This window comes from Bradyrhizobium ferriligni (assembly GCF_056837965.1).
In genome coordinates this window covers 54,778-109,069 of record NZ_JBXEJO010000012.1, presented here as the reverse complement: position 1 = coordinate 109,069, position 54,292 = coordinate 54,778, and the positions used below count along the sequence as shown (strand labels likewise).

60 protein-coding genes (1 of these 60 cut by a window edge) are annotated in these 54,292 nt (G+C 62.3%); 26 read left to right on the top strand and 34 right to left on the bottom strand.

The features are described 5' to 3' along the window. The first annotated feature begins 430 nt into the window (after positions 1-430). A complete protein-coding gene (locus AC1VNY_RS09620; protein WP_482404954.1) occupies positions 431-616 on the top strand; it encodes a hypothetical protein in 186 nt (61 codons plus the stop codon). Positions 617-717: 101 nt separating this feature from the next. Here the strand turns inward: AC1VNY_RS09620 and AC1VNY_RS09615 are convergent, their stop codons facing one another. Beyond that, positions 718-1,029 (bottom strand): hypothetical protein, encoded by a 312-nt coding sequence (locus tag AC1VNY_RS09615; protein ID WP_482404953.1) that lies wholly within the window; start codon positions 1,027-1,029, stop codon positions 718-720. A gap of 205 nt (positions 1,030-1,234) precedes the next feature. On the opposite strand from AC1VNY_RS09615, the gene AC1VNY_RS09610 reads away from it, so the two are divergent. Next, the gene (locus AC1VNY_RS09610; protein WP_018272816.1) at positions 1,235-1,495 is read left to right on the top strand and encodes a hypothetical protein; all 261 of its coding nucleotides are present in this window, start codon (positions 1,235-1,237) and stop codon (positions 1,493-1,495) included. Between the two features lie 27 nt (positions 1,496-1,522). On the opposite strand, the gene AC1VNY_RS09605 is transcribed toward AC1VNY_RS09610, so the two are convergent. Further along, positions 1,523-1,876: a phasin gene (locus tag AC1VNY_RS09605; RefSeq protein ID WP_038379157.1), complete on the bottom strand. Its 354-nt coding sequence runs from the start codon at positions 1,874-1,876 to the stop codon at positions 1,523-1,525. A gap of 217 nt (positions 1,877-2,093) precedes the next feature. On the opposite strand from AC1VNY_RS09605, the gene AC1VNY_RS09600 reads away from it, so the two are divergent. Next, complete coding sequence (locus AC1VNY_RS09600; RefSeq protein WP_461848071.1) at positions 2,094-2,279, top strand: hypothetical protein; 186 nt, start codon at positions 2,094-2,096, stop codon at positions 2,277-2,279. A gap of 13 nt (positions 2,280-2,292) precedes the next feature. Here AC1VNY_RS09600 and AC1VNY_RS09595 read toward each other — a convergent pair whose 3' ends face one another. The 3 genes from AC1VNY_RS09595 to AC1VNY_RS09585 form a co-directional block, all read right to left on the bottom strand. Then, the gene (locus AC1VNY_RS09595; RefSeq protein ID WP_482404952.1) at positions 2,293-2,496 is read right to left on the bottom strand and encodes a hypothetical protein; all 204 of its coding nucleotides are present in this window, start codon (positions 2,494-2,496) and stop codon (positions 2,293-2,295) included. A gap of 143 nt (positions 2,497-2,639) precedes the next feature. After that, complete coding sequence (locus tag AC1VNY_RS09590; protein ID WP_456684266.1) at positions 2,640-3,773, bottom strand: alpha-hydroxy acid oxidase; 1,134 nt, start codon at positions 3,771-3,773, stop codon at positions 2,640-2,642. Positions 3,774-3,938: 165 nt separating this feature from the next. Further along, on the bottom strand, positions 3,939-4,958 hold the full coding sequence (locus AC1VNY_RS09585; RefSeq protein WP_209910513.1) for a GlxA family transcriptional regulator: 1,020 nt from the start codon (positions 4,956-4,958) through the stop codon (positions 3,939-3,941). 63 nt (positions 4,959-5,021) lie between these two features. Between AC1VNY_RS09585 and AC1VNY_RS09580 the strand changes: the two genes are divergently transcribed. The 4 genes from AC1VNY_RS09580 (at position 5,022) to AC1VNY_RS09565 (ending at position 8,125) form a co-directional block, all read left to right on the top strand. Beyond that, entirely contained in the window at positions 5,022-5,735 is a 714-nt protein-coding gene (locus AC1VNY_RS09580; protein WP_482404951.1) for a hypothetical protein, read from the top strand. Further along, complete coding sequence (locus tag AC1VNY_RS09575) at positions 5,735-7,027, top strand: MFS transporter (RefSeq protein WP_482404950.1); 1,293 nt, start codon at positions 5,735-5,737, stop codon at positions 7,025-7,027. Before AC1VNY_RS09580 ends, AC1VNY_RS09575 begins: the two co-directional genes overlap by 1 nt. 94 nt (positions 7,028-7,121) lie before the next feature. Next, positions 7,122-7,808 (top strand): YqcI/YcgG family protein, encoded by a 687-nt coding sequence (locus AC1VNY_RS09570; RefSeq protein WP_240536935.1) that lies wholly within the window; start codon positions 7,122-7,124, stop codon positions 7,806-7,808. Next, a complete protein-coding gene (locus tag AC1VNY_RS09565) occupies positions 7,805-8,125 on the top strand; it encodes a cupin domain-containing protein (protein WP_482404949.1) in 321 nt (106 codons plus the stop codon). Before AC1VNY_RS09570 ends, AC1VNY_RS09565 begins: the two co-directional genes overlap by 4 nt. Before the next feature lie 25 nt (positions 8,126-8,150). Here the strand turns inward: AC1VNY_RS09565 and AC1VNY_RS09560 are convergent, their stop codons facing one another. Further along, positions 8,151-8,333, bottom strand: coding sequence for a hypothetical protein (locus AC1VNY_RS09560; RefSeq protein WP_016847357.1), 183 nt, complete (start codon positions 8,331-8,333; stop codon positions 8,151-8,153). 25 nt (positions 8,334-8,358) lie between these two features. On the opposite strand from AC1VNY_RS09560, the gene AC1VNY_RS09555 reads away from it, so the two are divergent. Further along, positions 8,359-8,544, top strand: a complete 186-nt coding sequence (locus tag AC1VNY_RS09555) for a hypothetical protein (protein WP_016847356.1) — start codon at positions 8,359-8,361, stop codon at positions 8,542-8,544. 235 nt (positions 8,545-8,779) lie between these two features. Here the strand turns inward: AC1VNY_RS09555 and AC1VNY_RS09550 are convergent, their stop codons facing one another. From AC1VNY_RS09550 to AC1VNY_RS09530, 5 genes are all read right to left on the bottom strand, one after another. Continuing rightward, positions 8,780-10,042 (bottom strand): CaiB/BaiF CoA transferase family protein, encoded by a 1,263-nt coding sequence (locus tag AC1VNY_RS09550; protein ID WP_482404979.1) that lies wholly within the window; start codon positions 10,040-10,042, stop codon positions 8,780-8,782. A gap of 299 nt (positions 10,043-10,341) precedes the next feature. Then, positions 10,342-10,764: a GFA family protein gene (locus tag AC1VNY_RS09545; RefSeq protein WP_026193083.1), complete on the bottom strand. Its 423-nt coding sequence runs from the start codon at positions 10,762-10,764 to the stop codon at positions 10,342-10,344. A gap of 549 nt (positions 10,765-11,313) precedes the next feature. Continuing rightward, entirely contained in the window at positions 11,314-12,876 is a 1,563-nt protein-coding gene (locus AC1VNY_RS09540) for a recombinase family protein (protein WP_482404948.1), read from the bottom strand. A 350-nt stretch (positions 12,877-13,226) separates the two neighbouring features. Beyond that, positions 13,227-13,535: a GcrA family cell cycle regulator gene (locus tag AC1VNY_RS09535; RefSeq protein WP_482404947.1), complete on the bottom strand. Its 309-nt coding sequence runs from the start codon at positions 13,533-13,535 to the stop codon at positions 13,227-13,229. Next, a complete protein-coding gene (locus AC1VNY_RS09530; RefSeq protein WP_482404946.1) occupies positions 13,480-13,785 on the bottom strand; it encodes a GcrA family cell cycle regulator in 306 nt (101 codons plus the stop codon). Before AC1VNY_RS09530 ends, AC1VNY_RS09535 begins: the two co-directional genes overlap by 56 nt. Positions 13,786-13,912: 127 nt before the next feature. Between AC1VNY_RS09530 and AC1VNY_RS09525 the strand changes: the two genes are divergently transcribed. From AC1VNY_RS09525 to AC1VNY_RS09515, 3 genes are all read left to right on the top strand, one after another. Continuing rightward, a complete protein-coding gene (locus AC1VNY_RS09525) occupies positions 13,913-14,551 on the top strand; it encodes a LexA family transcriptional regulator (protein WP_304496288.1) in 639 nt (212 codons plus the stop codon). A 162-nt stretch (positions 14,552-14,713) separates the two neighbouring features. Next, positions 14,714-14,989 carry a hypothetical protein gene (locus tag AC1VNY_RS09520; protein ID WP_482404978.1) on the top strand — a complete coding sequence of 92 codons (276 nt, stop codon included), beginning with the start codon at positions 14,714-14,716 and terminating at the stop codon, positions 14,987-14,989. A gap of 164 nt (positions 14,990-15,153) precedes the next feature. Next, positions 15,154-16,305 carry an OpgC domain-containing protein gene (locus AC1VNY_RS09515; protein ID WP_482404945.1) on the top strand — a complete coding sequence of 384 codons (1,152 nt, stop codon included), beginning with the start codon at positions 15,154-15,156 and terminating at the stop codon, positions 16,303-16,305. Between the two features lie 84 nt (positions 16,306-16,389). Here AC1VNY_RS09515 and AC1VNY_RS09510 read toward each other — a convergent pair whose 3' ends face one another. From AC1VNY_RS09510 to AC1VNY_RS09465, 10 genes are all read right to left on the bottom strand, one after another. Next, on the bottom strand, positions 16,390-17,244 hold the full coding sequence (locus AC1VNY_RS09510; protein WP_482404944.1) for an HpcH/HpaI aldolase/citrate lyase family protein: 855 nt from the start codon (positions 17,242-17,244) through the stop codon (positions 16,390-16,392). Positions 17,245-17,247: 3 nt separating this feature from the next. Then, positions 17,248-17,703, bottom strand: coding sequence for a MaoC family dehydratase (locus tag AC1VNY_RS09505; protein ID WP_016847346.1), 456 nt, complete (start codon positions 17,701-17,703; stop codon positions 17,248-17,250). Beyond that, positions 17,704-18,480: an enoyl-CoA hydratase/isomerase family protein gene (locus AC1VNY_RS09500; protein ID WP_482404943.1), complete on the bottom strand. Its 777-nt coding sequence runs from the start codon at positions 18,478-18,480 to the stop codon at positions 17,704-17,706. Between the two features lie 16 nt (positions 18,481-18,496). Continuing rightward, positions 18,497-19,696, bottom strand: coding sequence for a CaiB/BaiF CoA transferase family protein (locus AC1VNY_RS09495; RefSeq protein WP_482404942.1), 1,200 nt, complete (start codon positions 19,694-19,696; stop codon positions 18,497-18,499). A 109-nt stretch (positions 19,697-19,805) separates the two neighbouring features. Next, the gene (locus tag AC1VNY_RS09490; RefSeq protein WP_038383499.1) at positions 19,806-20,522 is read right to left on the bottom strand and encodes an ABC transporter ATP-binding protein; all 717 of its coding nucleotides are present in this window, start codon (positions 20,520-20,522) and stop codon (positions 19,806-19,808) included. Then, on the bottom strand, positions 20,519-21,277 hold the full coding sequence (locus AC1VNY_RS09485) for an ABC transporter ATP-binding protein (protein ID WP_482404941.1): 759 nt from the start codon (positions 21,275-21,277) through the stop codon (positions 20,519-20,521). Before AC1VNY_RS09485 ends, AC1VNY_RS09490 begins: the two co-directional genes overlap by 4 nt. Positions 21,278-21,279: 2 nt before the next feature. Beyond that, entirely contained in the window at positions 21,280-22,059 is a 780-nt protein-coding gene (locus AC1VNY_RS09480; RefSeq protein ID WP_482404940.1) for an SDR family NAD(P)-dependent oxidoreductase, read from the bottom strand. Next, positions 22,056-23,084: a branched-chain amino acid ABC transporter permease gene (locus tag AC1VNY_RS09475; RefSeq protein WP_069275404.1), complete on the bottom strand. Its 1,029-nt coding sequence runs from the start codon at positions 23,082-23,084 to the stop codon at positions 22,056-22,058. The genes AC1VNY_RS09480 and AC1VNY_RS09475 overlap by 4 nt, the downstream gene beginning before the upstream one ends. Then, positions 23,081-23,983, bottom strand: a complete 903-nt coding sequence (locus AC1VNY_RS09470; RefSeq protein WP_482404939.1) for a branched-chain amino acid ABC transporter permease — start codon at positions 23,981-23,983, stop codon at positions 23,081-23,083. The genes AC1VNY_RS09475 and AC1VNY_RS09470 overlap by 4 nt, the downstream gene beginning before the upstream one ends. Before the next feature lie 98 nt (positions 23,984-24,081). Continuing rightward, positions 24,082-25,341, bottom strand: coding sequence for an ABC transporter substrate-binding protein (locus AC1VNY_RS09465; RefSeq protein ID WP_038383532.1), 1,260 nt, complete (start codon positions 25,339-25,341; stop codon positions 24,082-24,084). A gap of 171 nt (positions 25,342-25,512) precedes the next feature. Between AC1VNY_RS09465 and AC1VNY_RS09460 the strand changes: the two genes are divergently transcribed. The 5 genes from AC1VNY_RS09460 to AC1VNY_RS09440 all read left to right on the top strand — a co-directional run bounded on the left by AC1VNY_RS09460 (position 25,513) and on the right by AC1VNY_RS09440 (position 31,479). Beyond that, entirely contained in the window at positions 25,513-27,006 is a 1,494-nt protein-coding gene (locus tag AC1VNY_RS09460; RefSeq protein ID WP_482404938.1) for an AMP-binding protein, read from the top strand. Continuing rightward, complete coding sequence (locus AC1VNY_RS09455) at positions 27,003-27,647, top strand: TetR/AcrR family transcriptional regulator (protein WP_075968242.1); 645 nt, start codon at positions 27,003-27,005, stop codon at positions 27,645-27,647. Before AC1VNY_RS09460 ends, AC1VNY_RS09455 begins: the two co-directional genes overlap by 4 nt. Next, positions 27,644-28,417: an SDR family NAD(P)-dependent oxidoreductase gene (locus AC1VNY_RS09450; protein WP_253591510.1), complete on the top strand. Its 774-nt coding sequence runs from the start codon at positions 27,644-27,646 to the stop codon at positions 28,415-28,417. Before AC1VNY_RS09455 ends, AC1VNY_RS09450 begins: the two co-directional genes overlap by 4 nt. 9 nt (positions 28,418-28,426) lie before the next feature. Further along, positions 28,427-30,343, top strand: a complete 1,917-nt coding sequence (locus AC1VNY_RS09445; RefSeq protein ID WP_253591509.1) for a flavin-containing monooxygenase — start codon at positions 28,427-28,429, stop codon at positions 30,341-30,343. A 506-nt stretch (positions 30,344-30,849) separates the two neighbouring features. Next, positions 30,850-31,479 (top strand): 2-hydroxychromene-2-carboxylate isomerase, encoded by a 630-nt coding sequence (locus tag AC1VNY_RS09440; RefSeq protein WP_253594718.1) that lies wholly within the window; start codon positions 30,850-30,852, stop codon positions 31,477-31,479. A gap of 39 nt (positions 31,480-31,518) precedes the next feature. Here AC1VNY_RS09440 and AC1VNY_RS09435 read toward each other — a convergent pair whose 3' ends face one another. Both AC1VNY_RS09435 and AC1VNY_RS09430 read right to left on the bottom strand, forming a co-directional pair. Continuing rightward, positions 31,519-32,529 carry a glutathione S-transferase N-terminal domain-containing protein gene (locus AC1VNY_RS09435; RefSeq protein ID WP_482404937.1) on the bottom strand — a complete coding sequence of 337 codons (1,011 nt, stop codon included), beginning with the start codon at positions 32,527-32,529 and terminating at the stop codon, positions 31,519-31,521. Then, a complete protein-coding gene (locus AC1VNY_RS09430) occupies positions 32,526-34,022 on the bottom strand; it encodes a M81 family metallopeptidase (protein WP_482404936.1) in 1,497 nt (498 codons plus the stop codon). Before AC1VNY_RS09430 ends, AC1VNY_RS09435 begins: the two co-directional genes overlap by 4 nt. Before the next feature lie 187 nt (positions 34,023-34,209). Between AC1VNY_RS09430 and AC1VNY_RS09425 the strand changes: the two genes are divergently transcribed. The 3 genes from AC1VNY_RS09425 (at position 34,210) to AC1VNY_RS09415 (ending at position 36,363) form a co-directional block, all read left to right on the top strand. Next, positions 34,210-35,004 (top strand): class II aldolase/adducin family protein, encoded by a 795-nt coding sequence (locus AC1VNY_RS09425; protein ID WP_038383472.1) that lies wholly within the window; start codon positions 34,210-34,212, stop codon positions 35,002-35,004. 471 nt (positions 35,005-35,475) lie between these two features. Further along, the gene (locus AC1VNY_RS09420) at positions 35,476-35,667 is read left to right on the top strand and encodes a hypothetical protein (protein WP_016847329.1); all 192 of its coding nucleotides are present in this window, start codon (positions 35,476-35,478) and stop codon (positions 35,665-35,667) included. A 291-nt stretch (positions 35,668-35,958) separates the two neighbouring features. Further along, positions 35,959-36,363: a response regulator gene (locus tag AC1VNY_RS09415; protein ID WP_212056196.1), complete on the top strand. Its 405-nt coding sequence runs from the start codon at positions 35,959-35,961 to the stop codon at positions 36,361-36,363. A gap of 74 nt (positions 36,364-36,437) precedes the next feature. Here the strand turns inward: AC1VNY_RS09415 and AC1VNY_RS09410 are convergent, their stop codons facing one another. Next, on the bottom strand, positions 36,438-36,638 hold the full coding sequence (locus tag AC1VNY_RS09410; RefSeq protein WP_016847327.1) for a hypothetical protein: 201 nt from the start codon (positions 36,636-36,638) through the stop codon (positions 36,438-36,440). A gap of 152 nt (positions 36,639-36,790) precedes the next feature. On the opposite strand from AC1VNY_RS09410, the gene AC1VNY_RS09405 reads away from it, so the two are divergent. Next, positions 36,791-36,985 (top strand): hypothetical protein, encoded by a 195-nt coding sequence (locus tag AC1VNY_RS09405; protein ID WP_016847326.1) that lies wholly within the window; start codon positions 36,791-36,793, stop codon positions 36,983-36,985. A gap of 296 nt (positions 36,986-37,281) precedes the next feature. Continuing rightward, complete coding sequence (locus AC1VNY_RS09400; protein ID WP_482404935.1) at positions 37,282-37,710, top strand: DoxX family protein; 429 nt, start codon at positions 37,282-37,284, stop codon at positions 37,708-37,710. A 945-nt stretch (positions 37,711-38,655) separates the two neighbouring features. Here AC1VNY_RS09400 and AC1VNY_RS09395 read toward each other — a convergent pair. Beyond that, a complete protein-coding gene (locus tag AC1VNY_RS09395; protein WP_018272863.1) occupies positions 38,656-38,838 on the bottom strand; it encodes a hypothetical protein in 183 nt (60 codons plus the stop codon). Between the two features lie 494 nt (positions 38,839-39,332). Next, on the bottom strand, positions 39,333-40,739 hold the full coding sequence (locus AC1VNY_RS09390) for an adenylate/guanylate cyclase domain-containing protein (protein ID WP_249167687.1): 1,407 nt from the start codon (positions 40,737-40,739) through the stop codon (positions 39,333-39,335). A 680-nt stretch (positions 40,740-41,419) separates the two neighbouring features. Here AC1VNY_RS09390 and AC1VNY_RS09385 point away from each other — a divergent pair. Both AC1VNY_RS09385 and AC1VNY_RS09380 read left to right on the top strand, forming a co-directional pair. Beyond that, complete coding sequence (locus AC1VNY_RS09385) at positions 41,420-41,884, top strand: GNAT family N-acetyltransferase (RefSeq protein WP_069275393.1); 465 nt, start codon at positions 41,420-41,422, stop codon at positions 41,882-41,884. 76 nt (positions 41,885-41,960) lie between these two features. Then, complete coding sequence (locus AC1VNY_RS09380) at positions 41,961-42,995, top strand: AI-2E family transporter (RefSeq protein WP_482404934.1); 1,035 nt, start codon at positions 41,961-41,963, stop codon at positions 42,993-42,995. Here AC1VNY_RS09380 and AC1VNY_RS09375 read toward each other — a convergent pair. Both AC1VNY_RS09375 and AC1VNY_RS09370 read right to left on the bottom strand, forming a co-directional pair. Next, on the bottom strand, positions 42,992-44,710 hold the full coding sequence (locus tag AC1VNY_RS09375) for a metallophosphoesterase family protein (protein WP_369525534.1): 1,719 nt from the start codon (positions 44,708-44,710) through the stop codon (positions 42,992-42,994). The genes AC1VNY_RS09380 and AC1VNY_RS09375 overlap by 4 nt on opposite strands. Positions 44,711-44,948: 238 nt before the next feature. After that, positions 44,949-46,088 carry an epoxide hydrolase family protein gene (locus AC1VNY_RS09370; protein WP_411781443.1) on the bottom strand — a complete coding sequence of 380 codons (1,140 nt, stop codon included), beginning with the start codon at positions 46,086-46,088 and terminating at the stop codon, positions 44,949-44,951. 190 nt (positions 46,089-46,278) lie between these two features. Here AC1VNY_RS09370 and AC1VNY_RS09365 point away from each other — a divergent pair, with 190 nt between their 5' ends. After that, on the top strand, positions 46,279-46,734 hold the full coding sequence (locus AC1VNY_RS09365; protein WP_304496308.1) for a hypothetical protein: 456 nt from the start codon (positions 46,279-46,281) through the stop codon (positions 46,732-46,734). A gap of 9 nt (positions 46,735-46,743) precedes the next feature. Here AC1VNY_RS09365 and AC1VNY_RS09360 read toward each other — a convergent pair whose 3' ends face one another. From AC1VNY_RS09360 to xoxF5, 5 genes are all read right to left on the bottom strand, one after another. Beyond that, positions 46,744-47,697: a hypothetical protein gene (locus AC1VNY_RS09360; protein ID WP_482404933.1), complete on the bottom strand. Its 954-nt coding sequence runs from the start codon at positions 47,695-47,697 to the stop codon at positions 46,744-46,746. Between the two features lie 137 nt (positions 47,698-47,834). Beyond that, positions 47,835-48,398 carry an S-(hydroxymethyl)glutathione synthase gene (gfa, locus tag AC1VNY_RS09355; RefSeq protein ID WP_016847312.1) on the bottom strand — a complete coding sequence of 188 codons (564 nt, stop codon included), beginning with the start codon at positions 48,396-48,398 and terminating at the stop codon, positions 47,835-47,837. 33 nt (positions 48,399-48,431) lie between these two features. Continuing rightward, a complete protein-coding gene (locus AC1VNY_RS09350) occupies positions 48,432-49,541 on the bottom strand; it encodes an S-(hydroxymethyl)glutathione dehydrogenase/class III alcohol dehydrogenase (protein ID WP_482404932.1) in 1,110 nt (369 codons plus the stop codon). A gap of 50 nt (positions 49,542-49,591) precedes the next feature. Then, positions 49,592-50,074, bottom strand: coding sequence for a c-type cytochrome, methanol metabolism-related (locus AC1VNY_RS09345; RefSeq protein WP_304500346.1), 483 nt, complete (start codon positions 50,072-50,074; stop codon positions 49,592-49,594). Between the two features lie 122 nt (positions 50,075-50,196). Continuing rightward, a complete protein-coding gene (gene xoxF5, locus AC1VNY_RS09340) occupies positions 50,197-52,002 on the bottom strand; it encodes a lanthanide-dependent methanol dehydrogenase XoxF5 (RefSeq protein ID WP_482404931.1) in 1,806 nt (601 codons plus the stop codon). 420 nt (positions 52,003-52,422) lie between these two features. Between xoxF5 and AC1VNY_RS09335 the strand changes: the two genes are divergently transcribed. Beyond that, positions 52,423-53,397 carry a helix-turn-helix domain-containing protein gene (locus AC1VNY_RS09335; protein ID WP_016847804.1) on the top strand — a complete coding sequence of 325 codons (975 nt, stop codon included), beginning with the start codon at positions 52,423-52,425 and terminating at the stop codon, positions 53,395-53,397. Between the two features lie 62 nt (positions 53,398-53,459). Further along, the gene (locus AC1VNY_RS09330) at positions 53,460-53,861 is read left to right on the top strand and encodes a YkvA family protein (protein ID WP_482404930.1); all 402 of its coding nucleotides are present in this window, start codon (positions 53,460-53,462) and stop codon (positions 53,859-53,861) included. On the opposite strand, the gene AC1VNY_RS09325 is transcribed toward AC1VNY_RS09330, so the two are convergent. Beyond that, on the bottom strand, positions 53,858-54,292 hold the 3' portion of the coding sequence (locus AC1VNY_RS09325; RefSeq protein ID WP_482404929.1) for a histidine kinase. 930 nt of this gene lie beyond the right edge of the window; only the last 435 of its 1,365 coding nucleotides appear in the window; the start codon falls outside the window, past its right edge; the stop codon is at positions 53,858-53,860. The two genes, AC1VNY_RS09330 and AC1VNY_RS09325, sit on opposite strands and share 4 nt — an antisense overlap.

The following is a 54,292-nucleotide window of genomic DNA, read 5'->3' as shown; positions in this document are numbered from 1 at the left end:
AACGTTTCCATCACGATTGCTCGACGTCGGCTTCATACATCGATAGTCACCGTCGGGTGGGCGAGATGGCAAAGAAAAAGCCCGCCGCGGATTGCTCCGCGCGGGCTCAACAATTTCTGCTTTTCGGATCATGCCCCTGAGTTGCCCGACGGGTCAAACCCTTTTTTCGGGCTGAATGTGATCGGTAAAATGCGATGCGTCGGCTTCGACGGTGAGAAACCGCCTTCAGCGAAAGTTTGCGCATTGACCCGGAATCGCAACGCGAGCCGGCGCCAAGCGCCTATGCTTGCTGCGATGATGTCAGTGTGCCGCTGAGTTGCCCGACGCGTCAAGCGGACAGCTCACAATATTTGGATCGACATCAATACAGTTTTGGCTCGCGTCGGTCGAACTGACCCGCGCCGCATTTGATTGCAAGGAGGAAGCGTCGATGTATTTCGTTGCTGCCGTGCTCGCGGTCCTGTCCGGCCTGTTCTACGCCGCGGGCCATCATCAGATCGGCTCTCTTGGTGCCACCATGTGCCAGTATGGCGGCGTGTTCTGCGATAGTCCGATGCTCGTTCTTGTCGGTGCAGGATTTGCAGCAGCGTGGGGCATGCTGGTCAGCGTTCGCTGATCATCCCGCGATATTTCCGACAATGATTTTGTGCCGCTGATTTGCCCGACGAGTCAATTCCTGCGCCCTGCCGCGGGATGCGATCCCACCAACGCCGGCATCTATTGCGGCGTGCTCGGATTTGCCGGATGAGCGGGCTTTGGGCCGGGTGGAACAGGCTCGATCGGTGCCTTGGGCTCGGTCGGTATGACCTTTGCGCCAGCGGCTCGCGCCGCCTCGCCGGTCGTTGAGTAGTTAGCCGAAGCAGCCGGCTGCACGTTCGGCTTGTTCCACGGACCGTGATCCACGATCAGCATGCCGAGCACGCCGAGGATCGCAACCACGGCCGCGACCAACAGCGGCGTGCCGCCATGCCGATTTCGATGCTTGACCGAACCGCCATCCGCAATGCCATGCGCCTGCATTGTCATCATCGTCTCCTCCACGGAAACAAGCCGCGACCCGCGCGTAAGTTTCCGGTTCCCCGACGTGAAAGCGAGGCATATTCGGTGGAACCAATCCACCGCTGCGGAATTTCTGGGATATGTGGCCGCCACCGCCGTCCAAAACGTGCGGATAGCAATGGGGGCGGTCACCCGGCGTCGGTCATCTGGCCTTCAATGAAATTGCGGCACGCACATGAGCTCCGAAATACCCGAGTCCCCGCTTCAGCCCACACTCGGTGAACGAGCGATCGACACCGCGACGGATGTTTCGCGTACGATCACGGAGGTGTCGGATGGACTTCGAGCGGCCGCCGATCGCCTCAGCGACGCCATCGCGACCTCGCGCCGACCGGGCGGAGCCCTGGCCACCGTGAGTGCGGTCACGCGCGAAGCGCCGCTCGCAAGCCTGTTCGTCGCGTTTCTGCTCGGCGTCGCCGTCGCGCGCCGGCGATAAAGCGTCGATGGGACCGCGAAAGCCGTTCTAGAACTTGCCCTTCGTCGCGTCCTTGGTCACCGACATCACGCTACCGCTGATCTGCCGCATGTGTTCGCCGGCATTGGTGAACTGGCTTCGCAGGAATTCCGACTGGATTCGCATGGCCTCCTGCAGATCCGTTGCGTGCACGAGCTTGCGCGCATGCTCGAACGCCGCCTTCATGTTCTGCTCGGTGAACGATAGCGCTTGTTTGGATATCTCGGTACCGGCGCCAGGCATCGACGTCATCGACTTGCTCGCGGCATCAAAGAACAGGCTAAAGGCCTGTTCGGCCTGGTCGATGGTCTTTTCCGCGAGATCGCGCAACTCGGCGGGAACTTCAAGCTTCGGCTCAATCATGATCGCGCCCCTGAAATAAGCGTCTGGCGAGGTTAGCATAGATTGTGACGGCGTCAGCGCCGGATCGCGAGCTATGAAGACCCCCCCCCCTCCGGCCAGTTGAGGAAAAATTACCTAGCCGCGACCGACAGCCGATTCCAATCATGTCAGCACTGTGGCATAGTGATTCGGCTTCTTCGTCGGTCGCGTTCGCGTCTCTGGGGAATAAGGGGATCCGATGCTGCGCGCCGTTCGTCCAACACCAACCTGCACCCGGTTCAAGACCAACATAGATATGCCGTGCATGAAGTGCGGCACGCAAATGCGGCTTGCCTTGATCGAGCCGCGCGACCAAGTCTACGACGTGCTGACTTATCAGTGCACGCCTTGCAATTCCGGTGAAAGCTTCCTGAACGCGCGCTAGGCTGCGCGCCTGTTCAGTCGCTCAGCACGGCGGCCCCCGCCTCCGTCAGCCCGGGCTCGTCGTCATGAAGTTCGACCAGACCGAGCTCAGCGAGGATGTGCAGATCCTCGTCGCTGACCGGTGACAATTTGAGCCTGCCGGCCTGGATATCCCGCAAGGTCCAGCGCAGGCCGATCGCGCGCTCGAGTGAAAATTCCGCGAATGGATTTTTTGCCATCCGCCTCGACTAGTGCGGCATTTGGATCAGACTTTGTCGCCGCCGCGGCGGCTTCATGGACATCACAGATTGATGGCGGCTGGCGCGATCGAGGCGCACAATGCCTCGATCGCGCCAGCGCTTCATGCATCGCTCGCAGCGGCTCAGTAGCGGTAGGGGTCGATATCGAGAAGCGGGAATGCGCTGAACACGCTCGGCAGATTGGTCGGCATCGCCGGATGCAGGTAGGATTTGTCCAGTTCGGCAAAGCTGGTGACGCCGAGCAGACCGAGGCAGCGGATCACCTCGTCCTCCAGCAGTTCAAGCATCCGGACAATGCCGGCCTCGCCGGCCGCGGCGAGCGCCCAGCACTGCAGGCGGCCGATGCCGACAAGATCAGCGCCCGAAATGATCGCCTTCACAATGTCGGTGCCGCGGCAGAACGAGCCATCGACCATGATCTTGGCACGGCCGGCGACCGCCTGAACGATCTCGGGCAGGACATGCATGGACCCACGGCCATGGTCGAGCTGTCGGCCGCCATGATTTGAGACATAGATCCAGTCGACCCCGTGGTCGAGCGCGATCTTGGCGTCTTCGGCGGTGGCGATCCCCTTGAGGATAAGTGGAATCTTGAACTTGTCCTTGATCAACTTCACCGTCCGCCATTCCAGACCCTTCTGGAAATCGCCGCCGGTGGCGCGGATGCGGCTCTCGCGGACATAGCGCTTGGCTATGTCGCGCTCGCGCCGGCTGTAATGGGCGGTATCGACGGTGAGGCAGAACGCGGCGTAACCGTTGTCGATGCTGCGGCTGACCACATCCTCGACAAAGGCATCGTCGCCGCGCACATAGAGCTGGAAGATGCGAAGCGCATCCGGTGCCGCCTTGGCGGTGTTCTCCAGCCCAGGCTCGGACACCGAACTCAGCATGTGCGCCGCGCCGAACGTTCCCGCTCCGCGCGCCACGGCCGCGCCCGCATCCGGATCGAAGATCTCGAGCGCCCCGACCGGGGCGATCATCACGGGAAGCCGGAGCTTGCGTCCGAATACTTCGGTGGAAGGATCGACGTTGATGACGTTGCGCAGGACGCGCGGCCGGAACGCAATCTCGTCGAGCGCCATTCTATTGCGGCGCATCGTGGTCTCGGTCTCCGAGGCGCCGACGATGTAGTCCCACGCGTTCTGATTCAGCTTGGCGCGGGCCTTTCGCGCGAATTCGTGCAGGTTCTGGAATTCCTCGCCGCTGGCGCCGAGTTCGACATTGCGCGCCTGCCGAATGGGGGTCCCGTCATTCATGGTGTTTCTTCTCCCGATTTGGCCGGCACATTAGCCGCAGACAAACCGGAAAAGCTACCACCTTGAGCCACGAATCCGGCCAGCGAAGGCCAGCTATTCGCTCGTGAGATAGATCGGCTCTCGACGCGAAGCGGTCCGCATCCAGACGGCCTCGCCCGAGGCGAGCTAGCTGCCCGAAAACCGGTTTCGGTACTCGGTCGGCGATACGCCGAGGTGGCGCAGGAAGGCCCGCCGCATTCGCTCGTCATCGCCAAATCCCGCGCGCTTGGCGACCTCGACCACACCGCCGATCTGGCGGCTTTCGAGCAGCAAGCGCGCGGTCTCCACGCGCAGCGCCTCGACGCCGCTTGCCGGTGTCATGCCGGTGCGGCTGACATAGGTCCGGGCGAAGGTGCGCGGCGTCATCCCCGCCTTTTCCGCGAGGGTCTCGACCTTGAGGTCGCTCGTGATGTTCTCAATGATCCAGGCGTGCAGCGCGCTGAAGCGTCCCTCGACGTCCGATGCCTGAGCGGCAAGGACGGTCGAGAACTGGCTCTGACCGCCCGGCCGTTTCAGAAACACCACAAGTCTGCGCGCAACATCGAGCGCGATGGTGTGGCCGAAATCCTCCTCGATCATGGCGAGCGCCAGATCGATGCCGGCGCTGACCCCGGCCGATGACCAGACCCGTCCATCCTTGACGAAGATCGCGTTGGGCTCAACCCGGATATTGGGAAAGCTATCCTGCAGACGGGGACAATAGCGCCAGTGCGTTGCTGCCCGCTTGCCGTCCAGAATCCCGGTCCAGGCCAACGCAAATGCGCCAAGGCAAACAGACGCGATACGGCGCGCCTTCGGCAGCGCCTCCGCGATCCAGGTCATCAACTTCGCGTCGTTGCGGATCTTCCAGATGCCGGGCCCGCCGGGGATCACCAGCGTGTCGACCTCGGCCGGCGCAATACTGTCGATCGGCGCCGTGTCGATCATCATGCCGACATCGGTCGGCACCAACCCGCCGGAGGTCGACAGGTAGGACAGAGAGTAGTCCGGTCCCGGCAGCTCGATCGCTTCCAGTTCTGCAAACACCTGCGCCGGTCCCGAGATGTCGAGCAAGGTCACACCCGGAAAGGCAACGATCGCGATCCGCCGCGTTGCTTTCTTGTCGCGCGGCTCAGGCCGGGGCGCTTTGGCAGTTTTCGAGGGCATATTGTCCTTTAAGCCATTCGAGGCTGCCCTGTATAGCTCGCAATGGAATTCTGGAGTTCTGCCATGTCGCGAAATCTGGGCAGCGAATACGAGGCGATCAAATCGCCTTGGACGGATTACGCGATCTATAGTCTACCCGATGCTTCCCGGGTCGAAGCCTGCGACCGTCAGCCGCTGATGGACGCCATGAACGGCATCATTGCCGTCAACTGGCAGGCCACCGAGCCGCACTGGACAGCAACCTCCTCGCCCTTCGACAAGAAGTACAGCCTGATCCTTGTCTACGATCGATCTGGCCTCATTGCCTTCTCGGTCTACCGCGTCCTGGAGATGTCGGCCGGACTTGGAATCTATCGCAGCGGCACGGAAGTGCTCCCGGCGCACCAGGGCCGCGGCTTCTACGGCTTCTTCACATCGGAAGTCCTGAAATGCTCCGGCGCCGCCGCGAGAGCCGAGGGCAACGTGCTCTACGGCTGGCGAACCCGCAACCCGATCGTCTGGGCAGCGAACGCTAAGATTTGCGAAAAAGTGACTCCATCTTTGCTCGACGATACGCAGGATCTCGCCCTGCAGGCGGCCTGTATCGAGATGTGCACCTCGCTCTATCCGGGCAAGCCGCTCGAACTGCCCGACATGATCATGCGTGGCGCTTACGGCCACATTAAGCACCATCGGCAGGCCTATCATGGCACCGCGTCGCTGGTCGATGCCGCGATGTCGCGGAAGATTCCGAATTCAGCGGATGCCCTTTTCTCGGTGGGTTACGCGAGGGTGTGATGTCGATGCTCGGACAACAAGCCGTTTATGCCCCGACGTCGCGCTTCACCGATCGCGCCTATCTCGCGTGGACTGCGGTGGCCATCGCTTACGCCATAGCCTTCCTGCAGCGCGTATCGCCGCAATCGGTCAGCCTCAGTTTCATGCACGACTTCAACACCGACGCGGCCGGTGTTGCGATGCTCGCCTCGAGCTACTTCTGGGGCTACACCTTGATGCAGATTCCGGCCGGCCTTCTGGTCGACCGTTACGGCGTCAAGCGCGTCGTCCTCGTCAGCATGATCGCCTCCTCGCTCGGCAGCGCCGCGTTCGCGCTGGCACCGAATCTGCTCGACGTTTTTGTTGCACGCCTGATCGTCGCCTGCGGCGATGCGCTGGTCTTCACCGCACTCCTGAAGCTCGTGGCACAGAGCTTCGCGGATGAGCGGTTCGGCATGATGTCGGGCATTTCGCAGGTCTCCGGCTATGTCGGAGGCGTCATCGCGACCACGCCGCTTGCAGCCGCAGTCTCAGGCTTTGGCTGGCGGGCCTGCTTCCTGTTCATCGCGTGCATTGGATTGGCCAACCTCGCTTTCGCCAAGCTCGCGCTCAAGCCAGATCCGGCCTCGCACAGCAACAAGACGCTGAAGGGCGTAGTGACCGCCGCGCGGCAATCGTTGGCCCATGTCGCGAACTGGGGTTGCGCGATGACGTTTGCGTCGCACTTCGCGGTGGTGACGACGCTGTCGGGCGTCTGGGGCATTCCGATGGTCGCGCACTTCTTCCACATCTCCCCGACGGCGGCCGGCACGCCCCTGCTCGCCTTCATGATCGGCAATGCGCTCGGCTCGATCTTCCTGGGCCACGCCGCCGATCGCGCCGCGGCGGCGCTTGACCGTGCGCTGATCGGCATTTGCGTACTGCGCATGCTGCTGATCGCGATGCTGCTGCCGCCGATCGCCCAGACATTCGGACTCGCCTACGTCACCGTCGTGTTCACTGCCTTGGGGCTCGTCGCCGGCGGCACCGTCCCGCTGGTGCTGAAATGCGTCAAGAAGCTCTACACCGCCGATCTGATCGGCGTGGGCGCATCCGTGAACACCACAGCCGCCGGACTCTTCGCCGGCATCTCGCAGCCCATCATCGGCTTCGCGATGCTCGCCGCCAGCAATGCCTCGGGAACCGACGCCGTACACAACACGGCCGCGATCGGCGACGGCGGCTACAGCGCCTTGATTGTCATTCTGCTTCTCATGTCGCTGCCGGGCATTGCCGGGCCGCTCTTGATGAGAAGCAAGTTGATAGCTCGTTAGTGTGGTTATGAGTGTAGGGGGTGTTATGGAGCGCTTGTTCTTGAGAAGAGGTGAAGTCGCGTCAAACTTTCCGGTCAGCAGCTGGCAGAGCGTGATGTTCTCCGAGTTTGAAGCGCAGATGAGCAGCGAGGCAAGGCCGTTCCCTTGCGTGTTCGGCGTGACCGGACATCGCCAGGATCAGCTCCGCTACCTTTTCCTTGATCCATATGACGTGGCGGTGCTGGGCGAGCAACTCGGGCAATATGTCTCGCAGGCGCGCTCGTTCGGTCCCAATACCTCGTTGATCGTGTTCACGCGGCCCCGCCCGGTACAGACGCTCGATGCCTATTATCGCAAGATGTGGCTGACGCTCGACCAGCTCGCACGGCTGGACAAGAACCCGTGGCCATCGGAGATTCCGGAACAGATCGACCACCCGATGTGGGAGTTCTCATTTGCGGGCGAGCCGATCTTCGTGGTCTGCACGACGCCCGCGCACGTGATGCGGCAAAGCCGCCGGTCCAGCGCCTTCATGCTCACGTTCCAGCCGCGCTGGGTGTTCGAGAAGATCCTCGGGACGGAGAAGGCCGCGAACGCCGCGTTCACGGAGGTGCGCAAGCGCCTGATCCCGTACGACAGCGCGAGCCCCTCTCCGCTTCTTGGCCGCTACGGCGCAACCGACGGCCGCGAGTATCTGCAGTACTTCCTGCACGACGACAACAATGCGAGCTCGGGCTGCCCCTTCGCCAAGCTCGCGCAGAACAAGGCGCAACCGATCGCGAACAAGGAGCAGGCAGCATGACCCAGATCATCGCAGGCACGAAGACTGAATTTGCCATCGACGCGGAGATTCTGAACCTGCTCCCGGCCCAGGGCTCGGTCGAGCTGCAGCATGATGCGGCCGGCAAGGTGCATCAGTTTCATACTCATCCGGTCGACGAGATACTGATGATCATCAGCGGCCGGCTGAACTTCATCTGGGATGGCGGCGAGCGCGTGGTCAGCGCCGGCGATACCATCCTGCTGCCGGCCGGCACCCGGCATCAATCCGAAGCGCTTGAGGGCGGCGCAATCTACGTGATCGCGACGCAAACACCCGCCAAGCCGATGAACAACTGACGCACAGGAAAGATTTGCGAGCACCTCAGGACAGTGAGGGATCGCGCGGTGGCTCAACCGCCAAACGTTCGACCAGCTCGATGACCTCGGAACGCTGGTCGGGCGCAAGTCGAAGGAAAGCCTTCAACAGTCGCAGGCTTTCCAGTGTTTCGCTCGATGGAGCTCCGAGCTTCTTCTGCAGCTCTGCAACGTATGTGGGATTTTTCATCTCGCACCTTAAGTGAGGATTACGAATGGCATACCCAGGTAAACGTGAAGGCTTGGCCCAGAAGGTCGACACCGCAGCACAAGAGGCCGAACGCCTCGGCCTGACCACGGCAACCCTCATCCTCCGGATGGCACGCCTCGAGATCGATCGGGCGGAGCCCGAGGAAGTTGAAAGTATGCCAAGGAACAACTTGCGCAGCAAGCCGAACTGAGTTCCCGAAACGGACCAGCTCCCGGGCCGTCGGCGACGCGCCGGGGCCTGCGACGCCTGAAAGACATCTCGCCAGGCGAGAGGCTTTCCTCTCGCCTGCGGTCAGGTTGGTTTGCGAATAGTTGATCGTTTTTACAGCCTGGGCACGCTGGCGCGTTTTCGAGCGAAGCGAATACCGGTTCGCATCAAACCAGAATCTAGAGCCCCGTTCCGATTCCATCGGAACGGAAAAGGCTCTAGCCGGTGTTGCCTGCCTTGCCAAACGCGCCGGCCTCGGCCAGCGCGGCGATGCTCCGGTCGTCGTAGCCGAGCGTCTTGCTCAACACGTCCTTCGTATGCTGACCGAGCAGCGGAGCCGCAACAGGATCAACGGTCGGCGTCAGGCTCATATTGACCGGCGACTCGATGTTCGGAACCGAGCCGGCGGTTGGATGCGCAATCCTGCTCAGGCGATGCCGGTCGCGCACCTCGGGCGCATTGAACCCCTCCTCGACCGTCCGCAGATAGCCAACCGGAATGTTGGCCTTCTTCATCTTCGCCATCCAGTTCTCGAGCGTGTCGCCCGCAAACACGCTGGCAATGATTGCGCGCAGCTTCTCCTTGTTGGCGGTCCGCGCCTTGCGGTGAGCAAACTCGGGATCGGTGACGAGATCCGGACGTTCCAGCACATCGGTGACCAGCCGGCGATAGAGCCGGTCATTAGCGCAGGCCATGTAGAGCGGACCATCGGACGCCCGATAGACGCCGACGGTCGGCGAACCGTTCGGAGAGTTGCCGAAACGGCCGGGATTGTTGCCATTGATGAGATAGGCCATGCCGTAGAAGCCGGTCATTGACACCGCGGTGTCGATCAATGCGACCTCGACCTGCTGACCGCGACCGAGCCGATCGCGCGCAATCAGCGCCAGCAGGATGGCGTTGCAGGCCGACATGCCCGTTGCCATGTCGACGATCGGCGGGCCGGTGCGCACCGGCTCGCCATCCGGAAAGCCGTTGAGCGACATGAAGCCGCTTTCGGCCTGCGTGATCGGGTCGAAGCCCGGGCGCAGCGCGAAATCGCCTTTGCGGCCGTAGGCGGAGATCGAGCAGTAAATCAGCCGCGGGTTGGTCGGCGCCACCGACGCATAATCGAGACCGAATTTCTTCATCACGCCGCCGGAGAAATTCTCCACCACCACGTCGGCCTTGGCAATCAACGCGCGCGCGACCTCGAGCGCGGCCGGATTGTTGAAATCGAGCGCAATGCCGCGCTTGTTGCGATTGAGGCTCAGATACGCCGCGCTCTCCCCGCCGATTTCGGCGTGCTCATAGGCGCGCGTGTCATCACCGCCGTCCGGATTCTCGATCTTGATGACTTCGGCCCCGAAGTCGGCCAGCGTTTGCGTGCAGGCCGGGCCGGCCACGACGCGGGTGAAGTCGACGACCAGCAGGCCGTCGAGCGCCGTCGGAACTCCCTCCCCGCGCGGCGTGCGCCCCGGCAATTCTGGTCTAGTCATGATCTGACGCTTCCTCTGTTATTTTGTCAGGCGAAATACGACGGTCCCTGCCAAGACCGGCACTGCTCGCCTTTTAGCGGAAGCTCGTCAGCAAAACCAAACCCGGATTTTGCAGGGCGGGACCTTCGTCCGACATGGCTGTCAATGGCCAGAGCGCCCCGGCGGCGCCGGCGGCCGCCGACATGGTCGGACGCCTTGCATGCGAAGCAAGCCTGCCGGATACCGATCTGTGCGAGGCGGAGCCCATACGCAGGCGGGTGGCGGCACGCCGCCACCCGCTTTCGTGATGGGGAGCCTTCGAGCTATTCGGCAATCATTTCGCCGGAGCCGCCGAACTCGGCCGGAAAATCCTTCAACTTCGGCAGGCCGTCGCGTATCTGCAGCACTGCCTCGGAATAGTTGACGTGAACCCCTGGGCTGAATTTCAGCGTCGGGATCGTTGCGGTGAACACGTCGACGAGCCCGAGCGTCGGGTGGTTGGTCATCAGGTGACCGCCGCATTTTGTGCAATATTTGCGCTGGCTCATCGCGGTCTTCTCGAATGTCGCGATGTGGTCGGCGCCCTTGGTGACCTCGACCGCCTCGGGCTTCCAGAGGCTGAACGCATTCACCGGACCGCCGGACCAGGAACGGCATGAACGGCAGTGGCAATAGCCCATTGCCTCGGGCTCCCCGCTGACCTTGAGTTCGACGGCGCCACAAAAGCAGTTTCCAGTGTGATTCATCGGTCGTTTCTCCCTTGGGTTATTTTGATTGGGCTCCGCGTCGGCATCGATCCACGTTGCCCGTGGCGTTCGTGATGCAGAGAATTTGGACAGATGCGTAGCCGCAGCGAACTCCCTTACGTAGACGTACCAGACCCTTCCTTGCGCCAGAGGCCTCGAATGCAGGCAGGTCGTCGACACGACGGAAGTTACATGAGAGTCCGCGCCGCTGTCGACCATCTTCGACACAGCCTGGCCGGGCCCAATCCCGACCGCACACAAGGAATGAGTTCAGTGTGAGGCAAGGCACAGTCATGTCGTGAGTTGCTGCCGTGCCGGATTCATGCGCGGCAAACCGCGCATTGTTACTGACGTCGATCACAATGAACCTTCGGACTATCTAGGCAAAAGATTCGGAGGGCTTGCGAGCGTACATGCCCGAGCGGTGGTCTCGTAAGCGAGACCGCTGCTCTTAGTCATCATCGTGGTGAGTGTAGGTGCGCACAACGTTGCTCAGTCGAGCGCTACCTGGCGCTCTAGCTCTTTTTTGACCTGCTTTGTTTAGCTCGCTCAGACGCGTTCTACGAGCGACCGAGACAGCGCCTCGAAAGTCTGAAAGCGCTCGATTTTGTAGGCCGCGCGTGTGTCCTCCGAAAAAGAGAATACGTGGCTTTTGAACGAAAGTGACGCCGACGGCAATAATAGATAATCCAGGACCGCCTCGTTGTTCTCACCCATCCTTAGCGCGACGACCCATCCTCTCTGCAATGCCACGTGACGAACCATCGCCCAGCGCAGCGGCTGGCGCCCATACTTGCGCCATTTGGCCAATCGGAAGCAGATATTCACGGCGTTATCTATCCGCAAACATTCGGTCGACTGATCAAGTGTGGCGCGCCTACCCGCATCCTCAAAGGCTTCGCGAAGACGGCTGGCATTTTCGAGGTGGAAATTGACCCACTTTCTGTGCGCGTCAAGCTTGTCGAAGCGGCCTTGGTTGCCCGTGTAGCCGATCAATCGATAGAGATTTCGAAGCGTGCCAAAGTGAACTAGATATGTGGTGAGCGAAGGTAAACCGGGGCTTGCATTAATAATCGAGGCGTTGAGCTTGCCGTTCTTCATCAGGACCTTACGAAGGCGCACGAGCATCTCCTTCTCGGAAATACAGACGCAACGCTCCTCCATTGTCTTCTTTGCGCGCAGAAATGTATCACGCTTAATGATCGGCTCGATCGCACCCTGACGTGTGATCCAGAGCTCTCTCGGATTGTGCGTTCGCTTCGCTCCTAGTTTCGCAGTGTCACGATTGTAGATGGAGTTGCCGATATACGCTTCGTTATGAAGAAGTGCACTTATCGCACTTTGCTGCCATCGGTATCCTCGGTTCGTAAGGAGGCCTCTTCGGTTAAGCTCTCGCGCGATTTCCGCCTGCGATTTGCATCGTAGATATTCATCGAAGACCCACTTCACGACGTCGACTTGATCTCTCGAGCCTGGCCCGAGTGTGACACGGTCTGTGGTAAGAGACTTCCGCTCGCCGCTCTTCAGAACACCTTTCGGCCTACATTTATCGTCAACGAGTCGCCTCTCTAGACCATAAGGTGCCGGGGCACCCATCTTGAATCCGCGACTTGCCAGACGCAAAGCTCCTGCAAGAACCTTGGCCGAAAGCTCCCGGCTGAACTCTGCCGCCATGACCCTCTTGATATTCTTAACTATGCTCGAAAGGAGACTGCCGTCGTTGTCGAATTGCTCGGCGCAATAGGCAACCTTGACGCCGGCCCTTCGACACATGAACTCGTAGTGCGCGCTCTCATCAACGTCCTGAAAGCGCCCCCATCGACTGACGTCAAATACCAGCAAATGACCAAACTCAATTCGACCGGACTGAACATCGTCAATCAGTTCGGTCAAGCCAGTTCGGTTCTCGATCTTCAGGCCGCTTTCGCCCTCATCGCGATAGGTGCGCACGATCGTGAGTTTATGAAGCTCGGCGTAGGCCGCGATAACCACCGCCTGATTTTCGATAGAGTATTTCTGGTAGTCGGTGGACATGCGGACATATTGTGCCGCTTGATGCATCTTTTGCGGCTGAGGCAGCCGGTCCTTGTGTACAATGAGAGCTTGCACCATAAGGCTGCTCCCGCGCTTCTCTCTGCGCAAAAACAATAGCAAAGCGCAGCAGCCTCGTCAGCGTGGTTGAGGGTGCTAATCACGTGAGAGGCAGTTTACCTGACATATCGACCCTAAGCCGCAGCCCCGCTCGCTTTCCGCCTCTGTTAGGGCAGTCACAGCTTTTTTACGAACTCCCCAACCATGCGCGTCACGCATTGACCGCTTCGCGCGCTCCGGCGCGATCGTACGGCTTCCGGCGCTTGGCTCGCGGCATTGGTAAGCTCCAAAATATCTGATGATGGGCGCGCGGAGGCTTCCGCGCGATAGCGGTTGCGGACCGATGTCCGTCGGTCAGGTGATGAATGGCCTCAACCGGCCCCGATGGCCTGAAGCCAGGCGGCGCTCAACACCGTCCTCGCCGTGGCCTCAGAATCGCGACTCAGGTGAAAATGCGGGGTGCAGTAGCTCGAGCCCGACCGGCACGGATGGCCGCAGAAGGTCATTGTCTCGCCGTTGCTATCCCCGCCATAGGGATAGCGGCAGTCTCCGGGTTTGAGGTCGAGCAGCGAAAGATGCCGCGGCACGACCGCCGCACAACGCAGTTGCGGCATCTCCGCCGCTTCAGTGAATATCTTCGGCGCGCGAAGCAGATCCGGCGCCAGTTCGGCGCCCTTCACGCAGCCGCCCGATCCTTGGGAGCTCCGGCAGGGACGGTTTGGGCGGATCGAGGTGCCCCGGCAGGGACGGCTCGAGCCTTTCGAGGCCCGCCAACCCCATGCGCTGCGCCCGGCTGAGCGCCGCATTGCGTGTATAGGCCGTATTGAAGGTAGCGTTGATCGTGTCAGCGATTTCCGAATAGGACAAGCCGCGGGCGCGGAGGTCCTGCAAGGCTGCCGAATGCTCCGGCAGCCAGTTCATCGTTTCCATTCCAAATTCCCATTTCTGTCATTCCGCCGGCGCCTTGCACACCTTCCGATATTCCGAAGAAAAAGTCAAGCTTGTTTCTGATAATCGTAACGGATATAGTGTGTCCGGGCTTGGGAAAGGATGAAACATGCTGGACGCGGCACTGATCGAACGAGCACTGGAAAAGACCGGGAAGAGCAAAGGCGGGCTTGCCCGCGCGATGGGGGTTCGGGCCGGGGCGGTCTCCGAAATCCTGTCGGGAATAAGGTTGATCAAAGCATCCGAGATTGCCCCGATCATGGAGTATTTGGAGCTGAATTCGGTGCCGATCGTGGGCCGGGTCGGCGCCGGCGCCTCGATCCAGCCGGAGCTTGAGCAGGTCCCGCCGGAGGGTCTCGGCGAAATCGAGCTTCCGTTCCCGGTGACGGAGGAGACCGTCGCTTTCGAGGTTTCGGGCGATTCGATGCTGCCGAAATACGAGAACGGCGACGTCATCGTGGTGTATCGCGAGCAGCGCTATCCGCTGTCGAGCTTCTACGGAGAGGAAGCCGCGGTCCGGCTGAAGAGCGGCGAGCGGTATCTGAAGACGATCGAACGCGGCAGTTCGTCCGGCACCGTCAACCTCAAGAGCTTTAATGCCAAGCCTATCAACGGCGTAAAGCTCGAATGGATCGGCGAAATCTGCGTCACCCTGCCCCGCGGCCAGATCGAAAGGCTGCGCGGCAAGTCGGCGGCGAAGGGTCGCAAATCTGCCCGGACTCAGGGCGGGCGATCGTCCGAGAAGTAACCGTGTTGCTTCAGGGACCGGCCGGACCGATTCGGACGCCTTCGAGCCGAATCGGTCCGGCCATGCATGCGTGAATTTCGGTTTTCAACAATTCACCTTGACATACCTTCCGATTATCGGAAATAATGCCCGGTGACAGTCAGAACATCGAACGATCAGGCAATGCAGTATTTCGTCGTGATGATCGACTATGGCCGCCGTGGCCGCCAGGCGATCGTCGATCCCGAAATGACACGACGCGACGTCGTCTCACGAATCGCCTCGGGAGAATATGCAAACATCAGCTTCATTCACGAGATTGCCGAGTGTTCGGTCGAGGATGTCACGGACGATCTCCTGGCCGAGGCCGCCTTGCCGGAGCTCCCCGTGACCGGCGCGAACCTGCAAGCCAATACGCTCGATCACGCCCGCGACCTGCGCAAACACGAGCCGGTCTGACACCGCTCACGAGTTGATTGCGAAAACGTGATCTTTCTTGAGCCGGCCACTTGGCCGGAACCCGAAACAGACTAGATAGGGTTCACGCAAAGTCTATTCGGACCAGGCGCGGGTTCCCTCTAGATTAGCGATTCGTTTCTCGGGCCGGCAAATTTCAGCTTCAGATGACTTCGACAACAAACGCCGAGATCGCGAAAGCCGACGGCGATCTCAGGATCGCGCTGCTGCTTGGCATCGCAAACTGGTTTCTGTTTCTGGACCATATTCCGCACAACGTCGTCGGCGCGCTGACCATGCGCAACTTCGGCTTCAGCGGCGCAACTGACCTTTTTGTATTCGTGGGCGGCTACGCAGTGACGCTCATCTACGCCAGGATGACGCTGGAACGCGGCTTCCTGGTGGCCGCAACCCGCATCTTCAAGCGCGTATGGCAGCTCTATGCCGCCTATATCGTTCTGTTCGTGATCTATGTCGAGTTGATCAGCTATGTGGCCACCCGGACCGCGGCGCCCGAGATCATCAGCGAGTTCAACATCACCGGCTTCATCGATCACCCGATCCGGACGTTGATCTACGGCCTGTTCCTGCAGGCCAAGCCGCTCAATCTCGACGTGCTGCAACTCACCATTGCCTTGATGGCGTTCCAGCCCATCATCGTGTTCGGGCTGTTGTACGTGCCGAACGTGACGGTCGTCGCATCCGTGACCCTCTATGCGGCCGGCCGGCTGCTCGACTGGAACCTGTCGTCATATCCGTATGGAGACTGGTACCTCAATCCGTTCTGCTGGCAATTGCTGTTCGTGATGGGCGGTTGGCTCGCGCTGATCGGCGCGCGATATGCGCCCGCGATCCGCGCGATGCAGGCTGCACCCGCGCTGCGCGCCATGGCGTTGCTGTATCTGCTGTTCGCCCTAACGATCGTCTCGAGCAGCGATATCCCGGCACTCGCGCAAATGATGCCGAGCGGGCTGAGCGATATGCTGCCGCCAAACGACCGGGAGGATGTCGCACCTCATCGCATCCTGCACTTCCTGACCCTGACGTTCCTGTTCACGTGGCTGGTGCCGCGCGATTGGGAATACCTGCGATCTCCCGCCTTGCAGCCGATCATCAAGTGCGGCGAGGAATGGCTGGCCGTGTTCTGCGCAGGCGTCTTCCTCTCATTCGCCGCGCACCTGATCCTGATTACGGGCCCATACTCGCTGGCAAGGCAGGTCGCGGTCAGCATCGCCGGCATCGCGGCGATGACGGCCGTCGCCTACTACGTCTCGTGGTCCAAGCAGCAGGACGGCAAGTCGGCCGTCGCTCATTCCTGATTCCTGCGGTTAGTCGATCGCCCGCGACCGCCGCAGCCGCACCTCGCTATCGCGCAACATGGCGGTGTCCGGCCCGCCTGCCGACTATTTCCTGCGCGACGCCAGGATCTTCTCGGCGGCGCGCAGATGCGGCTTGTCGAGCATCTTGCCGTCCATCTTGGCGACCCCCGATGGGTTATTGGCGAACGCGGCGATCACCCGCTCCGACCATGCGATTTCTTCATCCGTCGGCATGAATGCCGCGTTGACGACGTCGATATGCTTGGGGTGGATCACGGCCTTGGCGAGGAAGCCATCCTGCCGCGCCGCGATCGCCTCGGCCTTTAAGGCATCGAGATCGTTGATGTCGGTCGCGATGGTATCGATCGCGACGACGCCGGCGGCGGCCGCGCCGATCAGGCAGAGATCGCGCGCCAGGATAAAAGGCGAGTGATAGCGGCCATCGCTGCGGTTGCGCGTTGCCCCGAGCGAGGCCGCGAGATCCTCCGCGCCCCACATCATGCCCCACAGCCGCGGGCTCATGTTCTCGAAATCGAGGATTTTCAGGACCGCCCGCGCCGTCTCGGTCGCGACCGTCACGATCCGCGTGGTGCCCTGCGCGATACCGGAGGCCGCCTCGAATGCGTCGAGATAGAGCGCGAGCCTGTTGAGGTCGGCGGCGCCGGCGCATTTCGGCAGCACGATTCCATCGGGCTTGCCGGGCATCACGGCGGCGAGATCGCCGAGCGTCAGGTCGGTGTCGAGCGCGTTGACGCGGATATAGAGCTTCTGCTCCGGGTTGCGCGCATCGAGCATCCGGCGCGTGATCCCGCGCGCGACGACCTTCTGGTCCGGCGCGATGGAATCCTCGAGGTCGAGAATCAGCGCGTCGGCCGCGGTCTTCTTCGCGCTTTCATACTTCCGGGTGCTGTCGCCGGGAACGAACAGGAACGATCGCATCGCTTACGCCTTCGGCTTGCAGTGCATCAGGCCGGTGCGGCGGCAACTGGCCACCACCTCGCCGCGCTGGTTGGTCATGGTGTGCTCGAACTCGACGATGCCCTGGGTCGGCCGCGACTTGCTGGCGCGCTTGCCGATGATCCTGGTGTGCGCCTTCAGCGTGTCGCCATGGAACACCGGCTTGGGGAACTTGACGTCGGTCATGCCGAGATTGCCGACGGTGGTTCCCAATGTCGTGTCGTACACGCTCATGCCGATCATGATGCCGAGCGTATAGAGGCTGTTGAACAGTCGCTGGCCGAACTCGGTCTTCTCGGAGAAATGTGCGTCGATATGCAACGGCTGCGGGTTCATGGTCAGGAGGCTGAACATGGTGTTGTCCATCTCGGTCACGGTCCGGCTGAACTCGTGGTGGAATTCCTGCCCGATCTCGAACTCCTCGAAATACAATCCAGCCATTTACCGTCCCTTGTAATTGGGTGCCCGCTTCTCGACGAACGCATTCAGCCCTTCCTGGCAGTCTTCCGTCGATGCGACCACAACAAAACTTTCCGCCGTGTTTTCCACCGAGCGGCGGAAATCGGCATCGACCGCACGCATGAAGGCGTCGCGTCCGATCTTCATCACGATCGGCGATTTCGCCGCGAGCTTGCGTGCGATCTCGCGAGCCCGCGCGAGCGCGGTGCCCTTCGGCACCACCTCGCTGAGCAGCCCCATGCGAAAGGCGGTCGCGGCATCGAGGGGCTCGCCAAGGAACAGCGGGCCGAATGCTTGGTGCTTTCCGACCAGCCGCGGCAACTGCACGAAGTGGATCGCTGGGATCAGGCCGACATCGATCTCGGGATAGCCGAATGTCGAGCCGTCGCCCGCGACAATCATGTCGCAGGAGATCGCGATCGTCATGCCGCCGGCGCGTACCGCGCCATCGATCGCCGCAATCGTCGGCTTGCCCATGCGATACTGCGTATCGTTCAACGCGAAGTATAGCCGCTCGAGGAATGTCTTGGTCTCGATCGCGGGCTTGCCCCTGACGATGTCGAGATCGAGGCCGGCGCAAAACACCTTATGGGCGCTGCTGACGATCACAGCCCGCACCGCCTCATCATCGCGGGCCTTCGCCAGCGCCGCCAGCAGCGCGTCGATCAGGGGAATGCTGAGTGCGTTGACCGGCGCGCGATCCAGCACGATCTCCGCAATCTGGTCGGTGACCGAGTAACGAACGAGGTCGGTGCTCATGATGTGTTGCCTCCCGTTAGCTCTTGGCCTGCCGCACGGCGCCCGACAGCAGCAGGCCGTCGATCTCGGCGGAACCGAAACCAGCCTCCGTCAGCACGGCGCGGCTATCTTGCCCGACGTCAGGCGCGGGGCAAAGGTGATCCTCGGACAGGCTCGCGATCCCCGGCGTGCGCGGCGTGTAGACCGCGCCGACGCCGGGTGTGTCCTGGCGCACCGACGCCCTGGTCGCCTCGACATGGGCGTTGCGCAGCCATTCACCGGGATTGAGGATCCGCTCGGCGATGATATCGGCCGCATGCAGCCGGGTCAGCCAGGCGTCCGTCGCCTGGGTCAGGAACACGTCGCGCAATTGCGGGATCAGCGCATCGGCCGCGTCGGCGCGGCGGGCGAAGTCGGCAAAACGCGGGTCGCCGGCGAGATCCTCGCGGCCGATCGCAGCGCACAGCCGCTTGTATTGGGGCTCGTTCACCAGGGTGACCATCATCCAGCCGTCCTGGGTCTGGTAGGTGCCGGCCGGAACGTTCAGCGCGCGCGGCGCGCCGCCCTCGAGGATGAACTCCGCGACCTTGTGGCCGAGCAGCGCAGACGTCGACTGGCAGAGATTGACGTCGATCCAGCGGCCGGTGCCGACGGTGGCACGCGCGAACAGCGTCGTAGCGATGGCCTGGAACGCATAGACGCCGGTGACGACGTCGGAAATCGTGGTACCGACCCGATGCGGCACGCCATCGGCGCCGAGATTGACCGAGACCAGCCCCGAGAACGCCTGCGCCACCGAATCCGAGCCGGGCCGCTTGGCGTACGGGCCGCTCTGCCCGAAGCCGCTGACTGACAGATAGACCAGGCCGGGATTGTCGCGCGACAGGCCTTCATAGCCGAGCCCGAGCCGCTCTGCGACACCGGGACGAAATCCTTCGATGAGGACGTCGGCCTCGCGCGCCAGAAGCTGCGCGATCGCGATCCCGTCCTTGTGCTTCATGTCGAGGCAGAGGCTGCGCTTGCCGCGGTTGTAGACCGCCGACAGAGTGGTGTGATTGCCGTAGGTCGTGCCGAGATAGCGCGACCAGTCGCCCTCCGGCGGCTCGACCTTGATGACGTCGGCGCCGTAGACGCCGAGCAGCATCGCGCAATAGGGCGAGGCAATCCCCTGCCCGAAATCGAGTACCTTCAACCCGCGATACGGCGCTTCATGCGTCGGCGTCAGCTTGCCCGCCATTTGTCCTCCCATCGCTGTCGAAGAGCCCTGTCCTTTGAGCATGATCCCCGCGCAAGCCCTACGCGTTTGTCGCGCGGGAAAACCGCTGCGCGCCTTTCCGGACCATGCCCTACAGCGCCAGATAGCGCTGCCGGATGTTGTCGTTGGCCTTCAGCTCTTCGATGGAGGATGTGTAGACGATCTGTCCCTTGTCGATAACCGTCGCGTGGCTCGCAAGGCCAAGGCAAAAATGCATGTTCTGCTCGGCGATCAATACTGTGGCACCGGTGCCGCGGAGCTGCCGCAGCAGTTCGCCGATGCGCTGCACGATGATCGGCGCCAGCCCCTCGCTCGGCTCGTCCAGCAGCAGCAGCACCGGATTGCCCATCAGCGTGCGGGCGATCGCCAGCATCTGCTGCTCGCCGCCGGAGAGCCTTCCGGCGATCCGGTGCCGCAGCGGCTCGAGCAGCGGGAACACGTCATAGACGCGGCGGATCGACCACTCGTCCTCGCCATCCGGTCCCTTCTTCTGGCCGATGACGAGATTGTCCTCCACCGTATGCTCGGGAAAGATCTGGCGGTCTTCCGGCACGAAGCCGAGCCCGGCCCGTGCGATGTGATGCGGCCGCATTCCTGAGACCACCTGGCCGCGCAGGGTCACCTTGCCGCGGCGCGCCGGCGCCAGCCCCATGATGGCCTTCATGGTGGTCGACTTGCCGGCGCCGTTGCGGCCGAGCAGCGCCATGGTCTCGCCCTGCCGCACCGACAGCCCGACGCCGAACAGGATCTGGCTGGTGCCATAATAGACGTCGAGATCCTCGACCTGCACCACCGGCTGCGCGCTCATGCCACCGCTCCCGCGTGGTCGTCGCTGCCGAGATAGGCCTCGATCACGGCATCATTCCTGCGGATCGCATCCGGCGTTCCGGTCGCCAGGATCCGGCCATAGCACAGCACGACGATTTGGGGCGCGATCTTGAACACAATGTCCATGTCGTGCTCGATGAACACCACGGTGATCTTCTGCTTCTCCCAGAGCTCACGCACCTTGTCGATCATGCGCCAGCGCTCCTCGGTGCCCATGCCCGCGGTCGGCTCGTCGAGCAGCAGCACCTTGGGCTCGAGCACCAGCGCGAGCGCGATATCGAGCAGCTTCTGGTCGCCGTGCGACAGCGTCGCCGCGGTCCGGTTGCGCTTGCCGGCGAGGCCGAGCAGCTCCATCGCATGCTCGGCGCGGTCACGCGTCTCGGCCAGCGGAAACCGGCGATGCATCACGCCGGCGCGGCGCTGATCGGCACAGACGGCAGCGAGCATCGTCTCCTCCACCGTAAGCGACGGGAAGATGCTCGCGACCTGGAAGGCGCGACCGATGCCATGGCGCACGATCTCCGGCGGGGCCTTACCCGCCATGTCGACGCCGTTGAGCAAAATCTGCCCGGCGTCCGGCCGCAGCGCGCCCGTGATCAGGTTGAAGAACGTGCTCTTGCCGGCGCCGTTGGGACCGATCACGGCGGTGAGCGAACCGTCGGCGAAGTCGAGCGAGACGTCGTCGGTCGCCTTGACGCCGCCAAAGGATTTCGAGAGTCCGCGAATCTCCAGCATGGCTAGCCGCTCGCCTCCCGCAGGCCACCATAGGTGCTCCACGATGTGCCGGCGAGCCAGCCGCAATCGACCGGCACGTTGGCGCCGGTCATCGCCGAGGCTGCATCGGAGGCCAGAAATGCGACGACCCGGCCGATCTCCGAGGGGTCGACGAGGCGGCGAAGTGCTGCATTGGCAGCCAGCGCCGAGACATCCCGCTCTCCGCGATCAATGGCATTCTTCAGCGCCGGCGTCAGCGCATAGCCGGGGGAAACGGCATTGACGCGGATGCCGGACGGCCCCCATTCGGCCGCGAGGCATTCGGTGATGGCGATCACCGCTGCCTTTGCGGGCGCATAGGCATGCAGCGGCATCGAGCGCATGCCGGCAATCGAGGCGACGTTGACGATGCTGCCGCGCTTGCGCGCGATCATCTGCCGCGCAAAGGCAACGCAGGCGACATAGGTGCCGCGCTGGTCGACGCGCACGACGTCGTCCCAGGAGGTCATCGGCAGCTCGTGCGGCCGGACCGGCACCTGGATGATGCCGGCGCTGTTGACCAGCACCGCGACCGGGCCGCAGTCGCGCTCGATCGCGGCCGCACAGGCCTCGACGCTGCGCTCGTCCGCCACGTCGGCCGCAAACGCTTTGCCGCCGACTTCCGCCGCAACCGTCTGCGCCTTGGCGTGGTCGCGGTCGAGAACGGCGACGAGATCGCCGGCCGCCGCGAGCTCACGCACGCACGCCGCGCCGATGCCGCTGGCGCCGCCGGTAACGACACTGATCCGCGTCTGTGCACTCATGGCGCGCGCTCCCCGGCCTCTCCGCGACGCTGCGCGAACCATTCGACGACGAAGTCCATCAGGCCCTTTCGCAGGCCGATGGCAAAGAACAGGATCACGATGCCGAGCACAATGCCGTGATACTCGGTCAGGCGGGTAACGGTATCGTTGAGGATCAGCAGCAGCACCGTGCCGACCATCGGTCCGAGGAAGGTTGTCACGCCGCCGAGCATGTTGATGAAGATGCCCTCGCCCGAGATCGTCCAATAGGCAAACTCGGGATAGGCGCCGGAGACGAACAGCGCCATAATGATGCCGCCGGTCGCGGCGAACAGCGCGGCGAGCACGAAGATCGTCAGCTTGGCGCGCCAGACATCGATGCCGATGAAGCTCGCCCGGGTGGCGTTGTCGCGGATCATGCGCAGCGTGTAGCCGAACGGTGATTGCGCGATCTGGCGCATGAGCAGCAGGCCGATCACCAGCAGGGCGCAGCTCGTGATGTAGAGATGCAGATGGTTCGACAGATCGATGCCGAGAAACGGCGGCCGCGGAATCCCGCCGCGCAGGCCTTGGTCGCCGCCGGTCAGCGATTGCCACGACAGGATGGTCGAGTGAATCAGCATCTGGAATGCCAGCGTGACGAATGCGAAGTAGATCTCCTTCAGCCGCACGCAGATCGCGCCGATGACGACGGCAACGACCAGAGTCATCGCCAGCGTGGCGACGAAGGCCACCGGGATCGGCACACCGGTCTTCTGCATCATCAGCCCGAAACCATAGGCACCGAGGCCGAAGAACATGCCGTGGCCGAACGAGATCAGTCCGGTGTAGCCGACCAGAAGGTTGAGCGACGTCGCGAACAATCCATAGGCGGCGCAGCGGATCACGAAGTCGAGCAGCTGCTTGCTGCCGAACAGCACCGGAAGCAGCGCGAGCAGCACAAAAGCCACGAGCGCGATCAGCACATCGCGGTAACGCTGCGGCCTGGCGTCGATCCGGGCAACATCGAGGGGCTGCGTGCCCTGCCCGGCCTGCAATTCGGTCATGCGACCTCCTTGCCGAACAGCCCGGTCGGACGCGACACCAGCACGACCACCATGAACAGATACATCAGGCCCTCGGTGAACAGCGGAAAGCCAAGCGATCCGAACGAGCGGATCAGCCCGATCAAAAGCGCGCCGATCAGCGCGCCGAGGATCGAGCCCATGCCGCCGATCACGGTCACGATGAAGGACTCGATCAGCACCGAGAACCCCATGCCTGGCGTCAGCGAGCGCACCGGCGCAGCAAGCGCCCCCGCCAGTCCCGCCAGCATGCCGCCGAGCGCGAACACGCCGCCATAGATCAGCCCGGTATTGATCCCCAGCGCCGAGACCATGCCGGGATTATGCGCGGCCGCACGGATCACCTTGCCGATCCTCGAGCGCGCCAGCCCCAGGCCGAGAACAACGGCTGCGGCGAGCGCCACCCCGATCAAGAGCAGATAATACGGCGGTACCACGCCGCCGGCGACGAACAGCGGCGGCACCTGGAACGCGGCCGGCATGCCCATCGACCTGAATTCGGGCCCCCAGATCATGCGGACCACGTCGTCGAAGATCAGCACGAAGGCGTAGCAGACCAGGAGCTGCATCAGCACGTCGCGGCCGTAGACCCGGCTCATGAACACGCGCTCGAAGATCAGGCCGAGGATTGCGGTGCCGACGGCGCCGCTCAGCATCGCCAGCGCGAAGCTGCCGGTGAGCTGATAGGCCGTCATCGCGAAATAGGCGCCGAACATATAGAAGGCGCCGTGGCTGAAATTAACCACCTTGAGCACGCCGAAGATCAGCGTCAGCCCAACGGCGACAAGGAACAGCAGCATGCCGATGATCAGGCCGCTGGTGGTTTGCGTCACCAGGCAAGCAGGGCTGGCGAGGCAACTGGCGAGCGCGTCGAGGTCCACGGAAAATCATCCATCACGGCGGGCCGCAACGTCGGCGCGCGACAAACATCAGATGCAAGGCGGAGGCAGCAGGCTGCCGCCTCCGCCGCACACGCGGATCAGGTGTAGCCCTTGCTTTTCTTCCACTCGGCTTCGAGCTCGAAGATGGTCTTCCAGTCTCCGGCCTTCACATCGGGCACATAGGGCTCCTGCGGGATCGTGGTGCCCCAGCCGATGGCGTAACCGACCAGCGTGTGGTCGTCGGCGCGCATGGTGACGGTACCGTCGGCGCCGAACGGGCACTTGATCGTGAGGCCGGTGAGCGCCTCCGCGACCTTCTTGCCGTCGGTGGAGTTCGCCTTCTTGACGGCCTCGTTGAGGAACATGACCGCCGTGGCGTTCTGCCACGACCAGTTGGTCGGATACTCGTTGTACTTGGCCTTATAGGCGTCGCCCCAGGCGGCATTTTCGGGCGTCGGCGGGAATGTCTTGATGTAGCGGTCGCCGGAGTGGATGCCCTTGGGCAGGTTCTTCACCACCGTAAGCGCGGTGTAGTCGGCCATGTTGACCGCGAACACCTCCATCTGGGTGAACATCGCGTAGATGTTGGCCTGGTCGATGTAGGAGGTGAGATCGCCGCCCCACAGGCAGGAATAGAGCGCCTGCGGCTTGGCCTGCAGGATCTTCGTCACCACCTCGGTGTAATCGGGCTGGAACAGCTTTGGCCAGGACTCGCTGATGATCTCGACGTCGGGCGCGAACTTCTTCAGGTACAGCACGAACTCGCCTGTGGTGTCGCGGCCATAGGCGTAGTCGGGCGAACAGGTCGCCCATTTCTTCAGGCCCTTGGCCTTGGCGATCCCTGCCGCGTAGCTGGCGCCGACGATCGAGTCATGAATGCCCTGCCGCACGCAGCGGAAGGCGTTCGGAATGTGCTGCTTGGGATCGGCGGTCAGCGATGACGCTTCCGAGCAGGTGTGGATGCAGAGCACGCCGAGATCGCGCGCCACTTCGTGAACCGCGAACGATCCCGAGGATGCTTCGCCGTCAAGCAGCATCTCGCAGCCGTCGGTGTTGACGAGCTCGCGCGCGATGCGCGCAGCTTCCTGCGGCTGCCCCTTGGAGTCGCGAATCACCATTTCGATCTGCCGTCCGGCAAGGCCGCCGGCTGCATTGACCTTCTCGACCTCCAGCAGCACCGCGTTGCGCGAGGACGTCCCGAGCTGCGCGACGCGGCCCGACAGAATGGTCGGCATGCCGATCTTGATCGTCTTGGCCTGTGCGCGCGCCACCCACGGCGCGGCAAAGCTCACCGCGCCGGCGCCCATCAGCGCAAGCGTCGAGCGCCGGGTGATGCCCGGTTTCCGGGTCCTCTTCATCATTCCCCTCCCTGTCGGGTTCGCGTTCCCAAAATCCCTGCCGGAGATCGTTTCGTCTCCATGACCACAATGTTTTCAGAGCAAGGGGGGTGACGTCAAGCCAAAGATGAATTACGACTCATAATTCATCTAGGGAGAAAACGGCGCCGGAATCGGCCCCGCCAGCGGCAAATGATCAACCTTTCCAGCTTCATCGCATTTCATGCCAGGCGGACCCCGGACCGCTGTGCGCTGAAATATCGCGGCGAGGACGTCTCCTACGCCGACTTTGATCTGCGGATCCGGCAGGTCGGCGGCTGGCTCGCGGGGCGCGGGATCGCGCCCGGCGATGTCGTCGCTGTCCTGATGAAGAACAGCACGGCCTTTCTCGAGCTGGCGTTCGCGACCAGCCATATCGGCGCGGTGTTCCTGCCGATCAACTATCGCCTGTCGGCCGATGAGGTCGGCTACATCGTCGGCAATTCGGGTGCGCGCCTCTTGGTCGCCGACGAGGAATTTGCCGCGATCGCGACCGGCGCGCCGGTCGTGCTGCTCGATGAGGTCGCGCAGTCCAGCGTCACCAACCTCGCGCCCGACATCGCACCGGCGCCGATCCATGTGCGCCAGCCGCGCGACCTGATGCGGCTGATGTACACCTCGGGCACGACGGATCGTCCCAAGGGAGTGATGCTCACTTACGAGAACATCTACTGGAAGTCCGCCGACCAGACCCTGGTGCTCGGGCTCAACGCCGACACGCGGCTGCTCGTCATCGGCCCGCTCTATCACGTCGGTGCGCTCGACCTGCCCGGCATCGCGGTGCTCTGGCATGGCGGCATGCTGTGCATTCACCGCACCTTCGAGCCCGAGCCGGCGCTCGCCGCGATCGAGCGGGAGAAACTCAACGCGGCATGGTTCGCGCCGGTCATGACCACGGCGCTCCTCACCTGCCCGAACCGCGAGCGCTACGACGTCTCCAGCCTGCAATGGGCGATCGGTGGCGGCGAGAAGACGCCGGAGCTCCGCATCCGCGCCTTCTCGGACTATTTCAAGAATGCGCGCTACATCGATGCCTACGGCCTCACCGAAAGCTGCGGCGGCGATACCTTCATGGACGCGGGCCGCGAGATCGAGAAGATCGGCTCGACCGGCCGCGCCATCGCCCATGTCGAGATCGAGATCCGCGACGATGCCGGCAAGCACCTGCCGGCCGGCCAGAACGGCGAGATCTGCCTGCGCGGCCCGAAGGTCACGCAGGGCTACTGGAAGGATCCGGAGAAGACCGCATCCGCGTTCTTCGGCGACTGGTTCCGTACCGGCGATGTCGGCTATCTCGACGACGACGGCTTCCTCTATCTGACCGATCGCAAGAAGGACATGATCATCTCCGGCGGCGAGAACATCGCCTCCTCCGAGGTCGAGCGCGTCATCTACGAAATGCCTGAAGTGCGCGAGGTCGCGGTGATCGGCTTGCCGGACGCGCGCTGGGGCGAGAAGCCGGTCGCCATCGTGGTGCTGGCCGACGACGCCAAGCTCGACCTGCCCGGTCTCACCGACTTCTGCCGGACACGGCTCGCCGGCTTCAAGGTGCCGCGGCAGCTCGTCATCCGCGACAGCCTGCCGCGCAATCCATCCGGCAAGGTGCTCAAACGCGTGCTCCGCGCCGAACTCGAGGCCACCGCATGACGCAAGCGACATCCGCCAAAGTGACAAAGCTCAACCGGGTCGAACGCAACGCCTGGACCAAGCAGAAGATATTCGACGCAGCGACCAAGGTCGTCGGCAAATACGGCTATGCCGAAGCCTCGGTCGCGCGCATCACCGAAGCCGCCGGCGTCGCGCAGGGCACCTTCTACAATCATTTCGAGAACCGCCAGGAGTTGCTCGACCAGCTGCTGCCGAAGATAGGCCTCGACATGGTCCGCTTCATCCATGCGCGCACCGGCACCGCGAGCGAGGCCCGGCAGGAGGTCGAGCGCTTCAGCGCCTTCTTCGATTTCATCCGCGAGGTGCCGGAATTCCTGCGCATCCTTAACGAAGCCGAATTCTTCGCGCCGATCGGCTACCAGAAGCATTTCGACAACATCTCGAGCGCCTATGTGCGGATCCTGCAACGCGCACGGGCTGCCGGTGCGACCAACGCGTTCAGCGACGAGGAATTCGAGGCCATCGTCCAGGTGCTGATGGGCGCACGCGGTTATCTCAGCCGCCGCTACTCCTATTCCGAGCGCGGCGTCACGGCGGTGCCCGACTATGTGATCACGGCCTATCAAAAGCTGGTCACCCGCGGCCTGTTCACCACCAGCGACAAGGGAAGAAAATCATGAGCGCTGAGGGCACCATCCTCGTCACCGGCGGCAGCCGCGGCATTGGCGCGGCGACCGCGACACTGCTCGCCGATCAGGGGCATCGCGTCGTCATCGTCGACATCGCGCCCGAGCCGCTGGTTGGAACAGCCGCCGTCCTGTGGCCGGCGCCGTTCGACGTCGCGAGCGAGAGCGCCGTTGTCGCGGGCATTGCCGATATCGAGACCGCGCATGGTCCGATCAGCGGCCTCGTCAACGCCGCCGGCGTGTTCGGCAAGATGCACGCGATCGAACGGGTGCGGATGGAGCAATGGGACCGCGAGGTCAATATCGACCTGCGCGGCACCTTCCTGGTCGCGCGCAGCGTCGGCATCGCTATGGCGAAGCGGCGGCGCGGCGCGATCGTCAACGTCGCCTCGGTGGCCGGCATGACGTCGGGCCCGATCCACGCCTATACCGCGGCGAAGGCCGGCGTCATCCAGATCACGCAGACGCTCGCCGCCGAATGGGGCCGCACCGGCGTCCGCGTCAACGCGGTGTCGCCCGGCTTCACCCGCACGGCCGCGCTCGAAGCCGGCATCGCATCGGGCGCCCTCGACAAGAATCTGCTGGCACGGCCGACAGCAATGAACCGGCTGGTCGAGCCGATCGAAGTGGCGCAGGCGATCGCCTGGCTGCTGTCGCCGCAGAGCAGCGGCGTCACCGGCATCAACCTGCCGGTCGATGCCGGCTACATCGCAGGCACCACCTGGGCGGCCTATGGCGGCCTGCCGGAAGCCCCACGCAGCTGAGGATAACGCATGAATATCGAGCTTCCGCGCAAACACCTCGATCTGTCCTCCGCCATCGCCGAGGGCGACATCCGCGTGCTACTGATGGTGCTGGTGCACATGACCGGCGACGAGAAGTGGCTCGAGCCGCCCTACAAGCCGAAGCGCGACGTCCGCCTGATCCCGGATCCCGACGCCGGCGTGCCGAAGGAGATCCAGGACGAGATTCGCGCGGCCGTCCTGAACCTGTTCGCGCACGGCACGCCCAAGCCCGTCATCACCGATCCCGGCGATGAGCTGATGCTGCGGATGATGCGCGCGACGCTCGGCGAGAATGTCGCGCCGGAATATGCCCCGCTGATGCGGGAGGAGATGGGCTTCGTTCCGCGCGACGCGCGCTGGCGCGAGCGCCCTTCTGGCGAGAAGCTGGCGCAGCAGCATGTGCTGATCGTCGGCGCCGGGGTCTGCGCGATCGCGCTTGGCGTTGCGCTCGGCCGGCTCGGCATTCCCTATACGATTGTCGAGAAGCAGGACGAGATCGGCGGCACCTGGTATGTCAACCGGTATCCCGGCTGCGGCGTCGATACGCCGAACCACTCCTATTCCTTCTCGTTCGGCGCCCGCAATCCGTGGACCCGCTATTTCGCGCAGCGCCAGGAATTGCTCGATTATCTGCTCAAGGTCGTGCGCGAATACGACATCCGCAAGCACGTCCGCCTCAATACCGAGCTCGTCGCCTCGCGCTGGGACGAAGGCAAGCGGCGCTGGATCTCGACGCTGAAGACCGCGGGCGGCGAAGAGACCTTCGAGTCCACGGCGCTGGTCAGCGCAATCGGCCAGCTCAATGATCCCTTGCCTGCTCGCTTTGAGGGAGATGGGGACTTCACCGGCTTGACGGTTCATTCGGCGCTGTGGTCCGACGACATCAAGCTCGACGGCAAGCATGTTGCCGTGATCGGCACCGGCGCGACCGCGATGCAGCTGGTGCCGTCGATCGCCGACCGCGTCGCCTCAGTCACCGTCTACCAGCGCACCGCGCAGTGGGCGCGGCCGGTGAAAGGCTATTCCGATCCGATCACCGAAGGTGCGCAGTGGCTGCTCGCGCATCTGCCGTTCTATGTGCAGTGGTATCGCTTCAACATGTTCTGGCGCTACGGCGACGGATTGCTGCCGTTCCTGCGCAAGGATCCGGCCTGGCCGCATCCGGACCGCGCCGTCAACAAGGGCAACGACCGGCATCGCCAGGAGCTCGCCGACTTCATTCTCTCCGAGCTGAAGGATCGCCCCGACCTGATCGAGAAATGCATGCCGACCTATCCGCCGTACGGCAAGCGCATCCTGCTCGACAACAACTGGTTCAAGACGCTGACCAAACCGAATGTCGAGCTGGTCACCGACAAGATCGACCATTTCGCCGCGGACGGAATCGTCACTGCCGACGGCACATCGCGGCAGCACGATGTCATCGTGATCTCGACCGGCTTCAAGGTCTCCGAGATGGCGGCACGGCTCAACATCACTGGGCGTGACGGCAAGAACCTCAAGCAGGCGTGGCACGACGACAATCCGACCGCCTATCTCGGCCTCACCGTGCCTGATTTCCCCAATCTCTTTCTGATGCTCGGGCCCAATTCGGGGCCTGCACATGGCGGCAGCGTCATCTTCCAGTCGGAGTGCCAGAGCCGCTACATCTCCGCCTGCCTTGTCGAGATGATCGAGAACGACATCGCCGCGATCGACGTGCATCCCGACGCGCATGACACGTATATCCGCGACGTGGACACCGAGCATGAGCAACTGATCTGGACGCATCCGGGCATGACGACCTACTACCGCAACAGAAGCGGCCGGGTGTTCTCGGCGATGCCGTGGCGGTTCGTCGACTACTGGAAGATGACGCACGATCCGGATTTCACCCAATATCGAAAGTCGCGACAGGAATCCTGACCTGAATTACCCCGCTCGTTAACTTGACAGATCGCCATAACTGCCGCAGCATTTCGCTGACTGCACCTGTGGGGTGCTGGAGCGTTCGCTCCTCGCGTCGCAGGAATTGACGGACGATTATGGGATCGGCCGCCAGGCAGCAGAAGCGGACAGAGGTCCGTCGGCCCACCTCTTGGAGAGGAGCATGACGCCACCGGCGAAAGCCAGCGACCTTGCTCAGCGGCAAGGTCTCGGTGCACGTTGAGGCGAACAGCAGCTGCTAGCCGCGTGCACTGCCGACAATCTGAACATATCCGCAGGACAGGAGCGCAAAGGCCACGCGCTTTTAGGTCCCGAAACACCACTGGTCTACACCAGAGATCCTTCGCTAAAACGAAGTAGCAGGGCCCCGCGATGCTTGACTGCACCGGGGCCCGTTCGTTTGCCCGCGATTTCCCCTTCGTCACGCCGCATTGCGCCACAGCGCGGGATCGGGAACAATTATCCCGACGAGGTGAGGAACGATGATGGAAAAGCCGCGGGTCCGAATTTACACCGACTACAAGTCTCCTTATGCCTATGTCGCCAACAAGCGGCTGTTCGAGCTTGAGGAGACGTACGGCGTCGAGCTGGAATGGCTGCCCTACACGCTGCGCATTCCAGAATTCATGGGCACGGTCGAGGAGCGCACGCCGCACTTCTGGCGCAAGGTGCGCTACGCCTATATGGATGCGCGCCGGTTCGCCAACGCGCAGGGACTGACCATGAAGGGCCCGCGCCGGATCTATGACGCCTTCTACGCCAGCGCCGGCATGCTGTTCGCGCAGCGCCACGGGCTATTCCGGCCCTATCACGACACGGTGTTCCGGAAATTCTGGAACCACGAGCTGGAGATCGACGAGCTGTCCGAGATTGCCGGCGTGATCACCGCCGTCGGTGGCTCCACTGAGGCCTTCGAGGCCTATGTTCGCGGCCCTGCCCGCGCCGAACATGATCGCATTATCGACGAGGCCGAAGCGCTCGGCGTGTTCGGCGTGCCCAGCATGGTGTTCAACGGCGAGCTGTTCTGGGGCGGCGACCGCATCGACATGCTGATCGAGCGGATCAAGCAGCCGGAGACGATCGCAATCGCGCTTGGGAGCCGGCACCGGACGTAGGCGCCGACCGTTTCGAATCTGCCTATCGTCCCTGATCGATCAGCCTCCAACCAGGATAGCCCAGCACCCGGTCCGTTCCAGCACGGGTTTCAACGCCGCACGATCGCCAGCATCGAGCGCGACAAGCTTCTCGCGCAGTTGCTGCAGGCATTTGACCTGGTATTTGAATGGCGCCAGCGCGTAGGGCAATCCCCAGACGTTGATCTCGACCCGTTCGAGGCCCTTTGCGAACGCATCCGCATTGGCAGCCAGGAACGGAAGATAGAGTTCACCGGCGATCCGCAGCAGCGCCTCGGCGAATCCGCCGAGCGCCTGATCGCGCGGATACCAGCTGCCCTCGACACCTGACGCATCGTCGAGCCGCCGCACCCAGTGGTCGGTGAACGGCGCACGTTCGCGCATGATCCGCATCGGGGTCGGGTCGGTCGCCATCTCGCTGAGCTGGCCGAACCAGGCAAAATCCGCCAGCGACGGCCGGCTGCCGAACAGATAATTCGTCATGCCGACATGCGGCTCGAACGCCGCAAGCGTCCGCCGGTAACTCTCTTCCAGCAGCGGCCTGTTCTCATCCGTCGCGCCGAGAATGACCATGCGCGAAATCTGCCGCAGACGGAACTCCTCGATCTCCTCGCGGCTGCCGGCCTCGGCCTCCGACGTCGACCACTCCTCGCCGGCCCAGCGCGAGACATAGGCCTGATCTTCCGGATCCCACCAGCGATAGAGAAACAACGGCTTCACTGCCCATTCGTCGGCGAGGTCCTCGAGCAGATCGCAGATGAAAGCGATGGCCCTGTCTTCCGGAATCACCGACCGTCCCTGATGCCGCGCTTCCAGATCATAGGCCAGCGTCGTGGTCTCGCCGCGGTAGCTGCCGTCGGGATATTGCAACACCGGGATCAGCATCAGCTTCAGATGCGCGGTTGCCTCGCGCAAAGCCTTGGTCATGATCACCCAATCGTGCGGGATCCGGCGGTAGCGCATCAGCGCGCGCAACTTGATCGCATAGGGCGAGGCGGTCGAGCCGATCAGGCGATAGCGTCCCTCCGTCATGACGATTGCTCCGAAAACGCCGGATTGCCGTACGGATAGAACCGCGTGAGGTCGACGTTCCTGTAGGGCAGCTTGTCCAGGCGCGTCGTGCCTAGGAACGGCTGATCCGGCTCGACCAGCAGGATCGTCCTGGCAAAACCGTTGTCGTCAAAGCCGCGCCGGAAGTGCACCCGCGACTTGATCGCCATCACGTCAAAGGTGCCGATGTCGGGCACCAGCGCCTTGAGCGAGAACGGCTCCATGACCTGCACCAGATAGGTGGACAGGATCAGTACATTGTTGCGGCCGAAGCGCACGCAGACCCAGAACTGCCCATAGCCCTCGCCCGCAGCTGAGATGGTGCCCTGGATCCGAACCGGATCGCCCGCCGACTCGTCGGCAAGGCCGCCGATCTCCATGTCGAAGGCATCGCCCGCCTTGGCGCCGGCGGCCTTGAGGCTTGCCGTCGCCCTGGCGTCGGCAATGGTTGCGATGACAGTGTTGGCGAGGTCCTGCGCGATGATCTCACGCAGCAGCCAGGTCGCCGAACCCGACCGGTCGCTGTGATCGGCCAGCACCACCGGTGTGTTGCCAGCGGCGACGGCCTGCTTGGCCAGCGCGACGCCCTCGGCGATGCTGTGCAATCTGGTCGACTGCAGCAAGGCTTCGCGCAACCGCCAGATCGTGCCGGCGAGATCGCGCGCGATTTGCTCGGCGAGCTTTGGATCGTCGTTGGTCAGAACCTGAACGGTCATGCCGACATCGGGAACGTCGGCGAACGGGAAGCCGAAGAAGATGTTGACGTAGACGTCGACCTCACGGGCCTCCCAGACCAGCGCGCGCTGCACGAGATCCATCCAAGGCCGCGCCCCGGTCCATTGCAGCACCGTGGGCGAGATCACGGGAACCTTGATCGTCCTGTGCGCCGGCTTGTACTCGCCGCGGATCGCCCGCACCAGCATGCGCGCGGCGCGTTCACCCTGCAGATGCGCGTCGTAATGCGGGAAATATTTCACCGCGAACGCCATGTCCGCCTGCTCGAGGAACGTCTCGTCCTCATTGCCGTGCAGATCGAAGGTTGCGGCGATGAAGGCGGAGCGGCCGACCACTTCGCGGACCTGCCGCGCCAGATCGGCCTCCGGCCGCGGCACGTCGCGCACGGCCATCGCGCCATGCAGGCACAGATAGACGCCGTCGAACGGGCCCTCCTCCTTCAGCCCGTCGATCATCTTGCCGGTAAAGGTGCGATAGGCTTCCTGGGTGATCCAGCCAGACCCGGTGTAGGTCTTCGGCCAGAGCGGGGATTCGATGCCGACCAGCTCGACCTCGGAGAACTCGCGTGCCACCTGCACAAAGCCGCCCATATAGTTCTTGGGATCGAACTGCAGCAGCGCCTCGCCCTTGGCCGGCGAGCCCGGATAGAAGAAGTCGTCGAGCGTGGTCTCGTTCGGCAGGAACGAGACGGTTTCGTGGGAGAAATGCAGGACGGCGATACGTATCTTGCGATCGCTCATTTTGGTGCGCCTCGGCTGTTTTCCGCATTGTGGCATTGAAGGCGCGGCGCGCCAATCCGCATTCGGTTTTTGCCCGCCAGCCCTGCAAATACGCAGGCGCAGCGCAGCTTGCCGCCGCACGGATTCTGCTATGGTCCGCGGCAACAACCGGGCCGCGGCCCCGCAGATATCTCGAGGAGAGAACGCCATGAATCCCCCCGTCAGCTCGCCCGCGATCAAGGTCGTCAAATCCGTCCGCGAGCAGGTGAGCGCCGAGGAGTGGCAGGCCCGCGTTGATCTTGCCGCCTGTTACCGGCTGACGGCGATCTACGGCATGACCGAGATGATCGCGAACCACATCTCCTGCCGCGTGCCCGGCACCACCGACCAGTTCCTAATCAACGCCTACGGCATGCTGTATGAGGAGATCGACGCCTCCAGCCTGATCAAGGTCGACGTCGAGGGCAACACGCTGCTCAACGCCACCGACTACGACGTCAACGTCGCCGGCTTTGTCATTCACAGCGCTATCCACATGGCCAAGCACGACATGGATTGCGTCGCGCACACCCACACCCCGGCCGGCATGGCGGTCTCGGCGATGGAATGCGGCCTGCTGCCGCTGGCGCAGACCTCGATGCGCTTCCTGCACATCGCCTATCACGACTTCGAGGGCATCGCCGACAATGTCGACGAGCGCGAACGCCTGGTCCGCGACCTCGGCGACAACGAGGCGATGATTCTGCGCAACCATGGCCTCTTGGTCGTCGGCCGCACCGTGCCCGCCGCCTTCAACGTGCTGTTCCGCCTCGAGCGCGCCTGCCAGACCCAGGTGATGGCGCTGTCCTGCAACACCAAGCTGATCTATCCGCCGCAAAATATCCTCGAAGACACCTATGAGCGGATGCTGCCGAAGCCCGGCCGCGCCGCCCGCAACGGCGAACTCGCCTGGCCCGCTCTGCTGCGCAAGCTCGACCGGGCGGATCCGTCGTATCGGGATTGAGAGCGAAAGCCGGCGCAGGCTTTCTCCATTCGTCGTCCCGGCGAAGGCCGGGACCCATAACCACAGGGTAGCCTTGTTGAAAAACAGGCCGTGGCCCCAGCGTCGCGCAACAATTCGCATTCGTGGTAATGGGTCCGGCCTTCGCCGGGACAACGCTGAAATTGTTGCACGATCTGTGAGTCACAAATCCGCGTTCTCGCGGCGTGTTTCGCCCGAGCTTTGCTCTTCGTTCCGCCCTCCCTGTTGAAGAGAGCTTAGGGAAAGTTGGGAGCCGATCGCACCCATGGGCCCCGAGCAATGGGTAGAACTTGACGTGCCCCTCAAGCGCGTGAAGAAGCGCCGAGTGATCCAGCAGCCGCTGTCCGACCTGGCGGTCGAGATTGCCCGCGAGGCGCTCAGGGCATCGAACAAGCAATACGTCTTCGCCTGCCCGCTCGGCGATCAGCACGATCTACGCGGACGGCGGCGACCTTGGCCGGCGATCTTGGCTTTGATGATGCGTGGATCGCACGTTGCCTCGATCATTCCTCGAGCAAGAAGGCCGAGGTCGCCGTGCCCACCGTCACCGGCAAGGTCTACAATCATTCGACGCGAATGAAGGAAAATCGACGGCGTCGCGGCCGAGTTGCGACGGATCATTGGCAGCCTCGCAAAGCAACCTGAGACCAATCTACGTCTCGTCGCCTGAATTACGTGCGGAATACCAGGCGGGCGTCTTGGGAGACCGCACGTGTGGGACCCTTTCTTTGTCAAGCGGTGCGAAGCCATTTGGCTGACGCAAGGCCCCCGGCAGATGAGATGTCCATCTGGATCGACACGGGAGAACACCGCCGGCCCCTCGAATGATGAAACGCAAGAACCGAGGGGAGCGACTTTATGCGTCCCGAAGGGAACCATCTTCCTGCCAGGGCGTCAATTTGGAACTCGCTCAACGCTGCGGCGGGAGGTGGCCCCTTGGACACTATCGATATCCTAATCGTCGATGACGAGCATTTGGTCCACAGCTTCATTAGCGGTGCTCTTAGCGAGGCGGGCTTTGCGCCATTTGGCGTTTCGTCGGGCGATGAGGCGTTGAGCCTGTTGCGAGACAGCGGAGATAAGTATCGAGCCCTCGTCACCGATGTAAATCTCGGCGCGAATACGATGGATGGCTGGCAGCTTGCTCGCCGTGTCCGAGAAATGCATCCCGATTTTCCGATCGTTTACATGACCGGCGCCAGCGCCGAGCAATGGACTGCGAACGGCGTGCCCAACAGCATCCTTTTGACGAAGCCATTTGCGCCTGCCCAATTGGTGACTGCCGTCTCTCAACTGTTGAATGTTGGTACGTCTCCGCTCTGTCCAAAGGACTTGCCATAGCCGCGCCACCGGGTTTGCGACACAGATGGCGGCATTCTAGGCTGCGTCATGTTTCGCCCGAGCCCATTTGCGGCTTAGTGCACCGTCTGCCGTCGATGCCGCGACACGTGCTCGATCAGTTCCGCGTTCAAACAATTTAGGATGCGCTCCAACTGCTCGTTGACCAGCAAGAGAGCCCTCAGAGCGCTGCGCACATCGCCGTCGCAGGCGGCAACGATCTCGTCTAGCTCCCGATCATATTCGTCCAGATAGTCGTTGGTCGTTGGGTGCGGCATACGAACAACATCCAAACAGAAAATACCGTCTCAGGATCGACGAGCACGCCGCTTGTCCTTGATATTCACAGGCGAGCGCCAAAGACCCGGTTGCATTTCGGCGAACGGCGATCTGCTCTGGACCAATACTTTTAACGGTTTTGGGAGATTACATGGTCGAGGTGTATTTCAATGTCAGACATGATCTGCTCGTCGTGAGAAAGGGTTTTCCGGTGCCGGCTGTCAGCGCTCAAGGTAAGTGGCGCAAGAGCAGAAGGAGGGTCGTCAGGGTCAGCGAGGAGATCAGACAGGCGGTCCAGAGCCACGGCTACTACATGCGTAAACTGCGCGATCTCAAGAAGAACTAGCACCGATCGGCACACAAAAGCCCGGCCGCCAATTAAGACGGCCGGGCGAAATGCAAATATGAACTCGATGAACACTGGGTATATGCTGCGGTGCGGGGCGAACTTCCATTCCGGATGAATACGGTGGCTCCGGTTTGCCGGCATGCCGTCCGGGTTTTTACGGATAGACTGCATCGCGCGCAGCGCCTCCAATGGCTGCATTCTTTTATTAGTATTTGCGGTCGCGCCGTTCCGTCGGACGATCTCCTGCCAGTAGACCTTCGGACCATGCGCTTCCGCTTCATTGGGAGCATGCGATGATCGACCAAAGGACTGCGCCTTACGCTGCGTTCATTTTGCGGATTACGATTGCCGGGCTGTTCCTGGCGGCGCTCTACGGCAAGTTCATCTTGAAGCCGATCGGTCTTTGGTGGAACGGCCTATTGAAAGCCGGATATCCAGAATGGGTGCTCACATACACGTTGAGCGCGGAATTCGCGGCGAGCATCCTATTGCTGCTCGGCGTCTATACCCGCTGGGTGAGCTTGTACACGCTGCCGATGATGCTCGGTGCCACGCACTTCTGGATGGTCCGTAAGAACTTCTGGTTCGTCGAAGGCGGATGGGAAATGCCCTTTGTCTGGGCGGTGATGCTACTCGCCCAAGCACTGCTCGGCGATGGCGCCTTCGCATTGAAGGTGCCGGCGCTGCCTTGGGAGCGACGATTGCAAAAGGCGCCTGCATGAACTTGAGCGACGTCATGTGAGGATCGACGAGCCGAGGAGCGGCCCTAGCTCAGGTAGCTAGGGCCGCCGGTAAGCCCAAGGCGCAGTACACCCCTGCGCTCGTCCTCACTAGAGCGGAACCCCTAAGGTTGCATAGAGCCCGGGACTGCTAAATCCCAAAGGAGTGCCTCATCTGTCTCACCATCATCATGGTGGCGTCGGTGTATCGGCCGTGGGTGAGATACTGGTCTACCTGCGATGCACCTAGCAGCGCGAGGGCTGCAATCGCAAAACCTTTGATCATCGTGGGCCCCATAGGGAGACCGCCAACCGGGCTGGTCAGGTTGAGCATTCCGGAATGCGTTGTCGCTCGTCGCGACCTAACCGCAATGACCTAGACTGACACCAATTGGTAGAAAACCGTTAATCGGCAACGCCAGTCTGGGTTGCCGGCAGTGATATCGCGCGAGAGGCTTGATACTGCCGATCCCGTTAAGGTTTTCGGTGCGCGAGCGGGCCGGCTTTCAGGGCATTCGACGGCGCGGCCTCTCTTTTCTACATGAACAGGGCAATAGCCACGATTGCGATGGGGCTTAGCCCGAGCGCCACGATGAGCGCGCTAAAAGGTAGGTCACTGCAACAACCCCTGCGTTTGGAGTTGGAACTCTACGCCCGGATGCTAGGGATCGCCGGTGCAATTTGTGCCACGGCAAAGCACCGTGGGTGGTAAATAGCTGGTTCTCGGAGCATATTAGCCTTTATGAGACCGTGGCTAAAAATGGCGCTGATAGTTCTCGGCTTGTGCGCAGGCTGGATGGTCATCGGTTTATTGACCGTAGACGATGACGACGAATTCCACCAAGTCATCACGGCGTACAAAGCGCGCTAACTGGGACTGGCACTCGGTTCACCCACGGAGATCCCCGGACCGGCAGAACTACGACGCGAACACGGCAACCAAAACTCCTATGTGCTCTGCGGTTTGGAAGCGTTGATCGTCCGTTCCACCTCATCAGCGAGCGCCCGATGATGGGCGGCTAGCTTGGCAAACAAGTCTTTCTTAGTCTCGTTGGTCGCGAGCTTGCTGATGAGTTCGCACTCCTCGGCCTCGACCCGAAGCTTCTCCAAGTGGGCCTTCATGTCCTTCATTTGAGGTTCCCCGATGCCGGGAACCATTTGAAGAGGGCGCTAGCGGACGTCAATACCCTGCGCTAATCGAGATATGAAACTCTGTTCACCCCGGAGAACATCGGTAGTCCAAACGGGTAAGAACAGATGGTGTCCAATGGAAATTGATGGGGCCAGAACATCTGATGGCGCCTCGTCAAACGAGTTCGTGGCCTAATCGGCAACGGGACCTAAGCTAAGGTACTTTGAGCCGTGCCCTCGAAAGGCGACGCGGGACGCCGGGCCTTTCGCGTATTTGGCCTCGTCTTTTCGCGATTTTGCTGCGCCGGGTTATCGTTGCGACTTCCGTAGGATAGCGCGATGAGCGATTTGGAACTGGTATGGCGATCATGGCGGGCGCTTTCGCGGCTTGACCGGCGGCGATCTATCGAGACGCTTCGGTCGCATTGCGCCGAGGAGCGCGCAACGGTGCTGCGCCGGAATGGCAGCGCCGTCTATGGCGTCAAGGCGGCCTACTATTTGCTCGCGGCGAAAAGATCCCATTTCCCGGGCAGCCCCTTTAATTCGTATGAGCCTCGCTCGGAGAACTTCAGATCGGTGCCTGCTACGAGGTCGGTGACCACCCGCGAGACAAATACCTCATTGCTTCCCGACTGCGACATCACCCGCGCGGCTGCGTGGACGGCAATGCCACCGATGTCGTTGCCTCTGATTTCGACCTCGCCGCAATGAAGACCCGCGCGTACTGGCAAACCAATGCTTTTGCTCTCCTCACTGAGCGCCAAGGCGCATCGCACAGCCCGTCCCGGTCCATCAAATGTTGCCAGAACGCCATCCCCTGTGCTCTTCACCAAAGTGCCGCGATGCTTGCTGATAATCCGGCCGGAACGATCGTCGTGATTGTCCAAGAGGTCACGCCAACGGTGATCGCCGAGTTGCAAAGCAAGATTGGTCGACCCAACGATATCAGTAAAGAGAACGGTAGCGAGTATGCGCTCCAGATCAATTCCCTCGCTGGCGCGTTGTCCAGTGATGAATTCTTCGATGTCTCCGGTAACTCGCTCAATGTCTCCCGTCCAGAACGCGTGATCGCCCGACGGATATTCAATGTATTTCGCTCCCGGGATACCGGCGGCGAGCTTGCGGCCTAACGTTACAGGCACCTGCGCGTCGGTTGTTCGGTGCAGCACTAGGGTTGGCGTGCGGACGACTGGGAGGATGGGGTTGATGTCTATCCGTCGGTTCGAAAGTATGTAGGATTTTAGTGCGCCAGGACTGCTGCCCAACTTTTCGAATTTTGCGATGCGAGCGAGTATCTCCGGATTGCCAGCATCACTCGCGAAAACTCGCTTGAGGAAGTCACCGTTTCCCCAACTCTTTACGACGTAAGCTAACCGTTCCTGAACCTCGGATGGCGCGAGGTTGGGCGGGAGCAGGTCTGATATCCGCGCCAGCCCTCCGAATAAGACCAAGTGGGACACGCGCTCTGGGTAGGTCGTCGCGAATAGAACGCTCATCGACGCGCCTTCAGAGAAGCCAACTAGCGCAGCACGCTTGGAGTTGATGGCGTCCATGATCGTGCGGACATCGTCGATACGTTCCTCAAGAGACGGTACGTCGGCCAACCGATCTGATAGTCCTTGACCTCTCTTGTCGAACGTGACGACCCTTGAGAACTTCGCCAAGCGACGAAGAAAGCGCGTATAGCCCGGGAGTTCGTGCTGAAAATCGATGTGGGATATAATGCCCGGAACTAGGATAATGTCGGTGGGCCCGTCGCCCATGACTTGATAGGCGATGTTGAAGTCGCCGCTCTGCGCATACTGCGTCTCGGGCAACGCTACTTCCGTCATCGCGGCCCCCACCGTTTGTTCGCGTTTCCAACTATCTTCCAGATCAGGCCGGACATCAACGGACGTCATCCACCGTAGATGCCCGGTATTTGCCCGTCACACGATGGGCCGAAGCTATGGTCTGGCACCGGCGGACCTGAAGGTGAACGGTCTAAGGGCCTATTGGGACCCAGCTCAAGCGGCTCTGTTTAAACCATTAACAGACATGGCTTTTATTCGTTCTTTGGATCATGAAAAAAAGGCTTGGCATCAGGACCACACGACTTCACCGTCCACGTCATGCGCACTCGTCAGTTGGACGTCTGGCTCCGCGTGTCAATCGGCATGGAGGCGGTGCTCCCACCGGCATCCGACACATCGGGAGTTCGGGCGGCCTGCGCCAAACCGACGCCGGCCATGACGACGAGAGCGACGATCGCCCGAAGACGCCGTCTGCTGCGCTGACCGTCACCATTGCACTCGCTCCGCCTCGTTACGTCCCGAAACCGACCTGCCTTTTCGTTGGCATATTTGTGGGTATAATTCCCACGTATTCGGGGTACGTCTACCTGGAGAACCGCTGATAATGCAAGAGCTGATCGCTGCCGGTGTGATTGTCGCGATTGTTGCATTCTGCGGCGGGTATTTCTGGGCAATTGCAGGTGAAGTCAGGACGACCGCGAACAAGCGACAACGCAAATGGTAGTCCGGCGCCGTCACCTTGCTCCCGTGATTTGCCCGCGGGACGCGTTTTCAACTAAGCTCGCCGGATGGACATGCTCGTCAAGCTCTACGCCCTGCCCGATTCCCGGCCCGCCTATGATCGATTGCTCAAGGCCGGAATTGCGATGCGCCGCGCGCTCGCGCCTGAAAAGCACAAGGTCGTGGCCTGGGTGCGGGAGACATTCAGCGAGGCGTGGGCCAGCGAAGCCGAGGTTGCGTTCAGCCGCCAACCGGTTTCCTGCTTCATCGCGATCCAGCAAAAGAAGATCGTGGGATTTGCCTGCCACGACGCAGCCTGTCGCAACTTCTTTGGCCCGACCGGTGTCGCGCCGAAGGCGCAGCAGGGCGGAATCGGCAAGGCGCTGCTGTTCGCCTGCCTCGAGGACATGAAACACCAGGGCTTTGGCTACGCCATCATCGGCGGCGTCGGGCCGGCAGAATTCTATTCGAAGGCCGTCGGCGCGGTAGCGATCGAAGGCTCCGCGCCGGGAATCTATCGAGGATTGCTGTAGCTGCGCCTTTCCGGTCTTGTCGCGCTACGAGACAGACTGACAATCTCTGCGTTCACGGAGGTCGGACAATTCAAGGATGGCGGGCGGGTTGAAGATCACGACCGGCATCATCGCCGCGGTGCTGGTCATTGCGGCGGTGGCTCAGGCGCGCAGCGTGCTCGCCCCGCTTGCGGCCGCCCTGTTCATCATCGCGATCGTCTGGCCCGTTCAGCAACGGCTCCAGTCGTGGCTGCCGAAACTCCTCGCGCTCGCGGTTACCGTCGTCGTTACGACCGCTACCTGCGTCGCATTTGCCTCGCTGGCGGCGTGGGGGTTCGGCCGCGTCGGGCGCTCATTGATTACGGATGCGGCGCGGTATCAAGCCTTCTACGATGCCGCGGTGATCTGGCTCGACGGCCATGGCGTCTCCTTCGCCGGCCTTTGGGCGGAGCATTTCAATGTCGGCTGGCTGCTGCGCACCACGCAATACGTCACCGGCCGCGTCAACACCACGTTGAGTTTCTGGCTCGTCGCGCTGGTCTATGTCGTGCTGGGACTTCTCGAGGTCGAAGACGCTGGTCGACGAATCCAGCGGTTGGAGAATCGCACCGCTGCGCGCGTCCTGCTCAAGGGCAGCAAAGCGACGGCCGCCAAGTTTCGCAAATATATGCTGGTGCGGACGCAGATGAGCGCGGTCACGGGTCTCTTGGTCGGCCTGTTCGCCGCCGTGACCGGACTGCCATTCGCATTCGAATGGGGCGTGATCGCCTTTGTCCTCAACTACATTCCTTTCGTCGGCCCTTTCATCGCGACGCTGTTCCCCACGCTGCTGGCTATGACGCAGTTCGAGAGCTGGCCCGCGGTGTTTGGTGTGTTCGCCTGTCTCAACGTCATCCAGTTCGTGGTAGGCAGCTATATCGAACCGCGGGTGGCCGGCTCGACATTGTCGATCTCGCCGTTCCTGGTGCTGTTTGCGATCTTCTTCTGGAGCTCGCTTTGGGGCCTGTTCGGGACCTTCATCGGCGTGCCGATCACGCTCGCTATTCTGACGTTCTGTGCCGAGAGTCCGTCGGCCGCCTGGATCGCTGATCTGTTCGGCGGATCGCACGAAGATAAGCCGGAAGCGTCCTAGCTTCTGGCAATCTCAACCCGCTCGGGCTCGGCGAGGCAGAGCTTCCGGTCCGGGCCGACCATCATTCTGTGGATATAAAAATAACTGACTGCATCGTCAGCTCCCATCACCGGCGACGGGGCCGAGACGACCTTCGACGCACCACACGTACCGATCCAATCGATATGCCGGTGACCGTGCATCACCACCGAGCGATCGGAAAACCTTTGCAACCTGCGTACAAACCAGCTGCCGTTGATCAAGGCCGTCCCGATGCGCTCGGCAAATGTCTTCACCGGCATGGGATATTCCATCAAGTGATGATGGAGCGCGATGGTCCAGCATGCCGTCGGGAAATGACGGATCGCAGCCTCCAACCGCCCCGTTTGCGCTTCCGAAACCAAACCGAGCGCGTTGGTGAAGGAGAAGTGGGTTTCGGCGTTGGAGTTGAGAATGGCGATCCCGAGGCCACCGTCCTGGTCCGGCGGTAGGATCATTGGGAATTGATCATCGAACAGGCCGCGGAGCGCCGCCGCGCGGCGCACGCCCCCGTGCTGCGCAAATTGCGTTATCCGATCATGATAAGGGGCCAGCGCCTGGTTCAACGTGGCCGACGGTTTGCCGTAACCGTCGATGACGCGCATGCGATCGCCCTGAACGGCCGCAATCGCCGACAGGGTACGCATCTGCCGGAGCCGCTTGCCTGGGCTGAACGGCAGGTCGAGGCGCGCAGGATTGGCACGATCCACGACGTTAACATCATGATTGCCCGGAAGCATGATGATGCGTGCTGCGAGCTCGGGATGACCTGCCAATGCATCGAGAAATTCCGCCCATTCGCCGGGCCGGCCGGCGTCCGTCATGTCGCCGCTGATCAGCACATGGTCGAGCGGATCAATGGTATGAATTTCGGCAAGGCGAGCCAACACGCGATTGAAGCGTTCGTTTCCCCGCGGACCGGCGGTCCCGCTTTCGATGCGGAAGCCGTATCGCTCGCCGACCACGTGGAGATCGGACAGATGCGCAACGCGCCAGCAGCGCGCTCCGGACGGCGCCGCGTCGAATCCGGCCAGGTCGGCCGGTTGTTCCGTACTGGCGTCGGCCACGCTCCAGGCCAGTGATGCGATCGCAAGATAGCAGGACACCAGCACCACGGCGTTCGCGAAGGTTGGCAGCACAAGACGATGGATCAGAACCAGGTCATTGATGGTCGCGGTCCATTGCGAAGCAGGCCAGGCCAGGGCCGCGATCGATGCCGCCCCCACAGAGAGCAGTATGCCGGCGCCGACCGAGCACCTGCGCCGCAGCGTAGTGCGAGAGGCAGGAGTTGGGCCGGTGCGCCAGAGCAGCTCCGCCAGATGGCCCAGCGCCTCGCGTGTGAAGGCATAACTCGGTTGGACCGCGAGCGCGTTCAGTGACCAGAAGCTTGTTTCCGCGACTTGTAACAGCGGTCGTCCGCCGAGCCATCCCAACGCCGCGATCACAACCAGCGCCAGCACGGCGCCCACTTCGGACAGGGCAAGGGCGTGCTGCGAAAGGCTCGAAATCCAGGCAGACGCGACCAGTGGCGCAAGGCCGAGCAGCACGCCCGGAAGCAGAAGCGAAATCGTCCAGGCGAACAACAGTTTCGCCGGGCTTATCTCAACCAGAAGGCTACCCACGATCGCCAACAACGAACGCTGTTCCGGGCTGGCGGCATTGTCCTCAAAGTCGCCGTGGCGGGGATCAAGCAGCACGCCGACGTCCTCCGTTGCACGGCGCATTCTGTCACAAACCGCTTCAGACCAACATACGCGCTCCCGGCCCTGGTGGGTTGCGTCGTTGACACCATGCTTACCTGGAGGTTTCGCCAGGGCCTTGATCGGGAGGCTGAGGCGATCGAGAGCGGATGGTTACAGCGGTCTCGAGGCGTGCCGCAGCTTGCTTGAGCATGATCTGTTCGGAAAACCGCTTCGCACTTTTCCGGATCATGCTTCAGCGCAGCTTGCCGAAGAATTCGCGCACCTCGCCGATGAACAGCTCGGGCTGCTCGAATGCCGAGAAATGTCCGCCTTTCGGCATCTCGCTCCAGTGCTGGATGTTGCTGAAGTTCGTCTCCATCCATTTGCGGACCGGCGTGACGATCTCCTTGGGGAACGCGGCAACGCCGGTCGGCACGCTCACCTTGTGCGGGGTTCGCTTGCCCGGCCCAAAACTTTCCCAATAGAGCCGCGCCGACGACGCGGCCGTTGCGGTGACCCAGTACAGCATGACGTTGTCGAGCAGTTCGTCGCGGCTGAGGATGTTTTCCGGATGGCCGTCGCAATCGGTCCAGGCCCAGAACTTTTCGAGAATCCAGGCCGCCTGCCCGCTGGGCGAATCCGTCAGGCCATAGCCGAGCGTCTGCGGCCGCGTGGACTGCTGCTTGGAATAGCCGGAATCCCAGTCGGCATAATATTTGATGCCGTTGAGCGCCCTCGTCTCCTCCGGCGTCGGCTGCCCCTCGACATTGGGCCGGGTCGACATCGCAAGCGTGATGTGAATGCCGGCGCAATGTGCAGCATCCTGCCCGCCGATCGCAGTCGTGACCGCGGAGCCCCAGTCGCCGCCTTGCGCGAAATAGCTGGCGTAGCCGAGCCGCTGCATCAGGACGGCCCAGGCCGTCGCGATCCGGTCGACGCCCCAGCCCGTCGCTATAGGCTTGGCCGAGAAGCCGAAACCCGGCAGTGACGGGCACACCACGTGGAAGGCATCGGCAGCACGGCCGCCATGCGCCACAGGATCGGTCAGCGGCTCTATCACCTTGTGGAATTCGACCATCGATCCCGGCCAGCCATGGGTGATGATCAAGGGCCGCGCCTCCGGATGCTTCGAGCGGACATGGATGAAGTGGATGTCGAGCCCGTCGATTTCGGTGGTGAACTGACTGAAGCGGTTGAGCCGCGCCTCGCGCTGCCGCCAGTCATAGGTCTCGGCCCAATAGTGGCAGATGTCCTTGATCCAGCGCAGCGGCGCGCCCTGGCTCCAGTCGTCGACCAGCTCGGCTTCCGGCCAGCGGGTCCGGCGCAGCCGGCCGCGCAGATCCTCGAGGACATCGTCGCTGACGGCGATGCGGAACGGGCTGATGGCGGTCATGGCGTCTCCCCGGGGATGCTGAACTTTCAGGGAAAGATAGGCTGGCGCGGGTCGCCGATCAAACCCCACGCCGCAAACCTCGCCTGCACGACAAACCGCGAAGTCTGCACGACAATATCCATTATCGGCACCGCGATCTTGCTAAGACAGCAGCTGCGATGGATCGACATCAAACGCGATCGAAGCGCTGATGTCGCAGGAGATGGAGCGCGTGGTGGTAAGCTATCTGATCAGCATCCATGACAGGCAAGATGCGGTGTTGAAGTTGGGATTGCCGCTGGTCATCGCATTCTTGTCCGCCTGGATCATGATCAGGAGATGGGTGAAAAAACCCGGAATCGATTCGACCGAGTTTTCACCGGCAGTCACGTCCGCCCTGTTTGCGCCCGTGCTCCTCGTCACCTACTTCTTCGTGCTGCAATCCATCCTGGAGACAGGCGTTACCGGTCACGCGTCGCTCGTCATCTCCTATGGCGTGCTTTTCGCACCGACATTTCTTCTGCTGGTTCCATTTGGGGTAGCCTCCCTCGTGAACGTGCGCCGAGGTCGGAAGGCGCTGCCCAATTGGCTGTTGAGTGCCGTATTTGCTGCCTGGCCGATCATGCAGGTGACGTGGGCGTTATGGCTGTTCGGCGAGTGGGAATAGCTCGCTGAGCTATTTGCCGATCACCGCCTCGAGCAGCGCCTGGGCCTGCTTGGTGGCCGCGGCGAAGGCCGGCTGTTGCGGCGCGCGCTCGGTGAAGCAGCGCTTGAACGCCTCCTCGCCCTGCTGGCGCAGGTCGCCGAGCTTGTCATAGGCCTGCCTGGTTATCTGCTTGCGCTCGAGCTTCTCGGCCGCCGCGTCGGCCTTCTTGTTGTAGTCGGTGCGGATCGCGGTGCAGGCCGGCACCTGCGCGACCGGCTCGATCTCGCCATAGGCGACGTACATCTTGCCGCCGGCGAGCGCCGCTACGAACACCTCGTCGGCCTTGTCGGGGAATGAATCCTGGGTGCGGCCGGCCAGGAAGCCGTAAGCCAGGGTGACGGACGCCGGCTTGGCGATCGGCAGCTCGTCGAAATTGACCACCGCGGCATCGGTCGAGATCGCCTGGGTGTAGAGGCCTTCGAACTTCAGCGCAGCATCGATCTGCTGCGGCACGTTCTTGCTGCCCTTGTCCCACCACGTCTTGTGTTCGTGCAGCCAGCGCGTGAACAGAGGCTCGGTGGTGACGATGATATGGGCTTTCGGCTCGACGAAGCTGCCGTCGGCACGCTTTTCTCCGATCTTTGCTCCGTCCCTGCCGGTCTCGGCATCGAAGCGCAGGCCGTCCAGCATGCCGAACCCCATGTCGCCCTTATATAGAGTGTCGAGGTTGAGCTGGGAGGGAGCAAAGCCCGGCCGGGCGGGCTGGGACAGGATGGCCGTCAGCTGCCCCTTCAGCTCGTCGCGCGCGGCCGCCTCAGCCTTGTCGACGGCCTCATTGATCTTGTTGTCGTTCGACAGCTTGGCGAATTTGGCGATCACGGCGTCACGCGCGGCGATATAGCGGTCCTCCGGCGACGCGGCGCGGGCCGGCGAAAGCAGCAGGATCGGGGGAAGGACGAGGGCAAGGCGGAAAATAAAATGCATGCCCTGTGGTCGTCCGCAGGGCATGCAAGGTTCAAGGTCACGGGTACTACCAGCATATCCCTCGCCGGCAGATCCTCTGCCGGCGCAGGATCTCGTCAAGGCGAGCCGGTCAGGCCGCCTTTGTCACGATGCCGTCGTCAGGCCGCTTTGGACTTCGCCACGTGGGTGGCGATCGCGTCCATCAGCGGCGGCGACAGGCAGTCATAGGGCTCGAGCCCAAGCTCCTTGAGCCGCGACCTGATCCCGGCCATATCGGCCGGCTTGACGCCGGACTCGATCACCGACGACACGAAGGCGGCAAATCCGGGCGCAGCCGAGCCGGACTCCTGGAACAGCTCGGGATGGATGAAGTCGAGGCCATAGAACGGATGGCCCTTGTTCTCGATCCGGCCGTACATATGGGTGCCGCATCCGGTGCAGGCATGGCGCTGGATCACCGCCGCCGCATCGACGATCTTCAGCTTGTCGCCGTTCTCCAGCACGGTGACGTTCTCGCGCGGGACCACCGCGACCACCGAGAAGGTGGCGCCCGAAGGCTTCCAGCACTTGGTGCAGCCGCAGGCATGGTTGTGGGCGACGTCGCCCTTGATCCCGACCTTGACCGGCTTGTCCGCGCATTTGCAGACCAGCGTGCCGCCGGCAAAGCTGCCGGAGCCTTGCTTGACGCCATTGTCGACCGACGGGTGGATATGAACAGTCATTGACCTATCCTCCTAGTGCTTGGTGTTTTGATTTCAGAATACGACGACCGAACGGATCGATTTTCCCTCGTGCATCAGGTCGAAGCCCTTGTTGATCTCGTCGAGTTTCAGCACGTGGGTGATCATCGGATCGATCTGGATCTTTCCGCCCATGTACCAGTCGACGATCTTCGGCACGTCGGTGCGGCCGCGCGCGCCGCCGAACGCGGTGCCCTTCCAGACCCGTCCGGTGACGAGCTGGAACGGCCGGGTCGCGATCTCCTTGCCGGATTCCGCGACGCCGATCACCACCGAGACGCCCCAGCCGCGGTGGCAGGCTTCCAGCGCCTGCCGCATCACGTTGGTGTTGCCGGTGCAGTCGAAGGTGTAGTCGGCGCCGCCGTCGGTCAGGCCCACCAGGTGCTGCACGATGTCGCCCGACACCTTGGTCGGGTTGACGAAATGCGTCATGCCGAACTGCTTGCCCCAAGCCTCCTTGGAGTCATTGATGTCGACGCCGATGATCTTGTCGGCACCGACCATCTTGGCGCCCTGGATCACGTTGAGGCCGATGCCGCCGAGGCCGAACACGACCACGTTGGAGCCCGGCGTCACCTTGGCGGTGTTGACGACCGCGCCGACACCGGTGGTGACGCCGCAGCCGATGTAGCAGCTCTTGTCGAACGGCGCGTCCTCGCGAATCTTGGCCACCGCGATCTCGGGCAACACGGTGAAGTTCGAGAAGGTCGAGCAGCCCATATAGTGGAAGACTGTCTTGCCCTTGTAGCTGAACCGCGAGGTGCCGTCGGGCATCACGCCCTTGCCCTGGGTGGCGCGGATCGCGGTGCAGAGATTGGTCTTCTGGCTCAGGCAGCTTTTGCACTGCCGGCATTCCGGCGTGTAGAGCGGGATCACATGATCGCCCGGCTTGACCGACGTCACGCCGGCGCCGACCTCGCGAACGATGCCGGCACCTTCGTGCCCGAGGATCGAGGGAAAGATGCCCTCGCTGTCGAGGCCGTCGAGCGTATAGGCATCGGTGTGACAGATGCCCGTCGCCTTGATCTCGACCAGGACCTCGCCGGCCTTGGGGCCCTCCAGATCGAGCTCGACGATCTCAAGCGGCTTCTTTGCTTCAAATGCGACTGCGGCGCGGGTCTTCATCTTGGTCTCCACAAAACATCAAACAGGTTTCTCATTCGCGCCGGACACGCTCACTTCTTGTCGTTGTGACCCATGCAGGCGTCTTCCGCCTTTCCATAGGCTTCCGACTTGTCTTCGTGCTTGGCCGGCCGAACACGCCCAACCGCATCATTGGCGCGGGCGCGCAGGTAGACATAGAGGTCGTCCATGTAGCAGGCAACGTTCGGGTTATCGCCGAATGCCGGCATGACGTTTTCCTGCGCCGTCGAGACGTTCTTGCGCCCGCTCGCGACCACGCCCATGAAATCCGGATAGGTCATGGTCTTCAGCGAATTCGCCAGCGCCGGAGCGTAGGTCGATCCCATTCCGTCGGGACCGTGGCAGACGTGGCACTCCGAATGATAGCGGCGGTAGCCGGAGTAGGTGTACCAGTCCGTCGTGCCGTCGGGCGCGACCTTGAACGTCGGGTTTCCATCCTTGTCGAGATACTTGCCGTCTTCGGACTTGACGGCGGTCGGGTCGCCAGCGTCCTCGGCGGAGGCGACTCCTCCCATTGCCACGACAAAGATCGCAGCACTCACAAACCAGATCTTACGCAAAAGCATATCCTCGCGTGCAGATTGAAGACGGACCGGCGCATGGAGATCGCCCATGCGCCGGAACGAGGTTGCTCAGCTCACTGCTGCGGCAGCGAGAACACGGTGAGCGTTCCGCCGAGCGCGGTGTAGTTGCTCAGCGCGGCATAGCCGCCGACTGCGCCGAGACCGGCCGTCGGATCAGTCAGACCGGCCGCGAGGCCGATGCCTGCCCAACCGCCAACACCCGACAGAATGGCGACGTACTGCTTGCCGGCATGCTCATAGGTGGTGACGTTGCCGATGATGCCGGACGGGGTCTTGAACTTGTAGAGCTCCTTGCCCGTCTTGGCATCGACAGCCTTCAGGTAGCCTTCCAGCGTGCCGTAGAACACCACGCCGCCGGCGGTCGCGAGCGCACCCGACCAGACCGAGAACTGCTCCTTGTTCGACCACACGATCTTGCCCGTCTTGCCGTCCCAGGCGATGAAGTTGCCCATGTTGGTCTCACCGGGAGGCGGATACATCGACAGCGTCGCGCCGACATAGGGCTGACCTGCGGTGTAGCTCACCTTGAACGGCTCGTAGTCCATGCAGACGTGGTTGGTCGGCACGTAGAACAGTTGCGTGTCCGGCGAGTAGGCTGCCGGCTGCTCGTCCTTCGAGCCGAGCGCGGCCGGGCAGATGCCCTTGACGTTGACGTCCTCGCCGGCCTTGTCGGTCGACGCGGCATCAAGAACCTTCGGACGACCATAGGTCGGCGAGTCCTTCTTCATGTCGACGCCGGAGGTCCAGTTCACCTTCGGATCGTACTTCTCGGCGACCAGCAGTTCGCCGGTGGTGCGATCGAGGGTGTAGCCGAGGCCGTTACGGTCGAAGTGGGTCAGCAGCTTGCGCGCCTTGCCGTCGATCGACTGATCCGAGAGGATCATCTCGTTGACGCCGTCATAGTCCCATTCGTCATGGGGCGTCATCTGGTAGACCCACTTGGCAACGCCGGTATCCGGGTTACGCGCCCAGATCGTCATCGACCACTTGTTGTCGCCGGGACGCTGCTTCGGATTCCAGGTCGAGGGATTGCCCGACCCGTAATAGACGAGGTTCAGTTCGGGATCATAGGAGATCCAGCCCCAGGTCGCGCCGCCGCCGATCTTCCATTGATCGCCCTGCCAAGTCTTCAGGCTCGAATCCTTGCCGATCGGCTTGCCAAGCTCGGTGGTCTTGTCGTCGACCAGAAGCTGGTCATCCGGACCTTCCGAGTAGCCGCGCCAGACCTGCTTGCCGGTCTTGATGTCGTAAGCGGTCACATGAGCCTGGACGCCGAACTCACCGCCGGAAATGCCGAGCAGCACCTTGTCCTTGACCACCAGCGGCGCGGAGGTGCCGGTCGAGCCCTTGCTGGGATCGCCGTTCTTCACCGTCCATTCCACCTTGCCGGTCTTGGCATCGAGCGCCACCAGCGTGGTGTCGGCCTGGTGCAGGAAGATCTTGCCGTCGCCATAGGCAACGCCGCGGTTGACCGTGTCGCAGCACATCACCGGAATGACGTTCGGATCCTGCTTCGGTTCGTACTTCCAGACGATCTTGTTGTCCTGCGAAAGGTCAAGAGCATAGACCTTGTTTGGGAACGGGGTGTGGACGTACATCATGTTGCCGATGATCAGCGGGCCGCCCTCGTGGCCGCGCAGCACGCCGGTCGAGAACGTCCAGGCGACCTGCAACTTTCCGACGTTCGAGGCGTTGATCTGATTCAGCTTGGAGTAACGCTGATTGGCGTAGTCTCCGGCCGGCATCACCCAGTCTTTCGGGTTCTGCGACATCTTGTGGAGTTCGTCATTGGCGTTGGCAGCTCCGACGGCAAATACCGCCATTGCCCCAAGGCCGGTCGCGTAAAGCATCTTGCGCATCGTGGATTTCCTCCCAGGTTCAAGAGCTCAAGGGTTTCCGCCGAAACGGCCCCACTTCTTCCATTTTGGTGCCCCAGTCGTAGTCCTCTCGAAGCACGCTGACTTGCCCAATAGAGAAGAGCCGTTTGCTCAAAAGCGAAGCTTCGTCAGATTTTTGTCGATCGGCCCTGAATTAGCTGGAAAGCTTGCTTCATGTTGCAGGGCATCAATCGCGGCCGGCGCGATCCGGATGCCAGATTGACGCGTGCTAAGGTTGCGCTTGACGAGCCCAGAACTAAGTCGGAGGATCACCCGACATTAACCGGGAAGAAATCCCGCCACCTCCCTAAGCTATTCAGAATCAGGGAGAAGGCGCATCATCCCGGGCCAGACTTAAGCTCGGTGAGCAGTCACGTGGGGATCGAATCGGTGGCTGGAAAGATGTCCGATACAGTCCATTCTCTCAGCACGAACGGATTGACGCCCAAGCGGCAGATCCAGCGCTGGTCGGATGCGCTCACTGACCTTTGCGGCCAGTTCGACGTCGATGCGCTGGAGGGATCCTCGCTCGAAGCCCGGGTCAATTTCACGACGGTATCGCGCCTGAAACTGTGCCAGATCGAGGCAAGCCAGCACCGCATCGCGCACACCATCTCGCGCATCAAGCTGAGCGAGCACCCCTACATCAAGATCGTGTTCCAGACCCACGGCGTCTCGCATTTCGAGCAAGACGGTCTGCACTTCGACATCATGCCGGGCGACTGCTTCGCCTACGACGTGTCGTGTCCGCACACCATCATCAGCCCGTCGCTGACGCGGCACGAGGTTGTCATCGTTCCAAAGGACCTGCTCAAGGAGCGCGGCTTCCAGCTCTCCAAGATGGCGCCGTGCAAGCTGTCGGCGCGCAACGGCACCGGCCGCATCGCGTATGATTTCGTTCATGCCGCTTTCGGCGAGGCACCGACGCTGACGCCGGTCAACGCCGTCGGCGTGGCCGATGCGCTGATCGACTTGCTGCTGTTGCCGCTGCGCGAGACAGGCGCCATGTTCGACCGCGGCAGCGCCGAGGCGACCTATGTGCGGGCCCAGGGCTTCATTCGCGAACATCTGCGCGATCCGGACCTCTGCATCGACCGCATTTCGGCGGCGCTCGGCTGTTCGAAGCGCTATCTGCACATGCTGTTCAGTGATCGTGGCATGACGGTCAGCGACTACATCTGGAAAGCCCGGCTGCAGAATTGCCGGCAAGAGCTGGAGTCCCAGAACGGCAAGACCATCACGGACGTCGCGTTCTCCTGGGGCTTTTCGAGCTCGTCGCATTTCAGCCGCGTCTTCCGGAAGTATTTCGGCATCGCGCCCTCCTCCGTCCACAAGGGCCTGCACGGCGGTATGCCGGCCGACGTGGTGCTGGAATAGCGGTCCATCCGACGTGCAGGCGTTGCGCCATACCGTCCGCCAACAGACTTTCCCCAATCAAGTTGTCCTCAACCAAGCTGTCCTCGATCAAGGTTTGGGCACGCAACCTCAAGCGGGACAGCGTTGCGCTGTATCTCGCATCGCGTGATCCGCGCGTGCCCTGGTATGCCAAGGCCCTTGCCGTCGCCGTCGCGGCCTATGCACTGTCTCCCATCGATCTGATCCCGGATTTCATTCCGGTGATCGGGTATCTCGACGATCTGATCCTGCTGCCGCTCGGCATTTGGCTTGCAATCTCGCTCGTGCCGGACGAGGTGATGACGGAATGCCGTGCCAAGGCGAGCGCCGTCTTGCGGCGTCCGACCAGCCGGGCGGGAATGATCGCGATCGTCGTGCTCTGGATCGCCGGCGCAGCGGCGCTGGCTTGGGCGGCTTTCAGATACTGGCGACAGCCAATCGTCTAGGACCGTGCGGCCTTTGGCACCAGCGCCTCGACCGTCACGCCATCATCGCTGGAATTGATGTTAAGCGTACCGCCGAGCGCGAGGATCCGCTCCTGCATCCCGGTCAAACCGCGGCCAAGCCTGTGATCCCTCAGCAGGCCGCGGCCGTTGTCACGAACCCGCACCAGCGCACAGTCGCGGCTGCCGCGTAGGCCTGCCTGCCGTTCCGCCGGTTCGATCGTGATATCGACCGCCGTTGCGCCGGCATGGCGGAACACGTTGGTGAGCGCTTCCTGGACGATGCGATAGATCGTGAGGTCGGCCATCTCGCCGGTATCGCCGAGCGCCGGCGAGATGCGGCTCTCGATCTCCACCTCCGGGTGGGTTTCGCTCCATAGCCGAACCAGCGCGCCGAGCGCTTCCGCAAGCCCGAGCTCGGCCAGTCCGACCGG

Coding starts and splice junctions, on each gene's coding strand:
- AC1VNY_RS09590 (WP_456684266.1), bottom strand. CDS start 3,773: ATGAATGACGGGACCCCCATTCGGCAGGCGCGCAATGTCGAACTCGGC.
- AC1VNY_RS09480 (WP_482404940.1), bottom strand. CDS start 22,059: ATGAGTGCACAGACGCGGATCAGTGTCGTTACCGGCGGCGCCAGCGGC.
- AC1VNY_RS09610 (WP_018272816.1), top strand. CDS start 1,235: ATGAGCTCCGAAATACCCGAGTCCCCGCTTCAGCCCACACTCGGTGAA.
- AC1VNY_RS09405 (WP_016847326.1), top strand. CDS start 36,791: ATGGTCGAGGTGTATTTCAATGTCAGACATGATCTGCTCGTCGTGAGA.
- AC1VNY_RS09585 (WP_209910513.1), bottom strand. CDS start 4,958: ATGCCCTCGAAAACTGCCAAAGCGCCCCGGCCTGAGCCGCGCGACAAG.
- AC1VNY_RS09540 (WP_482404948.1), bottom strand. CDS start 12,876: ATGGTGCAAGCTCTCATTGTACACAAGGACCGGCTGCCTCAGCCGCAA.
- AC1VNY_RS09520 (WP_482404978.1), top strand. CDS start 14,714: ATGCAGTATTTCGTCGTGATGATCGACTATGGCCGCCGTGGCCGCCAG.
- AC1VNY_RS09495 (WP_482404942.1), bottom strand. CDS start 19,696: ATGGCGGGCAAGCTGACGCCGACGCATGAAGCGCCGTATCGCGGGTTG.
- AC1VNY_RS09580 (WP_482404951.1), top strand. CDS start 5,022: ATGTCGCGAAATCTGGGCAGCGAATACGAGGCGATCAAATCGCCTTGG.
- AC1VNY_RS09595 (WP_482404952.1), bottom strand. CDS start 2,496: ATGGCAAAAAATCCATTCGCGGAATTTTCACTCGAGCGCGCGATCGGC.
- AC1VNY_RS09425 (WP_038383472.1), top strand. CDS start 34,210: ATGAATCCCCCCGTCAGCTCGCCCGCGATCAAGGTCGTCAAATCCGTC.
- AC1VNY_RS09370 (WP_411781443.1), bottom strand. CDS start 46,088: ATGACCGCCATCAGCCCGTTCCGCATCGCCGTCAGCGACGATGTCCTC.
- AC1VNY_RS09530 (WP_482404946.1), bottom strand. CDS start 13,785: ATGGAAACGATGAACTGGCTGCCGGAGCATTCGGCAGCCTTGCAGGAC.
- AC1VNY_RS09570 (WP_240536935.1), top strand. CDS start 7,122: ATGTTCTCCGAGTTTGAAGCGCAGATGAGCAGCGAGGCAAGGCCGTTC.
- AC1VNY_RS09600 (WP_461848071.1), top strand. CDS start 2,094: ATGCTGCGCGCCGTTCGTCCAACACCAACCTGCACCCGGTTCAAGACC.
- AC1VNY_RS09460 (WP_482404938.1), top strand. CDS start 25,513: ATGATCAACCTTTCCAGCTTCATCGCATTTCATGCCAGGCGGACCCCG.
- AC1VNY_RS09475 (WP_069275404.1), bottom strand. CDS start 23,084: ATGACCGAATTGCAGGCCGGGCAGGGCACGCAGCCCCTCGATGTTGCC.
- AC1VNY_RS09465 (WP_038383532.1), bottom strand. CDS start 25,341: ATGAAGAGGACCCGGAAACCGGGCATCACCCGGCGCTCGACGCTTGCG.
- AC1VNY_RS09515 (WP_482404945.1), top strand. CDS start 15,154: ATGACTTCGACAACAAACGCCGAGATCGCGAAAGCCGACGGCGATCTC.
- AC1VNY_RS09605 (WP_038379157.1), bottom strand. CDS start 1,876: ATGATTGAGCCGAAGCTTGAAGTTCCCGCCGAGTTGCGCGATCTCGCG.
- AC1VNY_RS09435 (WP_482404937.1), bottom strand. CDS start 32,529: ATGACGGAGGGACGCTATCGCCTGATCGGCTCGACCGCCTCGCCCTAT.
- AC1VNY_RS09455 (WP_075968242.1), top strand. CDS start 27,003: ATGACGCAAGCGACATCCGCCAAAGTGACAAAGCTCAACCGGGTCGAA.
- AC1VNY_RS09545 (WP_026193083.1), bottom strand. CDS start 10,764: ATGAATCACACTGGAAACTGCTTTTGTGGCGCCGTCGAACTCAAGGTC.
- AC1VNY_RS09445 (WP_253591509.1), top strand. CDS start 28,427: ATGAATATCGAGCTTCCGCGCAAACACCTCGATCTGTCCTCCGCCATC.
- AC1VNY_RS09620 (WP_482404954.1), top strand. CDS start 431: ATGTATTTCGTTGCTGCCGTGCTCGCGGTCCTGTCCGGCCTGTTCTAC.
- AC1VNY_RS09440 (WP_253594718.1), top strand. CDS start 30,850: ATGGAAAAGCCGCGGGTCCGAATTTACACCGACTACAAGTCTCCTTAT.
- AC1VNY_RS09510 (WP_482404944.1), bottom strand. CDS start 17,244: ATGCGATCGTTCCTGTTCGTTCCCGGCGACAGCACCCGGAAGTATGAA.
- AC1VNY_RS09400 (WP_482404935.1), top strand. CDS start 37,282: ATGATCGACCAAAGGACTGCGCCTTACGCTGCGTTCATTTTGCGGATT.
- AC1VNY_RS09385 (WP_069275393.1), top strand. CDS start 41,420: ATGGACATGCTCGTCAAGCTCTACGCCCTGCCCGATTCCCGGCCCGCC.
- AC1VNY_RS09410 (WP_016847327.1), bottom strand. CDS start 36,638: ATGCCGCACCCAACGACCAACGACTATCTGGACGAATATGATCGGGAG.
- AC1VNY_RS09335 (WP_016847804.1), top strand. CDS start 52,423: ATGTCCGATACAGTCCATTCTCTCAGCACGAACGGATTGACGCCCAAG.
- AC1VNY_RS09555 (WP_016847356.1), top strand. CDS start 8,359: ATGGCATACCCAGGTAAACGTGAAGGCTTGGCCCAGAAGGTCGACACC.
- AC1VNY_RS09345 (WP_304500346.1), bottom strand. CDS start 50,074: ATGGGAGGAGTCGCCTCCGCCGAGGACGCTGGCGACCCGACCGCCGTC.
- AC1VNY_RS09490 (WP_038383499.1), bottom strand. CDS start 20,522: ATGAGCGCGCAGCCGGTGGTGCAGGTCGAGGATCTCGACGTCTATTAT.
- AC1VNY_RS09505 (WP_016847346.1), bottom strand. CDS start 17,703: ATGGCTGGATTGTATTTCGAGGAGTTCGAGATCGGGCAGGAATTCCAC.
- AC1VNY_RS09575 (WP_482404950.1), top strand. CDS start 5,735: ATGTCGATGCTCGGACAACAAGCCGTTTATGCCCCGACGTCGCGCTTC.
- AC1VNY_RS09390 (WP_249167687.1), bottom strand. CDS start 40,739: ATGACGTCCGTTGATGTCCGGCCTGATCTGGAAGATAGTTGGAAACGC.
- xoxF5 (WP_482404931.1), bottom strand. CDS start 52,002: ATGCGCAAGATGCTTTACGCGACCGGCCTTGGGGCAATGGCGGTATTT.
- AC1VNY_RS09615 (WP_482404953.1), bottom strand. CDS start 1,029: ATGATGACAATGCAGGCGCATGGCATTGCGGATGGCGGTTCGGTCAAG.
- AC1VNY_RS09560 (WP_016847357.1), bottom strand. CDS start 8,333: ATGAAAAATCCCACATACGTTGCAGAGCTGCAGAAGAAGCTCGGAGCT.
- AC1VNY_RS09565 (WP_482404949.1), top strand. CDS start 7,805: ATGACCCAGATCATCGCAGGCACGAAGACTGAATTTGCCATCGACGCG.
- gfa (WP_016847312.1), bottom strand. CDS start 48,398: ATGACTGTTCATATCCACCCGTCGGTCGACAATGGCGTCAAGCAAGGC.
- AC1VNY_RS09380 (WP_482404934.1), top strand. CDS start 41,961: ATGGCGGGCGGGTTGAAGATCACGACCGGCATCATCGCCGCGGTGCTG.
- AC1VNY_RS09365 (WP_304496308.1), top strand. CDS start 46,279: ATGTCGCAGGAGATGGAGCGCGTGGTGGTAAGCTATCTGATCAGCATC.
- AC1VNY_RS09395 (WP_018272863.1), bottom strand. CDS start 38,838: ATGAAGGACATGAAGGCCCACTTGGAGAAGCTTCGGGTCGAGGCCGAG.
- AC1VNY_RS09500 (WP_482404943.1), bottom strand. CDS start 18,480: ATGAGCACCGACCTCGTTCGTTACTCGGTCACCGACCAGATTGCGGAG.
- AC1VNY_RS09350 (WP_482404932.1), bottom strand. CDS start 49,541: ATGAAGACCCGCGCCGCAGTCGCATTTGAAGCAAAGAAGCCGCTTGAG.
- AC1VNY_RS09485 (WP_482404941.1), bottom strand. CDS start 21,277: ATGCTGGAGATTCGCGGACTCTCGAAATCCTTTGGCGGCGTCAAGGCG.
- AC1VNY_RS09360 (WP_482404933.1), bottom strand. CDS start 47,697: ATGCATTTTATTTTCCGCCTTGCCCTCGTCCTTCCCCCGATCCTGCTG.
- AC1VNY_RS09450 (WP_253591510.1), top strand. CDS start 27,644: ATGAGCGCTGAGGGCACCATCCTCGTCACCGGCGGCAGCCGCGGCATT.
- AC1VNY_RS09430 (WP_482404936.1), bottom strand. CDS start 34,022: ATGAGCGATCGCAAGATACGTATCGCCGTCCTGCATTTCTCCCACGAA.
- AC1VNY_RS09525 (WP_304496288.1), top strand. CDS start 13,913: ATGCTGGACGCGGCACTGATCGAACGAGCACTGGAAAAGACCGGGAAG.